Consider the following 50,638-nt stretch of genomic DNA (forward strand, 5'->3'; position numbering starts at 1 on the left):
GTGAAGAAAGCAGGGGAAGCAGGGGAAGCAGGGGAAGCAGGGGGAGAATATTAACTCCTGACTCCTGACTCCTGACTCCTGACTCCTGACTCCTATTCCCATTTCTGAAAGAAAATATTACAAAGTATTAAGAGCAGTAATAAATGCTCAACATAATGCCGGAGAATATTTTGCGGAAGGATAATTAAGTTTTTCAACTTATGTACTTTTGTTGAGTAAATGTGACTCACTTTGTACTAAGATGCAAAACAGTTATCAATCAAATCAAAGTCTTACCAGTTTCAAAACTGGTGTCATTAGTTTTGGAGGAATCCATTAATGAGTATCGTCACGAAGTCCATCGTGAATGCTGATGCAGAAGCTCGCTACCTCAGCCCCGGTGAATTAGATAGAATCAAAGGTTTTGTTGCTGGTGGCGCACAACGTCTCCGCATCGCTCAAGTATTGACCGACAACCGCGAGCGCATCGTTAAGCAAGCTGGCGATCAACTGTTCCAAAAGCGTCCTGATGTTGTTTCTCCCGGTGGTAACGCTTACGGTAAAGAAATGACAGCTACCTGTCTTCGTGACTTAGACTACTACTTGCGTCTTGTAACCTACGGAATCGTTTCTGGCGATGTCACCCCCATCGAAGAAATCGGTATCGTTGGTGTACGTGAAATGTACAAGTCCTTGGGTACTCCCATTGACGCTGTTGCTGGTGGCGTTGCTGCTATGAAAGCTGTTGCTTCTACCTTGTTGTCTGCTGAAGACGCATCTGAAGCTGGCGCTTACTTCGACTACGTTGTTGGTGCAATGTCATAGGTTACAGCTAATTAACTGCTGAAACTGAAAACTGTTGCAATCAATCTGGAAATAAGGAAATAACAACAATGCAAGACGCAATTACCTCTGTAATTAATTCCTCTGACGTTCAAGGTAAATACCTTGATACCGCTGCTTTAGAAAAGCTCAAAGGTTACTTCGCTACTGGTGAACTGCGCGTTCGTGCAGCTACAACCATCAGTGCTAACGCTGCTGCGATCGTTAAAGAAGCTGTAGCTAAATCCTTGTTGTACTCTGATATCACCCGTCCCGGTGGTAATATGTACACCACTCGTCGTTACGCAGCTTGTATCCGTGACTTGGATTACTACTTGCGTTATTCTACCTACGCTATGTTGGCTGGAGATCCTTCCATCCTCGACGAGCGTGTATTAAACGGCTTGAAAGAAACCTACAACTCCTTGGGTGTACCCGTAGGCGCTACCGTTCAAGCTATCCAAGCTATGAAAGAAGTAACTGCAAGCTTGGTTGGTCCTGACGCTGGTAAAGAAATGGGCGTTTACTTTGACTATATCTCCTCTGGCTTGAGCTAGGAGTAAGTTTGCACTTACTGCACTTATAATTTAGGTGCGGCTTGATTAAGGTCTGGAAATCAACCATGAGTTCTAGGTCGTTCTATTGCTTACTAAACATGAGTATTAGCGGTCTAGTGTTGATGTTTGATTTCCAGGCTTTGAAATGTAAGGAGTCAGGAGTCAGGAGTCAGGAGTCAGAATAATATTTAATTTATTTATTTATTTATTTTGGCTTGGTAGATGGAGATTTGACAACTGACGGCTAAATCATTTAAATCCTTACAGATAAATTAAAGATTTGCACTCAAGATTTTTGAGATAAAAAAGTTTTTCCAAACAAACACGGAGTTTAGAAAAAAATGGCTCGTTTATTTAAAGTAACTGCTTGTGTTCCTAGCCTAAGTCGCACTCGCACCCAGCGCGAATTACAAAATACTTACTTTACTAAGTTAGTTCCTTATGAAAACTGGTTCCGTGAACAACAACGGATTCAAAAAATGGGCGGTAAGATTGTTAAAGTGGAATTAGCAACTGGTAAGCAAGGTACAAATACTGGTTTGGCTTAATTTCTATACATACATCAGAGATTATTTTGGTAGATTTTTCAGGGGTCAGTGATGGCCTCTTTTTTTATAGCTATCAGCTATCAGCTATGAAACTATACTGACAGCGGAAAGTTGGTTAAGATGCAATTTGCAATGTGTTAGGTTCAGGGATAGATTCACCTTCTGCTTCCCAAGCTTCTAGGTACATTTCAATTACTTCTTCTCCATTTTTAATTGCTTCTTCACGAGTTTTTCCGTGAGTACAAGGCATGATTACAAGATGACTAAATTCGGGAATTGTAACTAGGAAAAGTTGGTCTTCCTTTGACCATTGAATAATCATACTGTATTGACTCATTAATTTTGCTCCTCTCCTAATTCTTCCAGTTCAGTTAATAACTTTGTTAATTGCTTTTCTAAGTAAAGTGGAACATCATCTCCATCTTTACCTGGAATTGTTAATGTTTTCCTCAGTAAAGGATGTTTCCATCTTTCATGACTGCCTTTCCCACGCTTTGGTAGATACACAAACCCTTTACGTGCAATCTCGGCTTTTAGCTCCCGAATTTTTCTGGGCATTTATTCTAGATATTTATTTAGGGGTTGCTGAGAAAGTCTTTCCGTGAGGGCATAGGAGTCAGGAGTCAGGAGTCAGGAGGAGATTTGAAAATTTCTTTGCCATCTCTTGAAATCCCAAAAAATGCACACTTTTTCCGGTATACCCTTCAAAACCCTTGCACTAATTTCTGTGTTTATCAGCCTCTAACCTTTGATATATCAAGGTTTTAGGTTTATTCAGCAAACCCTATTTATTCTTGGTCTTAACTTTAATAAGCTAACATCATTTCGGCAATATCTACTTCAGAAAATCCCATTAATTTTCCCACTTGTTTAATGTACATTTTTTCCGTTATGTGAAAATCTCCATCACGCTTGGCAAGTGCGATCAAATCAATTAATAACCCTAAAGCATCATCGGGATATTTAGCTATTAATGAATAATCTATTTCTGTTCTCTGGGCAGATAATGAATTTTTGATTTCCTTAATTTCTTCCACTGTTAAATTAGCATTGGTAATAATTGTCTTGAGATATTCTTTTTCTTCAGGTTCAATACTACCATCAACTTTCATTAAATTAATCAGGGTTTTAATCTTTAATAATTCTAGTCTTTCTCCTGTTATATTATTTACTTCTAGGTCAGATGCAGGAAGAAGATGATCAGTATATTCAATGCTAGATTCACTTAATGATTGAGTCTCATCTAATATCTCAATTTCTTTTTCAAATATTTGAATAGCCTTATTACCTACCTGTTTAGTTGAATAGGCAGACCATAAACCCATAGCAGTAGAACCAACTCCAGGCAACCATTTACTAACAATTGATTTCCCTGCACTCTTGACTACATTTCCTGTCAATTGATGAACTATACGTTTAAATATGGACGGGGTTAATTTTTTAGTGATAATTTTACTAGCTTCGATAACAATAACTCTATTTGCTCCCGTACCCAATGAAGAAATCAAGACACCTGCTAATAGTTCTTTGTTTAAATATTGCTGTTTATCATAAGCTACACCTACATCATAAATCATGGCAATTTGATTTCGCATTACTGTGACAATTTCTGGAGCAACTGCTAACATTCCCAAGGGACCTGGTACTAAATTAGCTGCTGCTGATATCCCTCCATTAGATTTTGCATAGCCATTGACAATTAAATTAACTGATTCTATGGAAGGTTTTTGATGTTGATAAGGATTTTTAGCAAAATAATTACTTCTATCTTGTGCAACCATATCAAAAGAAGTGATTATTTTTTCACCAATTTGGTTTTGTAGTTTTTGAATAACGTTATTACTTGTATCTTGTTGGTTGATCATAATAACATAAACTCTCATTCAATTTTGAATCAAGCTGATTACAGATATAATAGATATATTGGATACAACCTTTTCCCGCTTGTATCTTAAATATTTATTTATCCAGTATAATTTTGCAGTATAATTTTACTAAGTGTCAATATCTAATAGTAGCAAATTTACAAAAGTTTAGGTATTAGATCAAGTATCCATGATGAGCTATACCTGCACTCATGATAGACTAAAGTAAAACAAGCTAAAAATTATCTCAACTATGTTAACTGCTACTAATATTGGTACATTAATAACTTGTTCTCCCGATGTAGGTAATGGTCATCCCATAATTGCAGGGACTAGAACCTCTGTAAGTCGGGTAGTTGTGCTTTATAAACAAGGTGCAAATGCTGAAGAAATTACCCGTCGGATCAGTCACCTCAACCTTGCCCAAGTTTATGCAGCTTTAGCTTACTACCACGCTAACCGTGATCAGATAGAAAATGAGTTAGCACAAGCAGAGGCAGAATACTGGACTTTAGCAGAGTTACACAGCCAGAAAGATAAAAAAGCAGATGAATAAGATCCGGCTTTATATTGACGAAGACTCTATGGATGAAGATTTTGTTCAAGCTTTGCGTTCCCGCAATGTAGATGTATTAACGGTTGCAGATGTGGGAATGTTGTACAAATCTGATCCAGAACAGCTAACTTGGGCTAGGGAAAACAACCGAGTTATATTTAGGGTTTGCTGAATAAATGTGAAAATATTACAAGTAAAGGGTCTTAGCCTGCTGGAAGTTAAAAAAGTGCAAGACTTTACGAGGTGGGAACTCAAAAACCTTGCATTTAATTTGTACACAAAGGAAAAATCGCTCCCATCAAACTCTTGAAACTGTTAAGAGTTCCCTGTCTCCACGACAAGACTTTTTCAGCAAACCCTAATTAGGGGTTGCTGTTATAGTCAATTATCCATTCTATTGTGAGCGATCGCCGATACAATCAAAACTCCCATTCAATCACACCAAGAATGGCAGCAGCAATTTCTAACATTGTAACGTTAGACACATTACCCAATTTGCGAATGAATCTTTGTAAATCTACACCCCTCTGTTGAGTTCAATCCTGCGTAAGTCCTAATTATTTTAGACTAAATGAAACCTTAAAACCTACAATAGCTTATGTTGCTATTCCTGTAACTTGTGAATTTACGCCAATTCATCCCTATTTTTGATAATTCCGTTGCCAGTTGGGCTTTGGAAGCGCGTTTATTGCGCTGGTTAACCTTTCTGTGGCTGTTTGTTGGTTTAGTTGTACTTTTTTCTGCATCCTATCCCGTAGCTGATGTACGTCAGGATGATGGAATGTATTATTTTAAGCGTCAAATAATTTGGGTATTAGTTTCACTAATACTATTTAACGTTATTGTGAATCTGCCTTTACGGAAAATTTTGGCGGTGTCTCATTGGTTTTTATTCCTGTTTTTGTTGTTAATTTTCGTCACTCTTATTCCCGGAGTGGGAAAAAAAGCATTTGACGCAGCACGATGGATAGCGATCGGTCCTATTCCCCTGCAACCATCAGAATTGATTAAACCGTTTTTAGTATTGCAAAGTGCGAAGCTGTTTGGCCATTGGGAAAGATTAACGTGGGAAATTCGTTTTTCCTGGTTAGGTGTGTTCTGTCTGGTGCTATTGGGTATTTTAGCTCAACCAAACCTCAGTACAACTGCACTTTGTGGCATCACAGTTTGGTTAATTGCCCTAGCTGGTGGAATACCATACAAATACTTAGGAGGAACAGCTATTGGTGGATTTTTATTAGCCCTATTAAGTATTACTATCAAAGAATATCAACGCCGGAGGGTGATGTCTTTCATCAACCCTTGGGCTGATCCTACCGGAGATGGTTATCAGTTGGTACAAAGTTTATTAGCAGTAGGTACAGGGAAAACTTGGGGTGTGGGTTTTGGACTTTCTCAACAAAAGCTTTTTTATCTCCCTATTCAAGATACTGATTTTATCTTTGCCATCTTTGCTGAAGAATTTGGTTTTGTGGGTAGTATGCTATTTTTGTTACTTTTAGCTGTCTTCGCTACCTTAGGATTAATTGTAGCCATGAAAGCAAAAAGTTCTATCCATCGGCTGGTGGCAATAGGTATTACTGTGGTGATGATTGGACAATCATTATTACATATTGGTGTGGCTACGGGGGCGATACCAACAACGGGTTTACCATTGCCAATGTTTAGTTATGGTGGTAATTCTATGATTGCTAGTTTGGTGGCTTCTGGATTATTAATTCGTGTTGCTAGAGAAAGCAGTGAAGCTGAGGTTTTGTCTTTACCAATTAATACACCAGAAACTAAACGTAGAAAAAGAATTTAGATTTTTCTTGGTGGGTAATTCCCACCAGATTATTAATATATAGGGTTTGCTGAAAAAGTTATCTGTGAGGGGTAGGAGTATGGCTAACGCCACGCTTACTTCGACAGGCTCAGTACAAGTCGCTATCAAGGAGTCAGGAGTTCAAGGAGTATGGCTACGCCACGCTTACTTCGACAGGCTCAGTACCAGTCGCTATCAAGGAGTTTTTTTGATTTGGAAATTGTGCAAACACTAACAAAGTGCAAGCTTTCTTAGGTTCACATTGCCTAAAGCCTGGTACAATTTTAATTTTCATCATCCTCAATCCCTTAATTTATCCAGGTTTTACATTTATTCAGCATCCCCTATATAGTGATCCGATTTGATTCATGAATTTTTCGTGGAGACAGGGAACAGGGAACTGGGAACTGGGAACTGGGAACTGGGAACTGGGAACAGGAAAGAAGGCTGTCAGTATTTATGGTGAGCGAAGCCGAACCATGTACTGAGTTCTGTTCAAAAACCAAATAGGAGTCCTATAGCAATCCCAAACCATTGATAATAAATTGGGCAAACATACATAACTTTTCTATATAAAAATTTATAAGCAGTTTAAGCATTTACGCCATAACAGTTTCATCATTAGGCAAAGATATTATAACATTTACCAAGCTAGTGAGGTACAGAGTTTTTTGGCGTTAGAGAACTCTTAACAGGCAACAGTAAATAAATTAGGGTCTACTTCATGAGATTGAGAAAAGCTATATGAAAAGATATATTAATTTTTTTCAGTAAAACCATTAGAAAAGTTAAATTTTGGTTAACAATGAAAAAAATGTACCGATGTGCGGTATTTAAAAATAAGGATAATAAAAAGTTGTGCATCACACATTTTCGCACCTTGGTAGAACTCAAGATAATACAATGCAAACAATTCCCAGGCTGAATAACTTAGCATCTACTGAAATACCCAAGCTAGATAATTGTAGTACCCAAAACCTACTTAACTATTTTGAAAATTCTTGGGAACTAGAAGCAACCCTACTCAAAAGCATAACTAGCACAGATACATTTTACCGCAGTCCTGATCCTTTAAGAAACAAATTAATCTTTTATCTGGGACATTCCGCAGTTTTTTACATCAATAAATTAATACGGGTTGGTTTATTAGAAAAGCGCATTCATCCTCAATTTGAAATTTTGTTTGAAATTGGTGTTGATCCAGAAACACCAGATGAACTAGAAGCAGCAACAAAAGATATAGTTTGGCCTGATATAGATCAAGTTTGGCAATATCGAGAAAAAGCCAAAACCGCAATTACAAACATTATCAAAAATACCCCTTTAAATCTGCCCATTGATCAACAACATCCTTTATGGGCTTTATTAATGGCAATTGAACACAGTCGCATCCATTTTGAAACTTCATCCATGTTACTGCGTCAATTACCTGTTGATCAATTAAAACGCCCCCAAGGTTGGAATTATGCGCCGACAAATGGGAAAATTCCTGAAAATAAAATGATCGAAATTCCCGGTGGCGTGGTAAAATTAGGTAAAAAAGCAAATGATTTAACTTTCGCTTGGGACAGTGAATATGGTAGTTTAGAAATTGGAGTTGAACCGTTTTTAGCCAGTCAAAATTTAATCACCAATGGCGAATTTTTAGAATTTGTGAAAGCTGGTGGTTATGATAATTTAGAATATTGGATGCCAGAATCTAGGGATTGGAAGAAACTCTATAATGTGCAACATCCAAAATTTTGGATACCTGATTATATAGCCAACAATAATGGTAAATACCGCTATCGTACCACATTTGATGAAATAGATTTACCATTAGATTGGCCTGTGGAAGTCAATTATTATGAAGCAATGGCTTACTGTCAATGGAAAGGTGGTAATACTCGGTTAATGACAGAAGCAGAATGGAATCAAGTTTTACAATTTTCTGACGGTGAGGGTTTAGAAAGTGACTATAATCTCAATTTAAAATATGTTTCACCTTCTCCTGTAGGGATGTTTTCCAAAAATAAGAAATCAGGAATTTCTGATCTACGTGGTAACGTTTGGGAATGGTCATCTAGTACATTTTACCCCTTACCAGGATTTCAAACCCATTATCTTTATGAAGATCAATCTGCACCATTCTTTGATAATAGACATCAAATGATGTTAGGTGGTTCTTGGGCAACTAATGGTACTATGGCTTTACCATGTTATCGAAATTGGTTTCGTCCTTTTTTCTATCAGCACGTTGGTTTTAGAATTGCTGAAAGTTTGAATTAGTTGACAGGTGACAGGTGACAGTTTTAAATTTCTGAAAACCAAAATTGTAAACAGTTAATTTACAGGATATTTACCATGATTGCAAAAACATTGAACCCACAAATTTTAACAGTTTTAGATCATCATTATCAAGAGTTAGCTATTGATGGCAAAGATGTGATTGAGGGATTAAGTAAAAAGCATAAAACTTTATCACCAAAATACTTTTATGATGATCGTGGTTCTTTGTTGTTTGAAGAAATTTGTGATTTACCTGAATATTATCCTACTCGTACAGAAGCAGCTATTTTACAACAATATGCTGATGAAATTGCGGCAATTACAAATTGTTGTGAGTTGATAGAGTTAGGAAGTGGGAGTTCTACAAAAACTCAACTTTTATTAGATGCTTATCAAAAAATAGCTGATAATTGTCGTTATCTTCCTATTGATGTCAGTGGGGGTATTCTCAAAACCAGCGTTTTACAGTTACAAGAGAAATACCCTGATATTGCAATTCACGGTTTATTAGGAACTTATGATCAAGCTTTGGTGCATTTAGAAAGCAATTATTTACAGTCACGGATGTTGTTTTTTCTGGGAAGTTCTTTAGGGAATTTTAACCCAGAAGAATGCGATGGTTTTTTAAATCAAATTTCCAAAACCTTACAAACTGGTGACTACTTTTTACTCGGAATTGATTTACAAAAACCCAAGGATATTTTAGAAGCAGCTTATAACGATAGTCAAGATGTGACTGCTGCTTTTAATTTGAATATGCTTTCTCATTTAAATTGGCGTTTTCAAGGTGATTTTGATATTAGTTTGTTTAAACATCAGGCAATTTATAATGAGGTAGAAAATCAAATTGAAATGTATTTACATTGTCAAAAAAGCCATTGGGTAACTTTGGAAGCATTAGATTTAAAAGTGTTTTTTGAGGGGGGAGAAAGTATATTAACAGAAATTTCCCGCAAGTTTGATTTAACAAAGATGTCACAACAACTAGAAAGCAAAGGATTAAAAACTATCAAAACTTGGACAGATGAAAAAGGATGGTTTGGATTGATTCTTTGTCAGGTTGAATAAGGCTGATATCAGCACTCAGAAATCAAGAATACAAATATATAGATGTATCTGTAATTTTTGTAAAGTTTTGAGTGTTGAGAATTTATCTATGTTATAAAATTAACCGACTCAAATATTTATCCAAGATTTAACTTAGCCAAAAGAGGTACAGATGGAAGCTGTATTGAACGCATTAAAAAGTATTGACTACTCTAATATTCCCATAGGGAAAATAGCTGCTGTTATTGTCATACTGACGATTACACAAACATTAAGACGATTTGTGTTAGCGGTTATAATTAAAACCATTGAAAAGTTCACAAGCAAAACAGAAACTACCCTTGATGATGAATTAATTGCGATTATTAAGCCAGCTTTAAACTGGCTAATTCTCATTGGTGGATTTTGGTTGATTAAGGAAATTCTTTCCGAGGAATTAGGTTCTAAATTAACGGATACTATTGGTAAGAGTCTGAACCTAATAGTTATTTTTATTGTTGGCTATGTTGTTTATCGTGCTTCGTCAATTTTAGGTCAATTAATTGCTAATGTTGTCCTGCAAACCGAGACTGAACTTGATGAATTACTCAGACCTTTGATGCCGAAAATTTTTCAATCGGCGGCAATTATCGTATTAGTAATTAAAATCAGTGAAATATTTTTAGGACAATCTGCGGCGGCTTTAGTTGGATTACTTGGTGGTGCTGGTATCACCTTAGGTTTACTGTTCAAAGATATTGTTTATGATTGGTTTTGTACAGTGATTATTTACTCTGATAATCTGTATCGTGAAGGTGACTGGGTAGGAATATCAGGGGTAGATGGTTTTGTACAAATACTGGAGATTGGATTTAGAACTACAACACTGCATATAGTTAAATGGGGTTCTATCATGAAAATGCCCAATTCTCGCATGATTTCTGGAATTGTAGAAAATTGGTCACAAAATCCAGGGGAAGAATTAAAGTGGGGATTGAATTTAATTCTCAGAATTGATGGTATTTCTGCAAAACAAACTGCAAGAATTTGTGATGCTATTCAACAAATGCCAACAGCTATTCCTGGTTTGTCTCCTAAGTGTACAGTGCGTTTCAAAAACATTGAAAAAAATGCCCGTGTAATTGAGTTGATGGCATTTGTAAATGATGATAACCTCTATTTTGATGCTGAGAAAAACTTAAATTTAGCCATTTTGGAGCTTTTAGAACAAGAGGGTATTGATTCTTTGTATGTAGAGTTGAGAACAGAACCAGAAAAATACAAACCGATGCAAAATAGCAACAATTGAAAAAAATATTTATGGATATACCCGAATTTTTCAAAAAATTTGGGTATTTGGACATCATGAATAGAATAATAATAAAATTACCTGATCATGAACATATTAATTACTTTAGCTGAAGTTTGCATTTTAATAATTGTTTTTATAATATGCAGATGGCTTGTAGGTAAGCTATTTAAGCTATTGGTTAGATTATCAATATTGAAGGGCGACGATATAAAAATCAAAATTCTGCGCCGCAATATTACTGGTTTATTGTTACTTATTTGCATATTGTTGTGCGTTTTCATTGTTGGTTTTAATGGTTTTATGACCTATCAAGGTGAGGACTTAGAACAATATAAAATAGCACTGATTCGCCGTATTCCATCAGGATTTTGGCTGGCATTAGGAATTGGTATTACTCAAAGTATTAGTGTTATAATTGCTGCGGCGATCGCTCTAAAAGTTATTAAATATTGGTTAAAAATAGCTAGTAATCGCGCTAAGAACTTAGACCAAAGTACCGCCGATGATGAAAGTATAGATGCTTTTTTTACCTCCCTCAATCAAAGGATTAGAGGTGGAATTTGGTTATGGGTAATTATTGCTTGTACCCAATTTCTTAAATTACCAGATGTAGTTTCCGAATATCTATATATTGGACTCCGAATCTATCTGATTATTGCTGTCGGATTACTCATTCTCAAAGCAGTGGCCGCAATTGTTGATACTCTAGATGTTCTGAGTGTCAGATATTCCAGTCCTGATAACCTGCTGAGATTTTATGATCGTCTCCAACACCTGATTCCCTTTTTGAAGCGGTGTTTGGAATTTGTGATTTACGTCTGTACAGTCACATTAGTTATTCAGCAAGTTCAGTTAATAGCTAAACTGGCTACCTTTGGTCTCAAAATTATCCAAATCATCGCTATCATCTTCTTCAGTCGTGTGATGTTTGAGGTGGTTTACTTACTATTAGAAGAGGTGCTGTTAAAAAATCAGAATTTGACTGAAACCCAAAGAAGTAGACGTTTAACTTTGATTCCTTTGTTTCGGAGTTTGTTGCAATATTTTATCTACTTTAGTGTTGCGGTTTCTATCCTCTATATTCTGGATATTAATCCTACTCCTATCTTAGCTGGTGCGGGAATTGTAGGTATAGCTGTGGGATTAGGCGCACAGACATTAATTAATGATATAGTTTGTGGCTTTTTTATTCTTTTTGAAAATTACTATTTAGTTGGTGACTATATTGAAGCTGGGAAAGCTGAAGAAAAAGCAGTAGAGGGTACTGTGGAAGCGATTGAACTGAGAACCACCCGTATTAGACATCCTAATGGTCAATTACATATTATTCGTAATGGGGATATTGGCTCAATTACTAATTATTCTAAACAGTATATATTTGCGGTTGTGGAAGTGAATGTACCTTGTGATGCTAATTTATCACATATATATGAAGTAATTGGGGAAATAGGACAACAATTAAAAGCCAGTGATCTAGATGTACTTGAACCAACTTTTGTAGAAGGTGTAGAAAGTTTGAGTGAATCTCACTTGTTATTGCGAACCTTAACTAAGGTAAAACCAGGAAAGCATTTGCATATTCAGCGTGTTCTTCGTAAACTTTATATGGATAATTTTCAAAACCAAGGTATTTTACTGCCGGCGACTATTCCCAAGAGTGAAGATTAATGTTTTATGTTATGTACATATCAAATCAAAACATCATCTTTAATCAATTTAGGTAAGTTAGGCAGTTAGTTAAGTTTTGTTTTTGTGAGTCTTCCCTAGTATGAAATAATGATAGGCTACAGAAACTTCATAAAAATATAAAGTTCACTGTTGCGAAACTCGGTTATCAATAATTGAAACTAGCAAGGATTAACAGAGGATGATTATGAAATCAAAAAAACACAGCATCGGATTAGTAGAAGTTCCCGCTTTGGGATTATATGACGAAGAAGGACATAATTGGACAGCATTATATAGACGCAATACCTTATTAAGTAAACAGGTATTAATGGCAGATTTACAAGCTGGTGGTTTTGATGCTCAACTTGTGAATTTGAAAGCTGGTGATTGCAAAGAACCCTTTGGAGAAGTAACTTGGAAAGGGATGAACTTGACCAAAGCCTATGTAGGTCAGAGAATTTATGATATAGATCCAGAAGCTTATGATGCTTGGGGAATAACTGTTAATTATACCCAAGAGCGCCAAGTAACTTGCATGGCGATCGCCCATTTTGCCAGTAAAGGAAAACCAGTAGTTGTAGGTGGTTCAGATGCGATCGCCGAACCTCGTCATTATTTAGATGCAGGTGCAACAGCTATAGTAATTGATAAATCTGGAGCAGCTAACTGGCCGATTTTTGACTATGTACTCGGTAAAACTCCCAGAGAAAAACTCACAGGAGTAATATTAGCCGATGGTACTTATCATCCCACACGCCCACAAGCCATGAGTCCCGATGAATGGGCATTACCATCGGTAGAAGTAGCCAGACAATGTTTAGGACAAGAATATTCAGAAGAACCCTTTGTAGAAGACTTAGTACCCATAGGTTCGGTATATCCTGACATTGGGTGCGATCGCAAATGTGACTTTTGCCAAACACCAACCTACACATCAGGTTATCGGCGAATGTTACCCCAAACTACCATCAATTGGATTGCTAGACAAAAAGAAGCCGGCGCAAAATGCACAGTCATGGGTTCAGATCAATTTCTCGGCCGGGTATTATTTCCAGGGGGAAAAGAAGAAATTATCGAAATTACCACAGCAGCGCGAGAAATGGGAATGCCACTTTTATGGCCTAACGGTTTAGAACTCAGAAAAGCCACATTAGGAAGAGGACGCAACTACGAAAACACAGACCTCACACCCGACGAAGAACTAATAGAAGCACTGTGGGGATGGGATGGCAAAGTTGGCGGATTTTTAGGTTATATACCCGCAGAACGTCCCGTTTTCGGTACAGGATCTTACAAAAAACTCCTCCCTTGGCAACAACATTGTGAAATGATGCAAGCTATTGTCAGAGTAGGTCTTCCCGTCATCGTTTATGGTTTAATTATTGGTCTTCCCGACGACAACCACGACAGTTTACTTCGTCTGGAAGAAGCAGTTTCAGAACTCCATCAACAACTCAGAGAAATTAACCCAGACTTAGAATTTCAAGTAGCTTCCTATGCTATTTCTCCCATACCTGGAACACCCCAAGGAGAAACCATTCGTCAATCAGGACTACTACGTTTTGATGATCCATCTATAGTTGGTGGTTTATGGACTCCCAGTTGTGACACACACCATCTCAGCTATGAAGATATATCCGAATGGCAATTTAGACTAGCTCAAATCGGTAAAGCTGAATCTAAAATCATCAACTATCATGGAGGACTCACAAAAATAGCTGCTGGTGTAAATTAGTTTGTCACGTGCGTCGGATATCAAAAATAAACTTATTTGCTTTGCAAAATTTATGCAATCTGACGCACCCTACTAATTAACTCTATTTCTCTCTGCGCCTCTGCGTCTCTGCGTGAATAAAAATTATCCCATTAGTTCAGGAAATAAATCATGATCAGACCACAACCTATACCACCAAAACCAGGACAAGAATCAGTTTGGGACTATCCCCGTCCTGCTATTTTACAAGATACCGACAAACATCTCAAAGTAATTTGCAATGGTATTGTTTTAGCAGAAACCACCAGAGGAAAAAGAGTCTTAGAAACCAGTCATCCTCCTACATATTACTTCCCTCCAGAAGACATCAAACTAGAATATCTAATTGAAACACCAAAGAAAAATCTCTGTGAATGGAAAGGTGCATATCAGTATTATGATATCAAGATTGGTGATAAGTATATCAATTTTGCATCTTGGCGATATTTTAACCCCACACCAGATTTTCTACCCATTCAAGAATATTATGGTTTTATCGCAGCTTTAATGGATGCTTGTTATGTAAATGATGAGCTAGTAAAACCCCAATCTGGTGATTTTTATGGAGGATGGATAACTGCGGATATTGTTGGACCATTTAAAGGTGGTCCAGGTACTTGGGGATGGTAAATAAGTTTTCGTAGGTTGGGTTAAGCGATAACGCAACCCAACAAAAGCATATCAATGTTGGGTTTCCTAACGTCAACCCAACCTACTTTTCTGAATAAAAACTTAAATCATGAAAATATCAGTTATTAAAATTGACAGTTTCAAAATTCACGAACATCATCTAGAAATTATCTACAGTGCAGATAAATTTCAATTTTCCACCAAGATTTTCTATCATGATGTTTCCTTTTCTGGTTTAATACAAAAATATTCTCAACCCTTCATCCAGAAAATTGTCGCTCACATTGCCTTATTTGAAGGCATGAAATTTTGTTCTTTATTTCCTGCATATTATGATATTTCTGTCATTGCGGAATATCTTGAACCTGCGGTTTTAGATTTGTTTGTCAAAATCTATCAAGGTGTATTTGGACAACATTGGTATGAAAATAATATCACCGACTATCAACAACCAGAAATTATCACTTCCCAAAAATTAGGAATCAGTCAACCTGGGGAAATTTTAGGAAATAATCAAACTATTCTCGCTGGTTGTGGTGGTGGTAAAGATAGCATTTTAGCTATGAAAATGTTAGAAGAAGCAGATATTCCTTTTGCTTCCATGCAGTATTCCCATAGTTTTTATGGAAAAGCTGATTTTCAGCATCATTTAATTTCCCAAGTTTTAGAATGTGTTCAACCAACCTCTAAACATCGAATATCTATTTTTGATAATTTCACAGAATTTCCATTTCTGAAATTATATTTTCCTGAAAATTCGGGTATTACTGCACCAGAAACACCAGTTTCTATTTTTGAATCTTTGATTTTAATGTTAGATAAGGGATATAATTATTTATGTTTAGCCCATGAGAAAAGTGCAAATACTGGTAATTTATTTTGGGATGAAATCGGAAAAGAAGTAAATCATCAATGGGGTAAAGGTTTAGCAGCAGAACAGATTTTAGATCAATTTATTCAAAAACACCTATTAACCAACTTCAAATATTTCAGTATTTTACAACCAATTTACGATTATCGCATTTTTCAAAACTTTAGTAAATACCCTGAATTTATCCCAAAAATACATTCTTGTAATATCCAAAAACCTTGGTGTAAGAAATGTCCTAAATGTGCTTATGTTTGGTTAGGTTTAATGGCATTTTCCCAAGCAAGTATAGTTAATGAAGTTTTTAAAAACAATTTATTTGATGATGTAGATTTACTTCCTACTTTCCGAGAAATGGTAGGTTTGGGTGAACATACACCATTTGAATGTATCGGAGAAATTGAAGAAAGTAGGTTGTTGATGAAAAGATGTGTAGAAAGAGGTTTAACAGGTAAAGCTTTAGATATGTTTACTGAAGAAATTTTAGCAGATAGTAGAATTAATTGGCAGGAAATAGAACAGAAATATAATTCTGTTTATAGCACAGAACACGCTATTCCTGATTGGATATTTGAGAAAATCAAGGAACAGTTGTAATTGACGATATTGGACTATGCTAATTCTTTTTTGTTGATATAATAAAATTGCGAGTTCAGTTTTAAGCATATAACTATAAGGGATGATTTCAGTCATGAACAAATCACAGCTTAATCTGATATTGCAAGAAGTTAAACGAGCTTTGCAAAATCTTTATCAAGATCAATTATCAGCGATAATACTATATGGTTCTCAAGCGAGAGAAGAAGCTAAAGAATTTTCTGATATTGATATTTTGATAGTTCTCAAATCAGAAATTAACCCCTATCACGAAATTGATAGAACCAGTCAGATAATATCTGAAATTTGCCTAAATCATGATGTGGTTATTTCCCGTCATTTTATATCTTCTGCAAAATTTGAAAAGGAAAATACTCCCTTTAATTATAATGTCAAAAAAGAGGGTATTTTTCTATGAAGAATGTATTAATATTCACTAGCAGTTGTTAAAATATGATTGTAGAGTTTGGGACTAATTCTAAATCCTGCTATATTTATTAAATCATCCACTATGGGTTTAATATTGTTAATTAATCCCCTGTGTTTAACGATTAAGAGAACTCCTAAAATTCCTGTGACTTTTAATCCTAAACGAGAAGCTACAACTCTACCCTTATAGTCATCTATAATTATTCTATCAGCTTTTATTTCCATCGCTAATGCTATTGCCTCAGCTTCACCAGGATCAATTTCTGTTTTTAATTCTGCAACTAATGTAGAATTGCTCACGGGTTGAACTTGAATCCATGCTAGGGTTTTAACTTCCTTTGTTCCTGGAACTTCATAACTTAAATTTGACATTTCGTCATAAACAGCTTGAGGGATAATAATAGTATCATAGATTTTTTCCAATATATCTATTCTCTGAATAGCTGCTAGGTTGGTAATAGGTGAAGTATTGCTGACAACAATCATAATTCACCTAATTCTTTCAATGTTCTGATATCATCCTCAAAATCTTCAACACCATAATTAATGCAAATTCCCCGACTTGCCATTTCTTTTTGAAATTGAATTAAGTGCATTCCTGCTAAATGGCGAGCTTGACCTATGCTAATTCTTTTTTGTTGATATAATAAAATTGCTAGTTCAACTTTAATATCATCCGTTGAGATTTGAGCAGATTCAAGAATTTCATCAGGTATAGTAATATTCATACTCTGCTATCTTGTTTCAAATACTTACTGATAATGCACAAGTGTTGAATCCTGCAATAAAACTTTACAATCTTTTCGTTTTACCCAGGTAAAATCCATTGTCTATTGAGAATAGAGTCATTAATTGCTCAAATTTGGTATCACCAATACCAATGCACAACTTGGACAAAATCCTCAAAATCTTAACATTCAACACTTCTGCTGATAATGGTAACACAAAATTCATATTATTTCTCATATTTTTTTAGATTTTTTTAGATTTTAACCACTCCTTTACCACCTCTTCCACAGGTTGAGATTGATTATCAACTTGATAATTCATCTGCTGTATTTCTGCTGTAGAAATTTTACCCGCTAATTTATTAATAGTTTCTACTAACTCTGGATATTTTTCAAGAATTTCTTGATTGAAAACAGGTACTGCTTCATAAGGTGGAAAGTATTTTTTATCATCTGCTAACATCACTAAATTTAAAACTTGAATTAACCCATCTGTAGAATTTGTAGCTATGAAATCAACTTGTTTTTCTTTTAATGCTTGATACATCACCCCTAATTCCATTTGTTTAATATTAGCAAACTTTAAACCATAAGTTTTTGAGAAACCAGGATAACCGTCAGCACGTTCTAAAAATTCATAACCAAAACCTGCTTGCATTTGCGGAGTATATTTTGCAATTTCTGAAAGGGTTTTAACTTGCCATTTTTTTGCATCTTCAGCACGAATAAGCATCGCATAGGTATTTTCAAAACCTAAAGGTTGCATGACGGTTAAATTATATTTTTCTTGATATGCTTTTTTAGTTCTTTCATAAACAACTTGCGGATCTGTAATGGTTTTTTCTTTTAAAACTGCTGCAAATGCAGTACCTGTATATTCTACATAACCCGCTATTTTTCCAGCTTTTACTGCTTCATGGGCAATAAATGTACCACCTAAGTTAAACTTTCTGTCTACTTTTAAATTAGTATTGTTTTCTATTGTTTGTGCTAATATTTCACCTAAAATTACTTGTTCAGTAAAGTTTTTTGAACCAATAGTGATTGTGGCTGATGTTTGCTGAGAGTTAAATACAAATAATCCAGATATAATAAAGGCAATTATTCCTAAAATAACTGCCATTTTTGGTTTATTTCCTGTTGGTTTATTAAGGGTTTTTTCTAAAAAACCTAATCCAAAATCTGCACCTAAAGCAATTAAAGCTGCGGGTATTGCACCTGCTAAAATCAATTCATTATTAACTGTAGAAATACCCCTAAAAATAAAGATTCCCAAACCACCACCACCAATAGCAGCAGCAATAGTGGCAATTCCTACAGATATAACAGTAGCAACTCTTACACCTGCTAAGATAACTCCTAAAGCTAAAGGAATTTCTACTTGAAATAATAATTCTCTATCTGTCATTCCCATACCTATACCCGCTTCTTTAATGGCGGGATCAATGCCATTAATACCAATATAAGTATTACGAATTATGGGTAATAAGGCGTAAAGAGTTAAGGCAACAATAGCCGGATTTTTACCTATTCCCCCCAAAAAGGGAACAGAAATTAAAAAACCAAATATGGCTAAACTGGGAATAGTTTGGATAGCGTTTGCTAAACCCAAAATCGGAGGTGCAAGTTTTGGTTTACGGGTGATAAAAATACCCAAAGGAATACCAATAGAAATGGCCACTATCATGGCTATAGCTACTAATATTAAATGTTCGCCACTGCGGAGGATAATTTCTGAAGCATATTTAAATAAAAACATGATTTTTGATTGTTATATATTTTTAATTGATGTATCTGAAGTATTAATTCAGAGTTAATAAAGCGTTTAAATTCAACCTTACTCCCCACTCCTGACTCCTTTCTTAATTAAGTTCTTCCCAATGTTTTAAAGCATTCAAACAAGATAAAAAAGCCAGTGCTTCAGGATGCTGGGATTTAATAAATTCTCTTCTCGTTCCTAAAGCAACTAAATTTCCTTCATACATTAAACCAATTCTGGAAGCTAAAAAGAAAGCTTCTTGAATATCATGGGTGACAAATATCACGGTTTTTCCTAATTGTTGTTGTAAATATTGAAACTGTTGTTGTAATTCTAAACGAGTAATAGGATCTAACGCCCCAAAAGGTTCATCCATTAATAGTATAGGTGGATCTGCGGCTAAAGCCCTAGCAACTCCTACTCTTTGACGTTGGCCTCCTGATAGTTGATGGGGATAACGGTGAGCAAACTTTTTAGGTTCTAAACCTACTAATTCTAACATTTCATGGACTCTTGTTTGAATTTTATTTGCTGACCATTTTTCTAAAGATGGTACAATTCCCACATTTTCAGCTACGGTAAAATGGGGAAATAAACCTGTTTCTTGAATAACATAACCTATGCGTCTTCTCAGTTTAATTGCATCCCATTGGGTAGTTGGTTTTGACTGTACTAAAACCTGTCCTTGGGTGGGTGTCAGTAAATGATTGATTAATTTTAAAGTTGTGGTTTTACCACTGCCACTACGCCCTAATAAAATTAATGCTTCTCCTTGATAAATACTCAGATTTAGGTTAGATAATAGAAGACGGTGATTAATTTCAAAACTGACATTTTTAAATTCAACTGCTATTTCTGATCGTAGAGACATAAAAGTTTAATAAAAAATCCAAGGTGATTTTCTCGTTTTCTCGTTCCCAGTCTCCGACTGGGAATGCTATCATAGAGTCTCTGACTCCAATTTTCCCTAACTCTAATTTTACTACAAAAGGCAGAGCCTTTAACAATTCATTCCCATACAGAGTATGGGAACGAGTAATTATCTCTGATAACTGATAAATATCAAAATTTGATAGTTGCAGCAGTAATAGCTAAAGCAACCCAACCTGCCATTAATGCAATTCCTCCTAATGGTGCGATCGCTCCCAAGGATTTTATACCAGAAAAGGTAATGGCATACAAGCTGCCAGAAAAAATCACGACACCAATAATAAATAACCACCCACTAGCTAACAGAGTTGTAGGTGGAGTTTCAAAGCGACTGATGATGATAGCCACTAACAACAATGCCAGGGCATGATACATTTGATAACGTGCGCCAGTGTCGAAAATTTCCAACATTCTTTCACTGACTTTTTCCCGCAAAGCATGAGCGCCAAACGCACCAGCAGCTACAGATAAACCACCGAAAATAGCGCCTACAGTCAAAAAAATCTGCGTCATTATAACCTAGCTGTAAATGAGCAAAGTGACATTAAACATCAAAGTGATATGATACCCCTCCTGCTTCATTGACTTGAAAATTAGCATTAAATTCTTTAGCTTTTTGGTCTAAATATTCTTTAGCTTCTGTTGCTGGTAACTGTGACTGCATGGCAAAACTTAACAATGTGATTTTGCCATTATTTGCTTGTAACATTTGATAAAATTGAGATTGCAAATTCTGATTTTTTTGTTGTGTCAACGCTTTTTTATCTTGTCGGCTTTGCTTGTATAATCCTAATGCTAACCATCCACCCAATAACGCCGTAGGAACACCAAACATGATCCCTTGGGCTGCTGTATTATCAAGTTGATATAGCGCCTCGTGATTGATAAAATCTTTGGCTAGTGCTTCATCTTCTATCCCTGGTAAAATAGGCTTGAATGTGGTATTTTTGGCAATTACCGCTGTTACTGATGTCGTTAAAAACATGAATCCGAGTGTAAGCAGCCAACCAGCAGCCAATTTTTCCGCCGTTTTCATAGTTTTACTTCTGAGTTAGACTTTGCTTGCGATTTTAACCTGACTTGCTTTTATGTTCCACTAATATTATCTCGTTCCCAGTCTCCCACTGGGAATGCGATGAACAGGCTCTGCCTCTGATTTAATCGCAGCCAGAGTCTGCTACAATTCATTCCCATCATTCCCATACAGAGTATGGGAACGAGAAACAAGTAATTTTTACCTTGTAGCTTCTAACAAGCGGGAAAAATAGAAACGGGTTCTAGTCATGGCTTTTCTTTGTATTTTAAAGCCATTTTTCTCCAGAATTTTCACTACATCTGCTTCACGGTGTAAATAAGCACGAGTTGTTTTACTTGGTCCTGGGAAGAAAGTACCTATTTTTTTGAGGATAGACAGAAAAAAGGTTTTTGGGGCAAAACTAATCATGATGCGTGATTGTGCCAAAGAACAGAGGTGAGAAATCATTTCATCTGCTTTTTCTTGGGGGTAATGAATCAGCACATCCAAACAAATAACTGTGTGATAATCGCCACTTAAAGATTCTAAGTCTTGTACTGTAAAATCAGGATTAACTGTATTTTTTAAAGCTAATACAGCTCTATCCTGTGCTTCTGAGACCATTTTGGCGGAAATATCACTAGCATAAACTTTAGCACCTTCAGTAGCCAGGGGAATACTGAGACTACCAACACCACACCCAGCATCGCAGATGGTTAACTGGGATAAATTGTTATCATCTTTTAACCAGCCGATGACGGTATCTACGGTTTGTTGATGTCCAGTACGGATATCTAGCTGTACTTTGTTGACCTCACCATCTCCATAGATGCGTCTCCAACGGTCAAAACCTGTAGAGTTGAAGTATTCGCGGACTATTGTTTTATCGTCGGCTGCGTTCATGACCTTAATTTTTGACAGTTAACAATTCTTAAAATTATAATAAAATAATGTCAGAATTTAGAAGTCAGGAGTCAGAATTTTTGATAATTTTTGATAAATTGATAGATTATCAAATAGTGATTTTTGCCTTAACCTCTCAAACATTGACGGCTGAAAGCTGATAGATATTTCATGATCTGCCAATTTTTATTTACTTTGTAAAGTAATGATAGTCACTTCTGGCGGACAAAATAAACGTCCTGGTAAATAAGTACCTAAACCGCGATTAATATATAGTTGATTTTTGCCTATTTTATGGAAACCTTGTGACCATTCCCAATGATTAAATACAGGGTGTTTTTTTCTGAAAAATGGTAGGAAATTTTGTAATATTTTGGGTGTTATTCTGAGAATTTTATGTTGAATCATTAATACAGGACCCAACCCAGGAATAACGATTTGTCCACCGTGAGTATGACCAGATAATTGCAAATCTACCCGCCATTTTTGCAATATTTCTGCTGTATCTGGGTTATGGGATAAAACTATGCAAGGTGTATCAGTATCTAGTTGGTTCATCACTGGTGTAGGATTAAATTCTTTTGAGTAAAAATCTGCTAGTCCTACAATTGGTAATTCTTTTCCTAATGGATAGGAAATTTGATTCCAAAGAACATGAATACCTATATTTGTTAATGTGGTTGTAACTTCAGTTTGGGAATTTTTATAATATAAATCGTGGTTTCCCAGTACGGCATAAATACCATGACGACTTTGCAATTTTTTCAGGTATTTTGCTAGTTGATCAAGGGTTGCGGTGCTGGTGGTGATGAAGTCGCCGGTTAATAAAATTAAGTCGGGTTTTGCTTGGTTAGCGATGGCGATCGCCTGACTTAACATTTTATCTGATAACCGTACACCATCATAGTGAAAATCTGACATTTGCACCAGTTTTTTACCTTGTAATGATGCAGGTAAACCCGCAATTTTTACCGTTAATTTTTCTGTCGTCAACGGTCCAGATAATAATCTGTGCATAATGATTTTGATGATTTTGAATAGTGTTATTTATAAGTTAACTGAAAACTTTCGGGTTGTTTGTAGGAATAAGATAACTTTTAGAAAATTTTACAAAATTTGTGTATTTTTACGTGTTTTTATTTAAACTTTTTAAACATAAACTTTAGTTTTTTTCAAATCCCTGAGTTTTTTACGAGGATGTTTAAAAAGTAGTAAAGTTTACAGAATTAGGGCGGGCAAGACTTGTACTGAGCTTGTCGTTCGCGTAGCTTGTCGTTAGCCATAGTATGCCCACTCCACAAAAGCTAATGTCAACCCTAACAAAGCGGATAAATTCTGAAAACCTACTCTAAAACAGGAGGTAGAGATTTGGTTAAATTCTCCCCATGACTCAAATTTCCCCCTTGAACCTGGGAAGTTAAAACCTGTTCCAAAACCTGCATGAAAATTCTGGGATGGAAAAATGCCCTGGGAGGTTTGATCATGTTGATTACTTCTAAAAACAACTGATGAACTTCGCCACTTTTGCTTTGTAAAACCAGCACTTGTTCTAAATATTTTTGCATCATTTTATTAATTAAACTGGGTTTTCCTCCCTCGGTGGTAGACCAACGGAAATCTTCACCTGTAGCAATCATCCAAGGTATACTAATTACTTTGTTAAGTTGTTTTTGAAACCGTCGAGATAGACCAGTTAAATTTTCTTGCTTACTTAAACATTCATCCAGAGTTACAGCACCTAAAGCAGCGGTAGTCATACCTTGACCGTAAACAGGATTGAAGCTACAAACAGCATCACCGACTACTACTAAATTTTCTGGGAATCTAGACAGTTTTTCATAATGACGCAGACAGTTTTCTGTGCGTTTATAGGCGTAAATTGGTGAAATTGGTTGAGCGTTTTTGATGGTTTCGTAAATAATAGGCGATCGCAAACTGCGAGCAAATTCCAAAAAACCACCCTCATCCGTAGGTGGATAATCTCGACCTATACCCACCAATGTCACAATCCACCGATTACCTTCAACTTTATAAATCACACCCCCACGAGTACCTGGTGGTTGTGCTGTTATATACACTGAATGCCAATCTATTTGCAAATCTGATGGAATTTGATACCACCGACTAGCGTAGCCTAAAAAAGAATTAACAATTGTTTCCTGGGTTGGTTCATAGCCCATTTCTTGCAACCAGTAGGGTGTGCGCGAAGTTCGTCCAGTTGCATCTACCACTAAATCCGCAAATATCTCTATTTCCGGTTCATTACCAGTGCGTATCTGTACACCAGTAACCTGAGTTTTGTCCGCGTTTGATAAAAAGCTAGTTACCTGTGTACCTAACCTCAATTTTACACGATCATTTGCCACCAAACGCCGGCGGATAATCCACTCTAGCAAATTCCGGCTACAGGTGTGGGTAGCTAAATGAGAGTGAAAACGGGGACACCATCCGCTAGAACCCAACCAAGGAACATCCGCTGTCCAATTTACAAAAGGTGTACCTGACTCTGCTAATTCAGCAAGTATACCAGGAAACAATTGTTCTAAAATCTGTTGCCCCCGTATCAGTAGGGCATGAACATGAAAAGATTGGGGAACACCAGGGCGTTTTTCTGGTTGTGCAGTTGACCCTAGCAAGTCCTTTTCTACAATTATTACACGGTCAAAATACCGAGTCAGCACCTGAGCCGCCAACATTCCGGCGATGCTTCCCCCAATCACAACAGCAGTTTTTTCTGTAGATGTGGAATTATTTGAATACATCATTTCAAAATAGACTGAGTTAAAACAAATTTATGTTACATATCAGAATTTTATCAAAATTTTGTGGTTTGGGCATGGTTCGACATAGTTCGACTCCGCACTTCGACTTACTTCGACTACGCTCAGTACAAGTCGCTCAGTACAAGCTCACTAACCGCTGAGTACAAGTCTTTCCCGACCTAAATATACAACTTAAATTATCCAATTTTTGCTGATCCAAAATCACCATTTTAAAACCTCTTTCCTCATCTCCTCTATATCTAAATAATCATTGACAAATGCTTTTCTTAACAACTGATCAGGAATAAACTGATCATATTTTTGTAATTTCGGTGCTTCTGCATGACTCACTAAATGTTCTGCTGTAATTCTTTGCTCACATAAACCAACTATTTCTGAATAAACAGCAGAAAACTTATCCTTACCCACTTTCAAAGTCAAATAATAAGGATTTATCCCACCAATACTACTAATCTCTAAAGATTCTCGACAAAAACAATTTAATAATCTTTCTAAAGTTCGATAACCTACCGTACCCATCCAAGGAAAAATACAACATTTATTTTTATCTAATTTGATCATATTACTTTTATCTAATCCTGATTTTCTAGATAATTTCCTCACTTCCTGCAAACGCAATTGAGCATTTTTTTGTAAATAACTATATTCTGTATCTTCTAACAAAACCTGACGCATTCTTTGTAAAATTCTCCCATGAATATTCCCACTTCCACCACGCCAATAGATATTATCTTGACCATTAGCCTTACCTTCAACTTGTTTAACCAAAATCACCTGCTTTTTAAAATCAACTTCTAACACTTCCCAACTCTTACCAGCTAACCCAAATTGATTACCCACAGCAGGAGGTGTAGCAATACTACCTATTTCTGTTGTCCCTTGTTTCACAGTATATTCTTGATAGTCAGCAAACACAGCATAAAACTGAAATTTATTAACTACTTTTTCCCCTGCTAAACCAATAATTAATTTACCAGTTTCCGTTTTTTGAATGTGATTAATATCAATTAAATAACGAAGTAAGGTTTTATAATTATCTTGGGAAATATTAGCAAAAGGTGATAAATTCAAAATTTGTTGAGCTAAAGCAGCAGGTGAAATTGCTCCCGTTGCTGCTAAAATACTCATAGTTTGATGATAAAGTAAACTAAAAGGATATTTAATTGGTGTAATTGGTTCTATCCAACGTTCTTCTAAATAAAGTTGAATAATAGCGATACACTGTAAAAGTTGCCAGGGAATTTGATCTGGTAAAAAAGCTTCTGATAATGGTTTTGCTTCTGCACAAATAAAACGCATATCCGCAGTTTCTCCCCTTCTCCCACTGCGTCCCAATCTTTGTAAAAAACTTGCAACAGATACAGGTGATTCTAATTGAATAACTCTTTCTAAATAACCGATATCTATCCCTAATTCTAAAGTTAAAGTTGCCGCAGTCACCGCAGGAGTATTAGCTTCTCGCATAGCATTTTCCGCAGTTTGTCGTAAGCTGGCAGAAATACTACCATGATGGACATGATATATATCTGGAAATCCTGCGGTTTGTGCTATATTCCGCAAAGAAGAAATAACAGATTCTGTTTGATTCCGGTTATTAGCAAAAATCAAACATTTACGAGATTTGGTAAGGTTAAAAATATATTTTTCATAATCAGATTCATCAATATCTTCATTAATGAAAAAATGTTCTAAAGCTAGTTTTAATTGTCGCTTTCCTGCTTCAACATTTGGAGTAATTACTGGTTTATCTGTTCCTGAAATTAACCATCTTTCCGCTACTGAATAATCACCAAGAGTTGCGGATAAACCAATGCGTCTAGGTTGAATTTTGGTAAATTTGGCTAATCTTTGTAATTGACAAAGAATTTGACAACCTCTTTCTGAACCCATAAAGGCGTGAATTTCATCAATAATAATAAAACGTAAATCAGCAAATAATCTGCTTAATTCCTGATGTTTATTGATTAATAAACTTTCTAAAGATTCCGGTGTGATTTGCAGAATGCCTTGGGGATTTTTTAAAAGTTTGTTTTTGCGACTTTGAGATACATCACCATGCCAAGAATATACAGGAATATCTGCGGTTTTTAATAAGTCATTGAGGCGTTGGAATTGGTCATTAATTAAAGCTTTGATAGGACTAATATACAATACACCTATAGTAGTAGATGGTTTTTCCTGTAGTAAAGTTAAAATAGGTAAAAACGCCGCTTCTGTTTTTCCCGCAGCAGTGGCAGCAGCAACCAGCAAATGAGCATCAGTTTGAAATATAACTTCACAAGCCGCAATTTGTACTGGTCTTAATTCTGTCCAATTGTGAAGATAAATGTATTCTTGGATAAAGGGAGCAAGTCTAGAAAATGTGCTGTTACTCATAGATAGCAGGATATTCACAGAATGTTGGATACAGAATTTTGTGTTTTATATTAGTTGCTGACTTCAGTAAGCTTACAGTAAGCTAGTAACAAGAAGTCAAGTGATCAATTTAATGAAGTTGTAAAATTAGGAAAATGACAAATCAAGATGCAGGTGATCTTACCAAAGAGAAGTTATTAGAACGCTATGAAGTCCAGCAACAACTAGGTAAAAAAGCAGGAAGGAGGACACTGTTAACTCGTGACTTACAAACCCAAGAACTGGTAGTAGTGAAATTACTAACATTTGATGATGATTTTCAATGGCACGATTTAAAGTTATTTGAGCGGGAAGCAGAAACCCTCAAATCACTTTCTCATCCTGCTATTCCTCAATATTTAGATTATTTTGAATTAGACACACCAAACTACAAAGGATTTGCACTGGTACAAAGTTATATTCCTGCTGAATCTTTGGAAATGCAACTGAAAGCAGGACGCAGTTTTAGTGAAAAAGAAGTTAAACAATTAGCAACTGCATTGCTAGAAATTCTCAAATATTTACACAGTCAGCAACCACCAGTAATTCATCGTGATATTAAACCGAGCAATATATTATTAACAAATCGCTCTGGTAATAGTGTTGGTGATGTTTATTTAGTTGATTTTGGTTCAGTGCAAACTATTGTTAGAAGTAATAGTACCATGACTGTTGTGGGTAGTTATGGATATATGCCACCTGAACAATTTAGTGGTAAAGCTAGTCCTGCTTCTGACTTGTATGGTTTGGGTGCAACTTTAATTTATTTAGTTACAGGTCAACATCCAGCAGATTTACCGCAACAAGATTTAGTCATTAAATTTGAAGAAGCTGCAAATATTAGTCGTGATTTTAGTAATTGGTTGCGGAGAATGACACAACCGATGTTGAGTAAACGTTTTACTTCTGCGGATCAAGCTTTACAAGCTCTACAAGTACCTATTAATAAAATTCCTGCTCCAGTAAGGACATCTAATTTGATTTTAGAAAAGCCTTTTGGTAGTCAGGTGATGTTAAATAAAAATGCTGAGTTTATAGAAATTCTCATTCCCCCCAAATCAGGAATGTCTAAGGTAGGGGTGATGTTTGTTTGGTATTTTACGACTGTTTTACCGCTTTCTATTGTTTTTTCCATTTTTTCACCTATATTTGGTATCCTTTCACCTTTGCTACCTACACTTAATATATTCCTATTGATTTTTATCGTTCTACTGTCTTTATTTGGCAAAAAAAGACTGTATATCAATAAACGAGAAATTTCTTTATGTTATGACTTATTTGGTATGAGGCGCTATCATCCTCTTCCCAGTCACAGAAAGAATATTATTCGTTTGGAGCGTGGTAGTATATATTATAATCTTGCTCCTCATCCCTGTTTAATTATCTGGGCGGGGCTGACAAAGTATGAAATTAATACCAGTCAAAATAATATGTTTTCTGTTAGTACCATAGAATTAGATTGGTTAGCACAAGAACTTAGTGAATGGCTTGGTTTACCAATTACAAAAGAGTAAGTTATCAATTGATAATTGATAATTGACAATTGTTTCATTCAAGGTTTAAAACCTGTAAGCATTCAGCTAACACCTATGGCTTGCGTGAAGACGTAGGAGTCATACGGTAAGTTACGCTAACAGTAGTCAGCTTTGTAACAGTCACACCATCGAAAAAAACGAAATAATCATAAACTAAATTCGGCAGCATCATCATCTAAATAGCTATCTTTACCTGCTACCGTAAGTTGAAAATTATCACCGTGAATTAATTCAGAGAATTTAATTTCTGGGTTTTGATAAAGAACATTTAACACACTAATAAAATCCCGAATTATTTCCCCTGGTGTTAATAAAGCTTCTGCACCTAAGCGAGTCACAATTTCTTGGACAAATTCTTTTAAATCTGTCTCTTTTAATCTTGGTTCATAACCAAAATTTAAGGCATGAATTTCTGTTAATCTTTGCAAAAGTGTAAGTATTTCTGTTTCCGTTAAGGGGTGCAGACGCATCACAGTCCCGATGTATTCTTGTACATTAGCTTGGGTAACAAATCGGCTTTCTTTGGTGCGTCTGCGCCAAGCTGGATCGGCAAAAAGTCCCCGGTTTGGGTCTTCTAAAAATTGAGTAGTTCCACCAATGAAAATCCCCAGATTTTCGGCTTTACATTGCATGGTATCGTTAAACATTCCCAAGAGTCTATTATAGTTCTTTTCACGAGTAACTGTAGTGGATATTTGATATAAATTTACGGCTTCATCTAGTAAAATTAACAGTCCTTTATAGCCGATTTCTGCAACGAATTTAGCTAATAATTTAATATAATCATACCAAGTTTCATCATCAATAATGACACGCACTCCTAAAGCTGCTCTAGCTTCAGTTTTGGTGTTAAATTCTCCTCTTAACCAGCGTAGGGAGGCGTTTTTTAATTCTTCATCATCTAAGCGATAACTGCGCCAATAAGCAATAATGACACTACCAAAATCAAAGCCATGAACTAAGTCTTCAATATAATTAATTACTTCCCGAATTTTGGTTTCTACTTGGTCATCAAAACCTGCATCATTGGGACGCATTCCTGTTTCTTTGGCTACTTCTTGCTGAATTTTATTAATCCATCCTTCTAAAATGGAAATTAAAGCACCACCATCAGGACGGGTTTTTGTAGCTAAACGACTCATTAATTCTCGATAGGTTGCTAACCCTTCGTTGTTGCTTCCAGCTAGTCTTCTTCCAGAGGATAAATCAACATCAGCAACTACAAATCCTTGCTCCATTGCACGGTTACGAATCATCTGTAGCATGAAGCTTTTTCCTGAACCGTAATTACCAATGATAAACCGAAATGCAGCTACACCTTCTGCTATATCATTGAGATTTTGTAAGAGGCTATTTAGTTCTTTTTCTCTACCTACGGCTATATGTTCAATTCCGGTTCTGGGAACTACTCCTGCACCCAGGGAATTGATTAAAGCTGTGGATACTTTTTTTGATATTTTCTGTTTGCTCATGTAGTTTGGATTAGTATTTGTTATTAATTGATTTTTTCTTCAAAGTATATATAATATATTATATCATAAAAGTACAATTTTTTCTATTCAATCAACGGTTAAAATTAGTTTGGTTAAAATTAGCTTGGTTAAAATTAGCTTGTAAATGTAGCTTGTAAATGAGGGCTATTTATTTCTCTAATCTTCATGAATTGCTATAATTTTTTGGACATTGAGCAGATGTTCTGGGTAAATTTCCGGTTTGTCTTCTGCTGTTTCAATAATTAATTCACCAATAGTATTTTTGGCGATTTCATTGATAGCATCAATTAATAAATTAGGCATAGTGATTTGTGCTTCGGCAATTTGTTTAATAATAGCTTGGGGATTATCATGTTCGATTATGGCTTTTAATACCTGAATTTGATGGGTTGGCATTTGTGCTAAAAAATTCCTCCATTCTGAAGGTAGCTTTTCTTCTATAGGTTCTAGTAATTCATCAAAGGGAAATAATTCAACTTCATTTTCCTGGGTATTATCAGATAATGGTTCTTGATTGAGGTTTTCTATGTTTTGCAATAGTTCCCAAACTTGGTTTTGTAATAAGTCTCGCTCATCTTGTAATAAGGAAATTTGATTGTGTAATTGGCTAATTTCTGCCTGTTGTGCTTGTTTTTGATTTTGTAAATTTTTCAGTTTATTTTCTAGATTTTCTTGGGCGTTAATTGTCTCTTTTAATAAGTTATTTTTAGTGAAGACTTTGCTTTCTAAGTCTTGGATTTCTATTCTCAGTTCATAGAGTTTTTCTTCTAGTTGGGGTTTGAGTCTATTGGAGAGAATCAGGTGATTTTCGATTTCTTCTTTTTCTTGCTTGAATGCTTCTATTTGGGCTTGTAATTGGGTTATTTCTGAACGGGATACGTTACAATTTAGCTCTAAACGACGTTTTTCTGCCGTTAGTTCAGAACAAGATTTTTTGAGTTCTATTGTGCTGCCTTCTAATTTGTCTATGGCATTTTTTATAGTATTAATTTCTAGCTCCAAATGCTTTTTTTGTCCAGCAAAATTACCTATTTCTCGATGTAAATTATCTCTTTGATTACGAGATTCTGCGATTTGATTTTGTAGTTGCTGTGATTCTGTATAGAGAAGAATTTTATGTTGTTGTACTTGTTCTACTTCTCTGGCAATGCGATATTTTAAGCCTTCCAATTCTCTAATTTTTCTATAGAGAGAACTTAAAACCATCAGTTCATAATTTCTACGTCTTTTATCCACAAATAAGGCGGCTGAATAGGTGGCAAGTACGGTAATGATTCCAGTAACTAAGGCTTGAGTAAAATCCCAGTTGGGAACAAGACTTAAACCAAAACTTACACTAAAGGCTGATACCCCTAAAATCACTTTATTGCTTACTATTCCTGATTGCATTTTGCTGGTTTTTAGCTTATTAATCTGGTGAGAATCAGTAGTTGTTAAGGTCATTATTGTTCACATTTTATTGAAGGTCAGGGTGTGTTACAGCAGGAGTCAGTGGTTCGGCTTCGCTCACCAACCGGAGTCAGGAGTAAAACTAGCTTAGTGTATAGGTTTCAATTTAGATTCTGTACCTCATGGATCTGCAATCTGCTGTATTTAAAAATTTAATAGTATAGCTGTCGCTAAGTTAAGAGTTTTAAAAGCTGACTGCTGATTGCTGTAAATTAATTACAGGCTATTAATTACAGGCTGTTTTTATTATTACCATACACAGCTAAATCTGCTTTTAAGAAGTCAATAAACTGCCGTGCTGTGCGGCCAGAACGGCCATTATGACGAGTTGCCCATTGTAAAGCTTGAAATTCTAAATCTTCGGGTTTAAGATTAACGCCTGTTTGTACTGCTAAATGCTGAACAATGTGTAAATATGTTTTTTGATCTGCGGCTTCAAAGGTTAATGTTAAACCAAAGCGATCGCTAAAGGAAAGCTTTTCCTGCATTGTATCCCAAGCATGGACTTCTTCGTTATCCTTGGGGGTAGGTCTATCACTAAAATACTCTCTAATCAAGTGCCGACGGTTGGATGTAGCATAAACAATTACATTTTCTGGTCTAGCGGTTAAGCTGCCTTCTAAAACTACTTTTAGTGCTTTAAAAGCATCATCATCTTCCTCGAAGGAAAGATCATCGACAAAGATAATAAATTTTTGCGGCACTCCTCGTAAATATTCAACAATTTTTGGTAAGTTTTGTAATTCTGATTTTGCCACTTCGATTAAGCGCAGGTTTTTGTCGCTATATTCGTTTAATAAAGATTTTACTAAAGATGACTTACCAGAACCGCGACTACCGTATAGTAATACGTGCAGTGCTGGTTGTCCTGACAATAAAAACAGGGTATTTTTTAACAAAGCATCTTTTTGCCAATCGTAACCTACTAATGTATCTAGTTTAACTGGATCAGGATAGAGTATACCTAAAAACTGCCCATCTTGCCACCTAAAAGCGCGATATTGGGCAAATAAACCAGTGCCATGCTGTTGATAATAAGCGGCTAAGTCTTCAACAGCATCAGCCCAAGTATCTAATTGTTGTAAAGTGCTGATTAAATCAGTATCAACTTCTACTGCTTGGGGTTCTTGATACCAGACGACTGGGGAAACTGGCAAATGAGATACCACTTGCACCCACTCACTTAAAACAGCACTATTACATTCATATAAATTTTGTAAGGCTTGTAAATCATGCTGGGCTGCTGCAATTAAGGCTGGTGGTAAATCAGTAAATTCTCGCTGTTGAGCTAGTCTGGTAAAGGGGTTATCCGCAATGAGAATTTGTTTAATTAAGTATTCTTCCCAGGTTTGTTTACTGGCTGCCAAAGCTTGAAAATAATTACCGTAAGCTTGGAGACAGTCGCGCCCATCTGCGTCAGTGTAACGTATAGCTTGCAGCAGATCAAGAAATGCGATCGCTACTTCGCCTTTAAGAACTGATTGGTAAATTAAAAGAGACGCTGCTTGGCGTTGGAAGAATTGAACTTTGGTGTAAGACGAAGTATTTACGGTAGACATTCCTTGATCATCCATCAATTAACTGTATTTGTCTGCTCAATCTAAAAGTAAAATCCAAATCAACACAGGCTGTAACAATGAATTTAGGTATAGTTGCCGCTTTTGGCTACGGCATTTTAGCATTATTAGGCGGAATCATTGGCTACATCCAAGCCAAGAGCAAAGTTTCCTTAATTAGTGGTATAATTAGTGGCTTATTCATTATCTTTGCTGCTTACTGCCAACTTCAAGGACAAAGCTGGGGTTTAAGTGTAGCAGCTTTTGTTATTGGTGTGTTAGTATTTTTCTTTTCCATTAGATTGGCTAAAACACGGAAATTTATGCCTGGGGGATTGATGATTATTTTTGGGATCGTGACATTAGTAGTCATATTGAATCAAATTTAACGAAGGCAGGAGGCAGGAGGCAGGAGGCAGGAGTCAGGAGTGAAACTGGCGAATGTGTCTAGGTTTCAATTTTGATTCTGTACCTCGTTGATATGCAATCTGCTGTATCAGTAAAGATAAAAGTTAGTGAGTAAATTTGGTCTTTACAGGCGAATTTTCGCCCAGATGACCACAAATACTGTTAAATTTGAAACATACTGTTCCTAGTAAGTCTGATTTTAGTACAATTATATTATAAATAAAGGCGTGATTTTTATGACACATTGAGGGTATGGATAAAAAAAATCCTTGAGAGCAAAGGATATGAACTAGCAATTATTAAATTGTTAGTAAAAATTACGATTAACAAGATTTAAACAAAGAACTCTATATATACTAGAGTTAGTATTATCAATAGTGTAAAGATTTTATGGTATCTTCAGTATACTTTAAAGGAAAAATAAAGGTAAATTTGCCATATTGGCAGGTTTTCCTGAAATAAATAGGATATTACTAGATAGTAGCAATCTTTATTAATGTTTGCGCTATTGTAGCTATCTACCTAATCCTAAGCAGAGGAAATCAAGGCATACCTAAGTAATTCTTTCAGCAATTTAAGCAACTAGGAAATTAATACATGATATTATCACTGTCTTCTCAAAATGTTATCCAGTATCTGCACAAAGCAGGTCTGTGTAGCTCAGAAGATGGCGCATTATATGAATCTGATTTACCAGAAAGTGGCGGTAATAATCGGAATTTACTGGTGAAGCTGGCAGATAATCGTAAACTTCTGGTTAAACAAGAACGATGCAGGAATTTTGATAGCAGTCCCCATGAATTTTTTAATGAGTGGCTGTTTCATCAATTACTGGATAAATTTCCAGTGCTGGGGAATATTTCGGCGATCGCATCATTATTGGTCCATTTTGATGCAGAAAATTATATCCTGGTTCGTAGTTACCTCAGCGAATATATGGAACTGGGGAAATTTTACGAAAATAACAGTATTTTCCCCATTGAAATTGCCACCGCCATTGGTAATACATTAGCGGTGTTACATCGTTCTACTTTCCAAAAACGAGAGTATCGTGATTTTATGGATACTGCTCCCCAAGGACAGTTTCGCTATCACTATTACAACCCAGCGCAAGGAATAGGATCAATAAATCAAGATATTTTTGGCAATATTCCTACAGAAGCACTCAAATTGCATACACTCTATCAACAATATGAAAGTTTAGAATCAGCGATCGCCGATTTAGCTTATGAATGGAAACCTTGTTGTTTAACTCACAACGATTTACAATTAAACAATATTTTGGTGCATTCCCGTTGGCAAAATCTAGATAACTGTTTGGTAAGATTAATTGATTGGGAAGCTTGCACTTGGGGAGATCCAGCCTTTGATTTAGGTACTTTACTAGGAAGCTATGTCAAAATTTGGCTTTCTAGTTTAGTAGTAGATCCCAGTTTAAATTTAGAAGAATCTCTAAATTTGGCAATCATTCCCTTAGAAGTTATTCAACCTTCAATTTTGGCAGTTATCCACGCTTATCTTCATGCTTTTCCCATAATTTTGGATTACCGTCGGGACTTTATTCTGCGAGTGATTCAGTTTACAGGTTTGGCACTAACTCACCAAATTCAAAACATGATTGAGTATCACAAATACTTTGATAATACCCACCTGTGTATGCTAGAAGTTGCCAAAAGTTTGTTAATTATGCCTGAACAAGCAGTATTAACTATTTTCGGCAGTTCCGAAGCAGAAATTCTCCAATCAGTAACCGGATTAAACACCAAAGCTAAACCTGAAAAAGAAAAACAACTACTACGGATTTATTACGAAAAAACTCGCCTACGTGGTTGTTAGTATTTTAGGTAATATTTTAGGTAGTATTTTAGGTAGTATTTTAGATGATATTCAAATTTGGAGGTGCAATTTCTTCATGTTAGATAACTCTACTAATCAAATTCTCAATTCTTTATTTGATATTGCCAGCAATATTCAGATTGCCCCAAACTTTTGTATTCAACATCCCAATTATCAACCTTTTGCATTGCCAGCGACAGTAGCGAATAGATTTAAACACAATTCACCAGATTTACAACATAAATATCTGGCTTTACTATTGCGGAATTTTCTCCACGGTATTTATTATAATGGTTCGCTGCAAACTGTTTTATCAGTCAATGCCGAAGATGGTAATTACTCACAACAGAACTCACAACAGAAAAGTTTAGAGCAAAATTATAATGTGGGTATTGATTGGGATTTTTATGAGCAATTACACCAAAATAATCATGGTATAGGTAACTATGATTCTAATTGGGAAGTATTAAGACGAGAACCAGATAAAACTCTAGCAGTAACTAAAAATGGGTTAACATTATATGTTGAACCAGAATGCTATCTCAAATCAAGTAAAAAGTCGATAAAAGTAGGTGATTTAATAGCAATTTGGATGCCAAAAAACCGTTTACAAAATAACTGTTATGTGGCGGTTAGTAATTTAGGACAACAACGCCAAAATACATCCGAGACTAATCTAGGAGTAGGGCGAATTTATTTTAATTTTAGTCCATCAGGTGCGATCGCTCTCATGGATACCCTCACACAACAACTCAATAACGACCATATTCCCTTTAGTTTTGAAGTTCTTTATAACCCCGGTGCTTATGGGCGGTATGATGCTGGTACACTTTATTTTGAAAGACAAGATTACCCCATCATTCACAAAATTCTTCAGACAGTTTACCAAGAAAATCAATCTTATTTTCACCCAGAAATTCCCCTATTTACCAAATATTTAGCACCTGGACTGAGTTTAGCAGAAGAACCAAACCAAAAATTTGCCGCCCAGGAAAGTTTTGGGATGAACCGTTGTCAAATAGTTGCTAATGCTTTGTTAGAAGCTTGGGAAAAAGGGAAAAACGCCATTGAAGAACGTATACAGATTATTAACCAACACTTTGCACAGCATTTAATTGATGTACAACGTCCTTATCTTAACCCCAGTTCTGAAGATATATATATCCCATTAAATTCTTAATAACTTAGTAAGTATTCAGTAAGTATTCAGCTATCAGTAATTTGTGTTTTTTGTGAGTTTTGCTGATAGCTGACTGCTGACTGCTTACAGAAAATGTAATTTACCTGTTTTTTTGTTTTAATAGAGGATTTTTAGACGATGATTTTTACATATCAAAGAACTGTCAGATTTGCCGATACTGATGCTGCTGGAGTCGTTTATTTTGCCAATATTTTAAGTATTTGTCATGAAGCTTACGAAGAATCACTTTGGCATTCTGGCATAAATATCAAAACTTTTTTTACACATCCATCTGTTGCTTTTCCCATCGTTCATGCAAATGTAGATTTTTTGCGTCCGATTTATTGCGGTGACAAGTTAATGATTAGTTTAATACCCCAAAAAATAAGTATTGATAAATTTAACATTACTTATGAAATTACCATAACTGATGTAATAGTTGCTAAAGCAATTACTCGCCACGTTTGTATTGATCTCAATAGTAGAACCAAGCAAGAATTACCAGAAGAGATAATTTCTTGGTTAGAAACGAACCGCAGAGACGCAGAAGGTGCTGAGAGAAGAAAGTCAAGGGAAGAGATTATGTAATTGATAATTGATAATTGATAATTGATAATTGATAATTGATGATTAATTATTCATAATCATGAGATGATTTAGCTAAAAAATCCAGTGCTATTTGTTGCAGTTGTTGACGGTTGATTTTACCTTGTTCATTACGAGGTAAATTTGCTACAGAAATCCAATATTTAGGAATTTTAAACCTACTAAGTTTATCCTTGAGTTGACTTTCAATATTTAAAATAGAAATATTTGAATGCTGAGGAATATAAATAGCTGTTAATGCTTCTCCCCAATCTTTATCAGGTATACCAATTACACAAACATCAATTACCATATTTGTTTTTATAATCGCTGATTCAATTTCTATCGGATAAATATTTTCACCACCAGAAATAATTTTATTACTACTACGTCCAATAATATGTAAATATCCATCTCCATCTACAAAACCAATATCATCTACTACTAAACTATCCCTATTTTCCCAAAGTTGGGGATAATAACCTAAAGCCAAAGATTTAGCTTGAATATTAATATTGCCCGTTAAATTATTAATAGTAATTTCTGCATGGGGGAGAATTTTACCACTGTTAACATTACCCTGCAAAAATTCATCAGGTTTCAAAGTCGCAACCTGAGAAGCTGTTTCTGTCATTCCATAAGTAGGTGCTAACCTAATATGATAAAATCTCGCTTTTTCTAACAATTCATCCCATGCTGGCGCACCTCCTAAAAGTACAGTTTCAAACTGAGATAGCCATTTTGTGAGTTGTGTATTTTGCAGCAGTCTTTGTAACTGAGTAGGAACTAAAGATATAAAAAAATCTGAAGGATTAATATTTGGTATTTGTTGAAATTCAATTTCTTTAAATCGAGTAATCACTAATTTACCACCAGTAGTAAAACTTCTCATAAACTGCATTAAACCACTGACATGATACAGCGGTAAAATACAAAAAGAATTTACTGTTTTTAACTGAAAATACTCTGTAAAACCTTGTACAGATGCCGTTAATGTTTCCCATGTATGAATTGTAAATTTAATCTTTCCCGATGAACCACCAGTAGGAATCATGATAGAATTGGTAATTGGTAATTGGTAATTGGTAATTGGTAATTGAGGAGTAAACTGACAACAATCTCCCCAAATTATATCTGGTTGTACCAAATTAAAAACTTGTTCCCATTCATTTTTTCCCCAGTCTGGGTTACATAAAAAAACTGGACATTTTGCAGCACAAGCAGCAATGAAACAAGCTAAAAATCTCACTGGTTCGCGTTCAGATACAATGATTTTTGGTAGTGTTGTATTTTTAGATAATTCGATTATTTCTAAAAGTCCTAAATATAATTCTGTAGCTATTTGATAAAATTCCTGGCTATTATCAACAATTAACCAATGATGATTTTTGAGTTTTTCTAAATACTCTAAAGGTTGTTCCATAGACTTTGAGTCCAGTTTGCTTGTAGTTGGGTAAAATGAGAGTATCCCAATGAAAGGAAAAATGAACGCAGCAACACTAAAAAATCTCTCATAATCTCTTACCTTTGTGTACTTTGCGTCCTTTGCGGTTCAATCATATCAAGTCTTGGAGCATTTTATTTCCCTAGTTAAAAATAAATTTACACATTTGGGATACTCCCGGTAAAATAGTGATTGATGCCAAAACCGACTGCGCGATGATTGCTAGATAATTCTGCTGCTAATTTTAGTGCAGCTTGTCTACCAATGGCAGTTTCAAATACAGATGAGAATACCACATCAATTTGATGTTGTTGGCAAAATTTTCTTAACCTTGATGGTGAACCTACTATACCAGGTTTAATGACAAAAATACTCCGCCAACCTTGTTGATAACAATTTTCCAGTTGTTGTAATGTAGCTACGGATTCATCTAAGGCAATTTTTGTACTATAATAATTACTTAATTCCAGCATTTCTGAGAATTTATCTACAGGTAATGGTTGTTCAATAAATTCAATTTTATTGGGGAAATTATCGCATTTTTCTAACCATAATTTAGCTGCATTATCATCAAGTCCACCATTAGCATCTAACCGCAGTTTTGCTGATTCTGGTAATTGATCAATCAATAAATTTAAAATTTCCAATTCTGCGTTTATATCATTAACTCCAATTTTCCATTTAAAGGTTTTATAACCTTGTTTCCATAAATTTTGCCATTGATTTAAAGCCGCTTTTCCTGCTGGTAATAATCCGCTAAAATTCAGATGATGGTAATTTAGAGATTCGTGATTTTCTTGTAAATTCTCTAGTGCTGATTCAAAACCAAATTGACAAGCTGGTAATTGATTGGGAATATCAAAAATTATCTCTGATGTAATTTCTTTTGGTAGTTGATGACAAAAATCTAAAGCTTCTTCTAAAGTTTCCGAACCAAACCAAGAAATAGGGGCAATTTCCCCCCAACTCACTTTTCCTGTCATATCCACAAGTCTGATAATTACACTTTCTCGTATTTCCCAAACTCCATGATTGGTAATCACAGGACGAGTGAATTTTTGACTAATGTTGCGAAAAGAAAATTGATATTTCATGTTGAACAATTGATAATAGATAATTGACAATTGACAATTGACAATTGTTTCATGCAATGTTGAAAAATTATCAACTTTCCATTAGACATCTCTACAAAAGAAATTATGGAACTTATGTATGGGGGCAGGTCGAAGCATTTGGGATATCTATATCTCTGATTTTTCCGTTAAATTATCGCCCATAAGCTTCGCCCCTACGTTGCCCCTACGTCGCCCGACTCCTTACAATTATCCCAACAATTATCCCAGCATAAATCCTGTACCCAATAATAAGCAACTCCAAAAATGTACAGCAACAGCAATAAATTTAGAGTTACTAACTTTTTCTGGTAAGTGATGATTTTCTAAAACATGACGACATAATTTAAACGCAAAAGGTAAACTTAGCCAACTTAATAAAGTCCAAAGGGGGAAAATTCCTAACACAACTAATAACAAAGATAAGGGATAAATACTAGCTGTAAACCAAACTAATACCTGTGCGCCTTTTTCTGTACCTAACCGCACAATAGGCGATCGCTTTCCAGCAGCTATATCATCCTTTACTTGGTGAAAATGTGAACAAAATAAAACTAAACTGGTGACAATCCCAACAATCACAGAAGCTGCTAAATTAGTCATTGACCAAGTTTGAGTTTGACTGTAATATGCTGCTGTCATTCCCAATGGTCCAAAGGCAAAAAAGCAAAGAATTTCGCCTAAACCCTGGTATCCTAAACGAAAAGGAGGTCCTTGGTACATATAACCCAAAGCACAGCATAGCAAGATTATACCAATTACAGTAGGGTCTTTTTGCAAAAAGGCGATCGCTATTATCCCCAACAAACCCGAACTTAAACACAAATTACCTAACCAAAACATTAACTGCTTATTACCAGTTAAATTCACCAAAGAATGATGTTTATTTTTATCAATACCTGTTTCTGCATCAAAAACATCATTACTGATATTTTCCCAAGCTAAAATTAAAATTGCCGCAGTCATAAAAACTGCAAATATTAAACCATTAAAAATCTTAGTTTCTGCAAATGCTACCGCCGAACCTACCCATATAGGCATAATAGCAACACTGTACATTGGCGGTTTGATAGCAGCCATCCATAACTTATTTTTGGGTATTGATATCTGATTTGTAGTCATCAGTCTTGATAAATTAAATTACTAAAAATTGACTTATCAATTAGATTTTATAGTTGGCTGCGACATTTTACGGTAGTAAATTACCAAAAAATGCTAATTTTGTGATTGATAGTTTACCTACTGTTAACAAAACTTGACTTGACATTTTGGAGTATGCAAGAGTATGTGTTTTCAGTTTTACCAGAACCCAGCAAATTAGAGGCTGGTTAATGGTAACAGAATATGCTACCTATAGAAATACGACCATGACTTATTACACTTTAGGAAGATAACTTAAAAAAAATTAACTTATACATCCATGACAATTTCACCATGTCGCAGCAGTTTCTTTATAGAATATAAAGATTTGCATCAATTACTGTTAGCAGTGCAAGAAAAGTGCTATGAACAGCGTAGCCAGCAAATTGTGAGTATTTCCCTGGCAATTGATTTCATAGATCCTTTAGTGGTATTAGATAAGTTTGCCCAAAAAAATACATTAAACTTTTACTTTGAGAACAGAAGTAAAGGTGAAGCCATTGTAGCCATTGATGCTATCAAAAAATTAGATATTAGTGGTCAAAATAGATTTCATAAAACCGAAGAATTTATCAAAGATTGTCTCAAAAACGTCATTAATTTTGGCAATATAAACCCTGTAATGGGGCAACCTTTTGCCGGTACTCACTTTTTTTGTAGCTACAGTTTTTTTGATCAGCATCACTATTTAGATTATCCATTTTCATCTGCTACTATTTTTCTACCTAAATTACAAGTAGCAGTCAAAAATTCTTCTTGCACCTTAGTTGTGAATCATTTAATTCATGCTGACATTAATATTCAAACAATATTACGGGAATTACAGGACAAAATTAAGACTCTCCAATCTTTAGTAAAATCATCGCCAAACATTGAAAATTCTTCAGCCAATTTTATCAAAACCAAGATTAATAATGCCGATAATTTTAAATATTCAGTATTATCAGCTTTAGAAAAAATTGAATCCAAACATTTAAGAAAAATTGTTTTAGCCGATGCTTTAGATGTCAAATCATATAATTCCTTTAACTTATTCAAATCTTTAAATAATCTGCGACATTTCCATCCTAATTGTTATGTTTTTTCTACCAGCAATGGTAAAGGACAAAACTTTATAGGTGCGAGTCCAGAACGGTTAATTAGTATTCAAGAACAGCAATTAATTACTGATGCTTTAGCAGGTTCAGCCCCTAGAGGTAAAACACCAAATGAAGATGCAGCCAATGCCAACAACTTAGTTAATAGTACCAAAGAAAAACACGAACACAACCTAGTAATTGATTTTATCACCCAACGTTTATCACAACTCGGTTTATTTCCCCAAATTTTATCACCACGTCTGCGACAATTATCTAATATTCAACATTTATGGACACCCATTACTGCGGTAGTACCTGCTAACGTCCACCCTTTAAAAATCGTTGCCCAATTACATCCTACACCAGCGGTTGCCGGTGCAGATAGAGATATTGCTTGTGCAGAAATTCGCCGTTATGAAAAATTTGAAAGGGGTTTATATGCTGCACCTTTGGGATGGGTAGATGCAAAGGGAAATTGTGAGTTTATTGTCGGTATTCGTTCAGCTTTAATTGATGGCGATCGCGCTAGACTTTATGCAGGTGCGGGTATCGTCGCCGGTTCTGATCCTGATAAGGAATTTGCTGAAGTGCAGCTTAAACTTCAAGCATTACTCAAAGCTTTAATTTAGGTTTTGGTAAATAATTGTTTCCATCCCCTTGCGGGGAAGTTGATTTGGAAAGGGTTTTTGCCCCCACTGGCAATCATCCTAATTCCCCTGTTTCCATCCCCTTGCGGGGAAGTTGATTTGGAAAGCAACTGTCGTAGTGTCAAAAGGCGGGTTAAGTGCCGTTTCCATCCCCTTGCGGAGAAGTTGGTTTGGAAAGCCCAGTAAATCTGGGTACCATCAACCAAGGTGGAAAGTTTCCATCCCCTTGCGGGGAAGTTGGTTTGGAAAGCGGTGTATATCTCGCTCATGGGAGCGATAAAACAAAGTTTCTATCCCCTTGCGGGGAAGTTGGTTTGTAAAGAGTTCACTTCTGGAAACCTTACAGAGCAAGGGTTTCAGATACCCCAATCTACACACCTTTTTTTATTGAGAAAAAATCAGTGCTTATTGAGAAAAAACTGACTCATTCAAGAGTCAAAAGCCTTGCTACAAAAGCAATCGACACAGGTCAACGAATTTATTAGGTTTTCAAGGTTCGGGGGACGTGTGTCGATGTTCTTGATACACTTTTTATATATACAACACATCGCCATAAATGTCAAGCTTTTGACAGATGACAATACCTTTGCCACTTTCCCGTAGGTTGGGTTGAACGAAGTGAAACCCAACTTACAGCAATTTTCAGGTAAATGAACCACATTTTTTAATCTCACGCAAAGACGCAAAGGCGCAAAGGAAGAAAGGAAGATAACAAGAAGGATGTGGTACAAATACATGAAAACTGCTGTAAACTCAACGTATTTGTTGGGTTTCGTTCCTCAACCCAACCTACAAATCAAGATATTTTTGATTTTGGCGAAGGTATTGATATTGGTATAAGTTTGCTCGGATGTGAGGAAATATCTAATTTTAGTATTCCCCATCCAGAAGCAAAAATCCCAAATATCTATTAAATTCGGCTACATTAATTATTTTTCTGGCAACACCCTACCTGTATTAAAATATAAATGTGATTATTTAATGTGTTCATTTTCAAGGGTTAACTATAATTTTTGATGTTCACATAAAAAACTTTTCAAACTTTTTAACCTTGATTTATTGTAAAATATAAAATAAAATATAAAAGGACTGAAGTCCTTACTACTAACCATGCAGAGTTTATTTACTAAATATCGTCTATTCTGGTCTATTATTTTTCTGGTCGGTGCTTTGGGATTGACTTTTTTTATCTCTCTTTCTCAAGGTGCTGTTAATTTTAATTTTGTTGATTTTTACCAAGCTTTATTTCGAGAAGGTGACCCTATTAAACAAACTATTCTCTGGGATTTACGACTTCCGAGAATTATTGCTGCTATGGTTGTAGGGGCGGCTTTAGGTATGTCAGGCGCACTTTTACAGGGGATGTTGCGTAATAGTTTGGCTGACCCTTTTATCTTGGGAATTTCTGCGGGCGCTGGGTTAATTGTGATTATTATGATTGTTTTGCAGGTGTTCCCTATTGCGATTCCTTTTGCTGCTTGGTTGGGGGCAATTTTAACTTCTGCTCTTGTTATTTTCCTCGGTCGTTCTCCAGGAGGAATTTCTGTAGAAAGGTTAATTTTGGGCGGTGTTGCTGTTAGTGCTTTGTTTGGTTCTGTGCAAAGTACGTTATTATTAATGGCGGAAGATGGTCAGGTGCAAATTGCTTTAAGTTGGTTGGTTGGTAGTTTAAATGGTCGTGGTTGGCCAGAAATTTCTACTGCTAGTCCTTATATTATTTTGGCTTTATTATGTGGTTGTTTGTTAGCGCGATCGCTCAATGTTTTGGCTTTGGGTGATGAGTTAACTGTGGGTTTGGGTGTTTCTTTATTTCGTTCTCGTTTATTAATTGGTGGTGTTGCCACTTTATTAGCTGCTGGTGCTGTGAGTATTGCTGGTTTAATTGGTTTTGTGGGTTTACTTGTTCCCCATGCTGTACGTTTAATGGTGGGAACTGATAACCGTTTTGTTTTGCCTTTTTCTGCTGTTGCTGGTGCTTGGTTATTGATGTTTGCAGATTTATTAGCGCGACTCGGTGCGGTGGAACTTCCTGTTGGTTCGGTTACTGCTTTGTTAGGTTCTCCTTTGTTTATTTGGTTACTTTATCGTCGTTCCAGTGGTTTAGGTTAGAATTATCAATTATCAATTATCAATTATCAATTATCAATTAAAAACTATGCCTTTAGAATTAGAAAATCTCTCTGGTGGTTACACTGCTTTACCCATTGTTAAAGATGTGAATTTGTCTTTACAAACTGGTGAATGGTTGAGTTTAGTTGGTGCTAATGGTTCTGGTAAGTCTACTTTATTAAAGTTAGTTAGTCGTATTCTCTCTCCTCAAGGTGGAGTAATTTTATTGGATGGTAAAGCTATTCATTCTCAACCACCTAATTTAGTTGCTCAGAAATTAGCTCTTTTACCACAACAACAACCTGTTCCTACTGGGTTAACTGTACGTCAATTAGTTAGTTTAGGTAGAACTCCTCATCAAAAATGGTGGCAATGGGAATTAACTGGTAATGATAAACAAATTGTAGAAACTGCAATTCAAAAAACACAACTTGAAAAATTTAGCGATCGCCTAGTAGAAAATCTCTCAGGAGGTGAAAGACAACGGGCTTTTTTAGCTTTAGCTTTAGCACAAGAACCCAAGGTTTTATTATTAGATGAACCGACTACTTATTTAGATATCAATTATCAACTTCAGTTATTAGAATTACTCAAAAATCTCAATCTCCAACAACAATTAACTATCGTCACTGTTTTACATGAATTAAATTTAGCTGCTCGTTATAGTTCGAGAATTGCTTTATTAAAACAAGGTCAACTTTGGGAAGTTGGTACACCGGAAACTGTGTTAAACCCAAGTAATATTTCTGAAGTTTTTGGTGTTGAATCTTTAATTATTCAAACTCCTATTGGTTTACAGGTTTGTGCAGTTTCATCTTTATAAATTGACAATTGACAATTGATAATTGACAATTGTTGTACTCAAGTTTTAAAACCTCTCTTTTCTAGGAGAGAAAATAAAAAATTGCCTATTTCCTCTTCTATTTCTGACTCCTGACCGGGAATTTTAGATTTTAGATTTTAGATTTTAGATTGAAATCAAAGTCTAAAATCTAAAAATAAGGTTTCAAGCCTCTCCATTCATGGAGAAAAATACAAATGTTTTTCGCCTGCAAGCCTCTTCTTTAAAGGAGAGGATAATCCAAAATCGTCAATCCAAAATCCAAAATTGATTGACTCCTGCTATAACTGTCATAATTTATCAACAGTTATAAATTCATAACCCTGTTGTAACAGTTGGGGAATCAAAATTTTGATAGTTTCTGCTACATCTTGTCCACCACAAACTCCATCATGTAATACTATTAATGATCCATTTTGAACTTGTTTTAAAACTCGGTTCACAACAATAGAAACACCAGGACGCACCCAGTCTTCTGGAACAACACTCCACATCACTGGTCTATAATTCCACTGTTGAAATAATTGTAATATTTTGGGTGTGAAAAAACCGTTAGGAGGACGCACATCTCTCACTTGTTCCGGTTGTAATTCACAAGCATTATAAATTGCAGTTTGGGTTTTTTCTAAACTCTGTTTAAGTTGAGTTTCTGACAGGGTGGGAAATGAATGATGTTCGTAACCATGTAACCCTATCCAATGTCCTCTATCTTTAACAGCTTTAGCAATATCGGGTGAACGGTTAACACAAACACCCAACCAAAAAAAACTAGCTGTAATTTTATAATGTTCTAAAACCTTCAATACTTGGGGTGTGTATTGAGGATGGGGACCATCATCAAAAGTAAGTGCTATTTTTTTAGTCTTACTATCTCCACACCAAAGACAGTGGGGAAAAGTTGGTTGAAGTATGCGGTAAACTATTGGAAATAGAGGTGCAAACTGCATAATTGATAATTGATAATTGATAATTGATAATTGATAATTTGTAATTAAGATTTAATTTTCTGCAATTATCATCATGTTAATTAGCCTTCCTAAACTTCCGATATTCCCAAGGATCAACAAATTTTCGATCATTCCAAACTCCTAGCTTTTGCTGTTGTGCTTGTGCTTCTGCCTGTTGGATGATATCTTTACTGGGACACTTGCTTAAATAAGGACGATAAACTTTAGCTAAACCTTCCTCTAACAAAACTTGTTGGATAAAAGTGCCATTTTTTAATCGCACTTCTGCCAATTTTCTACCATAGCGATCGCTTTCTATAATATCCAACTTCACGCGATCGCCTGACTGTTTCACCAATTCTTGTACCCGTATTTGTGCTTTTACTCCCCAATTAAATTGATTTATATCCCGAACCCGCCTACTATTTTTTTCTTTGTTGGTGTGAGGTATTTCTGGTGCATCCACACAAGCCAATCTAACTGTAAATTTTTGATTATCTGCACCTCTTAACACCAATGTATCACCATCACTTACCCTTTCCACAACTTCACCAGAGCCAGCAAATAGGATATTATATTCCATCAAACTCACAACAATGAGAACTGCACTTAAACCAATGATAATTTTTTTAATTAATTTATTCATTTAACGATAACAACAGTGACGACACAGACAATATTGATCTAGATGCTTTAGAAGATGCAGTTGCGGATATTGAACAATATTTAGCACAAAAGGACAAAAAACCGAAAAATTAAGAATTGTTCACCTATGAGTTAATTGTCGCTGGGCTTCATATAACATTAAAGCTGCGGCGATCGCCACATTCAATGATTCTACTCCAGGACTAAGGGGAATTTTAACTTGAGTATCTGCCATTGCGGCTAAATCATCTGACAAACCAGCACCTTCATTTCCCAGTAAAATTAAACTCGGTTTTTGCCAATCTACGTCCCAATAAGTTAAACTCGCAGTTGGTAAAGTCGCAATTACTTGCATTCCCGCTTGCTGACATTGTTGAACTGTTGCTTTTAAATCTTCACTTACTGCCTTATTTAAACGAAACCACTGCCCCGCAGATGCACGTAAAACCTTGGGGTTATCTAAATCAACACTATCATCACTCAACCATAAACCCGACGCACCCGCAGCTGCCGCAGTTCTAATAATAGTTCCCAAATTACCGGGATCTTGCAAAGTTTCCACAGCCAAAACTAACCCACTCCAACCAACTTGGTTTTCCTGTTCACCCCGTTTTGCAGTCGCTACCACACCATCTGGTTGTACTGTAGTTGCGATCGCTGCTAAAACTTCTGTACTGACAATTTCTGCCCGATTACACCGATTACAAGCCACTTGCCATAATTGAGGATGTGTCTGTTCCCATTGCGGAGTACAGCAAACTACATCTAAAGGGTAATCAACCGTACAAGCTTCTTCTAACAAGTGCGTCCCTTCCAATAAAAATAATTGTTGTTTATGCCTCTCTTTGGTAGAGTGCAACTTGCGGATCTGCTTAACTAGGGGATTTTGTAAACTGGTCAGCACGATTTTAAATTTTAGATTTCGGATTTTAGAATGATCTAAAACCCAATATTATGTTAATAATGCGGAACCCGGGACTTGAACCCGGAAGCCTTGCGGCACTAGAACCTGAATCTAGCGCGTCTGCCAATTCCGCCAGTTCCGCTGGCGTTTATTATCTTATCACCAATTTCCTATTATTGCGTAAATCTTGAGAATTGTCAATATAATTCTTTATAGGGAACAGGTGACTGGTGACTGGGGAATTGATGAGAGTTGATTGGGAAACAGAAAATTGATTACCCAGTCACCAATCACCAATCACCAATCACCAATCACCAAACAAAATGTAGACAAATCTACTCTTTACTGTAGAATCGAAACCAACTTCAAACCTTTATTGTTACTTATTTTTTGGAGGTAGGCTTATTAATTCTTCTAGCAGCTTACCAGAGGACAAGTTGTCACCTGAAGCAGACTCCTCAGTCTTGCAAATTTGGGGTGGACATTCTTTGCAAGGTCATGTAAGAATCAGCGGGGCAAAAAATTCAGCATTGGTAATCATGGCTGGAGCTTTGCTTTGTTCAGGAGATTGTCGGATTCGCAATGTCCCCTTATTGGCGGATGTAGAACGCATGGGGCAAGTTTTATCCGCTTTAGGTTTGTCCTTAACCAGACAAGGGGATATGTTAGATATCAATGCCCTAGATATCAGCACATCTAAAGCACCCTATGAATTAGTTACCCAACTGCGAGCCAGTTTTTTTGCCATTGGTCCAATTTTGGCGCGATTGGGTGTAGCACAAATGCCATTACCGGGGGGTTGTGCCATTGGTGCGAGACCAGTTGATTTGCACGTCCGAGGACTGCAAGCAATGGGGGCAGAGGTGCAAATTGAGCATGGTATTTGTAATGCCTACGTTCCTGGTAGCAATAAAAGATTGCAAGGAGCGAAAATTTACTTAGATACTCCCAGCGTTGGTGCAACCGAAACCTTAATGATGGCAGCTACCTTAGCTGATGGGGAAACCATTATTGAAAATGCAGCCAGAGAGCCAGAAGTAGTTGATTTAGCCAACTTCTGTAATTCAATGGGAGCAAAAATTCAAGGTGCCGGTACAAGTACCATTACCATTGTTGGTGTCGAAAAATTACATTCTACTGACTATACAATTATTCCTGATCGCATTGAAACAGGAACTTTTTTAGTCGCTGGCGCAATCACTCGTTCAGAACTGTTACTGTCTCCCGTAGCACCGGATCATCTAATTCCCGTCATTGCCAAATTGCGAGATATTGGTGTACCGATCATTGAAGAAGGTTCAGACTGTTTGCGAGTTTTACCCGCCGAAAAACTCAGAGCTACAGATATTGATACTTTACCCCATCCGGGATTTCCCACAGATATGCAAGCACCGTTTATGGCCTTGCTAACTTTGGCCGAAGGTGACAGTATCATTAACGAATCTGTGTTTGAAAATCGTCTGCGCCATGCTTCTGAGTTGAACCGCTTGGGAGCAGATATTCGCGTTAAAGGTAATACTGCCTTTGTTCGCGGAGTGCCAATGTTATCCGGCGCACCAGTAATAGGTACAGACTTACGAGCATCCGCAGCTTTAGTCATTGCGGGACTAGCAGCAGAAGGAAAAACCACTATTCAAGGACTAAAACACCTAGATCGTGGTTATGACAGATTAGATATGAAGTTACAGCAACTGGGAGCGAAAATTATTCGAGTAAATGAAGCATCGGCAGATGCTGAATTACATTCAAATCATCAAATCTCGTCAGCTTCTGCATCTATCTAGGGTCTAGAGCGTCGATTCAGTAATGCTAGGTAATTTGTTTTTACCTTGTAGGGGCGAAGCATTCGGGTGATAACCTATTGCTGAAACCAGTTCATATTCCATCCGAATGCTTCGCCCTTACGATTAATGAATCGGTGTTCTAGGAGTCAGGAGTCAGGAGTCAGGGAGAGAATATTAGAGCAAGTCCTAAGTTGACAATTTCATAGACAAAACTATACTTATATTGACAAAAATCAATATATTTTTAGGAAAAAATCAACTACTTGATATATAATACGGTGATATCAAGTATTGAATTGAGACTATTGCCGACGCGAAAACCAAGCAATGATGGTGGTAGTCTTTTTCAGAAACTTAATTGGAACACAATCGCGTCTGGCTAAGGCGTGAAAGTCTACTGAGGGATAACTGCTCCCATGCTCCCGTTGAAGTAGAAAGTAAAGTATAGTTTTGTCTAGGTTTTATATAGCAGAATATTAGAGAATATTAACTTTTGGCTTTTGCGATTCATATCATGTCCGGTGGAACACTTACGATCTCTATCAACAATAGTTGATGTTTGGACTAACCGATACAAAAAAGCTGATTGCTGTTAACTGATAGCTGAATGCTTACCCCAAAACAAAAATACCCCCCATTTCTGGAGGGTATTTTCTTATTTAACTAAGCTTATTAAACCCAGTTTCAGATTAACCGTTGATTGCAGGAGCAGTCAAAGCAACAGGAGCAACTTCACCAGCAGCTAAGTCT

At 35.9% G+C, this 50,638-nt stretch carries 46 protein-coding genes, 1 tRNA gene and 1 CRISPR repeat array; of the genes, 24 read left to right on the forward strand and 23 right to left on the reverse strand.

The window, feature by feature from the left end; translation table 11 throughout:
• Positions 1 to 318: 318 nt before the first annotated feature.
• From apcA to H5968_RS13395, 3 genes are all read left to right on the forward strand, one after another.
• Positions 319 to 804 carry an allophycocyanin subunit alpha gene (gene apcA, locus H5968_RS13385; protein WP_187040349.1) on the forward strand — a complete coding sequence of 162 codons (486 nt, stop codon included), beginning with the start codon at positions 319 to 321 and terminating at the stop codon, positions 802 to 804.
• A gap of 68 nt (positions 805 to 872) precedes the next feature.
• Positions 873 to 1,358 carry an allophycocyanin subunit beta gene (gene apcB, locus H5968_RS13390; RefSeq protein ID WP_015213876.1) on the forward strand — a complete coding sequence of 162 codons (486 nt, stop codon included), beginning with the start codon at positions 873 to 875 and terminating at the stop codon, positions 1,356 to 1,358.
• 341 nt (positions 1,359 to 1,699) lie between these two features.
• Positions 1,700 to 1,906: a phycobilisome linker polypeptide gene (locus H5968_RS13395; protein WP_187040350.1), complete on the forward strand. Its 207-nt coding sequence runs from the start codon at positions 1,700 to 1,702 to the stop codon at positions 1,904 to 1,906.
• A gap of 115 nt (positions 1,907 to 2,021) precedes the next feature.
• Here the strand turns inward: H5968_RS13395 and H5968_RS13400 are convergent, their stop codons facing one another.
• From H5968_RS13400 to H5968_RS13410, 3 genes are all read right to left on the reverse strand, one after another.
• Positions 2,022 to 2,243 carry a type II toxin-antitoxin system HicB family antitoxin gene (locus H5968_RS13400; RefSeq protein ID WP_187040351.1) on the reverse strand — a complete coding sequence of 74 codons (222 nt, stop codon included), beginning with the start codon at positions 2,241 to 2,243 and terminating at the stop codon, positions 2,022 to 2,024.
• The gene (locus tag H5968_RS13405) at positions 2,243 to 2,464 is read right to left on the reverse strand and encodes a type II toxin-antitoxin system HicA family toxin (protein ID WP_187040352.1); all 222 of its coding nucleotides are present in this window, start codon (positions 2,462 to 2,464) and stop codon (positions 2,243 to 2,245) included. The genes H5968_RS13400 and H5968_RS13405 overlap by 1 nt, the downstream gene beginning before the upstream one ends.
• A gap of 248 nt (positions 2,465 to 2,712) precedes the next feature.
• Entirely contained in the window at positions 2,713 to 3,771 is a 1,059-nt protein-coding gene (locus H5968_RS13410; protein WP_187040353.1) for a TerB family tellurite resistance protein, read from the reverse strand.
• Between the two features lie 253 nt (positions 3,772 to 4,024).
• Here H5968_RS13410 and H5968_RS13415 point away from each other — a divergent pair, with 253 nt between their 5' ends.
• From H5968_RS13415 to H5968_RS13465, 11 genes are all read left to right on the forward strand, one after another.
• Entirely contained in the window at positions 4,025 to 4,327 is a 303-nt protein-coding gene (locus H5968_RS13415; RefSeq protein ID WP_187040354.1) for a DUF433 domain-containing protein, read from the forward strand.
• Entirely contained in the window at positions 4,320 to 4,499 is a 180-nt protein-coding gene (locus tag H5968_RS13420) for a DUF5615 family PIN-like protein (RefSeq protein ID WP_255427125.1), read from the forward strand. Before H5968_RS13415 ends, H5968_RS13420 begins: the two co-directional genes overlap by 8 nt.
• 447 nt (positions 4,500 to 4,946) lie before the next feature.
• A complete protein-coding gene (locus tag H5968_RS13425; RefSeq protein ID WP_187040355.1) occupies positions 4,947 to 6,131 on the forward strand; it encodes an FtsW/RodA/SpoVE family cell cycle protein in 1,185 nt (394 codons plus the stop codon).
• A gap of 903 nt (positions 6,132 to 7,034) precedes the next feature.
• Entirely contained in the window at positions 7,035 to 8,399 is a 1,365-nt protein-coding gene (gene ovoA / locus H5968_RS13430; protein WP_187040356.1) for a 5-histidylcysteine sulfoxide synthase, read from the forward strand.
• Between the two features lie 75 nt (positions 8,400 to 8,474).
• Positions 8,475 to 9,467: an L-histidine N(alpha)-methyltransferase gene (gene egtD / locus H5968_RS13435; protein ID WP_187040357.1), complete on the forward strand. Its 993-nt coding sequence runs from the start codon at positions 8,475 to 8,477 to the stop codon at positions 9,465 to 9,467.
• A 151-nt stretch (positions 9,468 to 9,618) separates the two neighbouring features.
• Positions 9,619 to 10,734 (forward strand): mechanosensitive ion channel family protein, encoded by a 1,116-nt coding sequence (locus H5968_RS13440; protein WP_187040358.1) that lies wholly within the window; start codon positions 9,619 to 9,621, stop codon positions 10,732 to 10,734.
• A gap of 87 nt (positions 10,735 to 10,821) precedes the next feature.
• Positions 10,822 to 12,405 carry a mechanosensitive ion channel family protein gene (locus H5968_RS13445; RefSeq protein WP_187040359.1) on the forward strand — a complete coding sequence of 528 codons (1,584 nt, stop codon included), beginning with the start codon at positions 10,822 to 10,824 and terminating at the stop codon, positions 12,403 to 12,405.
• A gap of 205 nt (positions 12,406 to 12,610) precedes the next feature.
• Positions 12,611 to 14,140: a radical SAM protein gene (locus H5968_RS13450; protein ID WP_187040360.1), complete on the forward strand. Its 1,530-nt coding sequence runs from the start codon at positions 12,611 to 12,613 to the stop codon at positions 14,138 to 14,140.
• A gap of 150 nt (positions 14,141 to 14,290) precedes the next feature.
• A complete protein-coding gene (locus H5968_RS13455; protein ID WP_222620670.1) occupies positions 14,291 to 14,788 on the forward strand; it encodes a DUF427 domain-containing protein in 498 nt (165 codons plus the stop codon).
• Positions 14,789 to 14,897: 109 nt separating this feature from the next.
• Positions 14,898 to 16,253, forward strand: a complete 1,356-nt coding sequence (locus H5968_RS13460; RefSeq protein WP_187040361.1) for a hypothetical protein — start codon at positions 14,898 to 14,900, stop codon at positions 16,251 to 16,253.
• A gap of 94 nt (positions 16,254 to 16,347) precedes the next feature.
• Positions 16,348 to 16,671 (forward strand): nucleotidyltransferase domain-containing protein, encoded by a 324-nt coding sequence (locus H5968_RS13465; RefSeq protein ID WP_137666766.1) that lies wholly within the window; start codon positions 16,348 to 16,350, stop codon positions 16,669 to 16,671.
• An 8-nt stretch (positions 16,672 to 16,679) separates the two neighbouring features.
• On the opposite strand, the gene H5968_RS13470 is transcribed toward H5968_RS13465, so the two are convergent.
• The 10 genes from H5968_RS13470 to H5968_RS13515 all read right to left on the reverse strand — a co-directional run bounded on the left by H5968_RS13470 (position 16,680) and on the right by H5968_RS13515 (position 27,176).
• A complete protein-coding gene (locus H5968_RS13470; protein ID WP_187040362.1) occupies positions 16,680 to 17,168 on the reverse strand; it encodes a DUF3368 domain-containing protein in 489 nt (162 codons plus the stop codon).
• Positions 17,165 to 17,410, reverse strand: a complete 246-nt coding sequence (locus H5968_RS13475; protein ID WP_137666765.1) for a UPF0175 family protein — start codon at positions 17,408 to 17,410, stop codon at positions 17,165 to 17,167. The genes H5968_RS13470 and H5968_RS13475 overlap by 4 nt, the downstream gene beginning before the upstream one ends.
• Before the next feature lie 244 nt (positions 17,411 to 17,654).
• The gene (locus H5968_RS13480; protein WP_187040363.1) at positions 17,655 to 19,169 is read right to left on the reverse strand and encodes a glycine betaine ABC transporter substrate-binding protein; all 1,515 of its coding nucleotides are present in this window, start codon (positions 19,167 to 19,169) and stop codon (positions 17,655 to 17,657) included.
• Positions 19,170 to 19,272: 103 nt separating this feature from the next.
• Positions 19,273 to 20,040, reverse strand: a complete 768-nt coding sequence (locus tag H5968_RS13485) for an ATP-binding cassette domain-containing protein (protein ID WP_187040364.1) — start codon at positions 20,038 to 20,040, stop codon at positions 19,273 to 19,275.
• A 191-nt stretch (positions 20,041 to 20,231) separates the two neighbouring features.
• Positions 20,232 to 20,612, reverse strand: a complete 381-nt coding sequence (locus H5968_RS13490; RefSeq protein ID WP_187040365.1) for a DUF423 domain-containing protein — start codon at positions 20,610 to 20,612, stop codon at positions 20,232 to 20,234.
• 31 nt (positions 20,613 to 20,643) lie between these two features.
• Positions 20,644 to 21,135 (reverse strand): hypothetical protein, encoded by a 492-nt coding sequence (locus H5968_RS13495; RefSeq protein WP_187040366.1) that lies wholly within the window; start codon positions 21,133 to 21,135, stop codon positions 20,644 to 20,646.
• Positions 21,136 to 21,333: 198 nt separating this feature from the next.
• Positions 21,334 to 22,017, reverse strand: coding sequence for a magnesium protoporphyrin IX methyltransferase (gene bchM, locus H5968_RS13500; RefSeq protein ID WP_187040367.1), 684 nt, complete (start codon positions 22,015 to 22,017; stop codon positions 21,334 to 21,336).
• A gap of 186 nt (positions 22,018 to 22,203) precedes the next feature.
• Positions 22,204 to 23,034, reverse strand: coding sequence for a metallophosphoesterase (locus tag H5968_RS13505; RefSeq protein ID WP_187040368.1), 831 nt, complete (start codon positions 23,032 to 23,034; stop codon positions 22,204 to 22,206).
• A 326-nt stretch (positions 23,035 to 23,360) separates the two neighbouring features.
• Complete coding sequence (locus H5968_RS13510; protein WP_187040369.1) at positions 23,361 to 24,782, reverse strand: NAD(P)/FAD-dependent oxidoreductase; 1,422 nt, start codon at positions 24,780 to 24,782, stop codon at positions 23,361 to 23,363.
• 219 nt (positions 24,783 to 25,001) lie between these two features.
• Entirely contained in the window at positions 25,002 to 27,176 is a 2,175-nt protein-coding gene (locus H5968_RS13515; protein ID WP_187040370.1) for a DEAD/DEAH box helicase, read from the reverse strand.
• 134 nt (positions 27,177 to 27,310) lie between these two features.
• On the opposite strand from H5968_RS13515, the gene H5968_RS13520 reads away from it, so the two are divergent.
• On the forward strand, positions 27,311 to 28,708 hold the full coding sequence (locus tag H5968_RS13520; RefSeq protein ID WP_187040371.1) for a serine/threonine-protein kinase: 1,398 nt from the start codon (positions 27,311 to 27,313) through the stop codon (positions 28,706 to 28,708).
• Between the two features lie 167 nt (positions 28,709 to 28,875).
• Here H5968_RS13520 and H5968_RS13525 read toward each other — a convergent pair whose 3' ends face one another.
• From H5968_RS13525 to H5968_RS13535, 3 genes are all read right to left on the reverse strand, one after another.
• Entirely contained in the window at positions 28,876 to 30,201 is a 1,326-nt protein-coding gene (locus H5968_RS13525; protein WP_187040372.1) for an ATP-binding protein, read from the reverse strand.
• 177 nt (positions 30,202 to 30,378) lie between these two features.
• A complete protein-coding gene (locus H5968_RS13530; protein ID WP_255427126.1) occupies positions 30,379 to 31,665 on the reverse strand; it encodes a tellurite resistance TerB C-terminal domain-containing protein in 1,287 nt (428 codons plus the stop codon).
• A 236-nt stretch (positions 31,666 to 31,901) separates the two neighbouring features.
• Entirely contained in the window at positions 31,902 to 33,230 is a 1,329-nt protein-coding gene (locus tag H5968_RS13535) for an ATP-binding protein (RefSeq protein ID WP_187040373.1), read from the reverse strand.
• Between the two features lie 77 nt (positions 33,231 to 33,307).
• On the opposite strand from H5968_RS13535, the gene H5968_RS13540 reads away from it, so the two are divergent.
• From H5968_RS13540 to H5968_RS13555, 4 genes are all read left to right on the forward strand, one after another.
• Complete coding sequence (locus H5968_RS13540; protein ID WP_096567388.1) at positions 33,308 to 33,616, forward strand: TMEM14 family protein; 309 nt, start codon at positions 33,308 to 33,310, stop codon at positions 33,614 to 33,616.
• Positions 33,617 to 34,232: 616 nt separating this feature from the next.
• Positions 34,233 to 35,471, forward strand: coding sequence for an aminoglycoside phosphotransferase family protein (locus H5968_RS13545; protein WP_187040374.1), 1,239 nt, complete (start codon positions 34,233 to 34,235; stop codon positions 35,469 to 35,471).
• A 76-nt stretch (positions 35,472 to 35,547) separates the two neighbouring features.
• Entirely contained in the window at positions 35,548 to 36,651 is a 1,104-nt protein-coding gene (locus H5968_RS13550) for a T3SS effector HopA1 family protein (protein WP_187040383.1), read from the forward strand.
• A gap of 138 nt (positions 36,652 to 36,789) precedes the next feature.
• Positions 36,790 to 37,239: a thioesterase family protein gene (locus H5968_RS13555; RefSeq protein WP_096567392.1), complete on the forward strand. Its 450-nt coding sequence runs from the start codon at positions 36,790 to 36,792 to the stop codon at positions 37,237 to 37,239.
• A 46-nt stretch (positions 37,240 to 37,285) separates the two neighbouring features.
• Here H5968_RS13555 and H5968_RS13560 read toward each other — a convergent pair whose 3' ends face one another.
• From H5968_RS13560 to menA, 3 genes are all read right to left on the reverse strand, one after another.
• Positions 37,286 to 38,659: a 2-succinylbenzoate--CoA ligase gene (locus tag H5968_RS13560; protein WP_187040375.1), complete on the reverse strand. Its 1,374-nt coding sequence runs from the start codon at positions 38,657 to 38,659 to the stop codon at positions 37,286 to 37,288.
• Positions 38,660 to 38,838: 179 nt separating this feature from the next.
• Complete coding sequence (locus H5968_RS13565; protein WP_187040376.1) at positions 38,839 to 39,774, reverse strand: o-succinylbenzoate synthase; 936 nt, start codon at positions 39,772 to 39,774, stop codon at positions 38,839 to 38,841.
• Between the two features lie 240 nt (positions 39,775 to 40,014).
• A complete protein-coding gene (menA, locus tag H5968_RS13570; protein WP_187040377.1) occupies positions 40,015 to 40,914 on the reverse strand; it encodes a 2-carboxy-1,4-naphthoquinone phytyltransferase in 900 nt (299 codons plus the stop codon).
• A gap of 298 nt (positions 40,915 to 41,212) precedes the next feature.
• Here menA and H5968_RS13575 point away from each other — a divergent pair, with 298 nt between their 5' ends.
• The 4 genes from H5968_RS13575 (at position 41,213) to H5968_RS13590 (ending at position 45,590) form a co-directional block, all read left to right on the forward strand.
• Positions 41,213 to 42,640, forward strand: a complete 1,428-nt coding sequence (locus H5968_RS13575) for an isochorismate synthase MenF (RefSeq protein WP_187040378.1) — start codon at positions 41,213 to 41,215, stop codon at positions 42,638 to 42,640.
• 16 nt (positions 42,641 to 42,656) lie between these two features.
• Positions 42,657 to 42,980: a CRISPR direct-repeat array (repeat unit 26 nt; unit sequence GTTTCCATCCCCTTGCGGGGAAGTTG).
• 400 nt (positions 42,981 to 43,380) lie between these two features.
• A complete protein-coding gene (locus tag H5968_RS13580) occupies positions 43,381 to 43,572 on the forward strand; it encodes a hypothetical protein (protein WP_137666751.1) in 192 nt (63 codons plus the stop codon).
• A 196-nt stretch (positions 43,573 to 43,768) separates the two neighbouring features.
• Positions 43,769 to 44,767 carry an iron ABC transporter permease gene (locus H5968_RS13585; RefSeq protein ID WP_137666750.1) on the forward strand — a complete coding sequence of 333 codons (999 nt, stop codon included), beginning with the start codon at positions 43,769 to 43,771 and terminating at the stop codon, positions 44,765 to 44,767.
• 46 nt (positions 44,768 to 44,813) lie between these two features.
• Entirely contained in the window at positions 44,814 to 45,590 is a 777-nt protein-coding gene (locus H5968_RS13590) for an ABC transporter ATP-binding protein (RefSeq protein WP_096567406.1), read from the forward strand.
• A 308-nt stretch (positions 45,591 to 45,898) separates the two neighbouring features.
• On the opposite strand, the gene H5968_RS13595 is transcribed toward H5968_RS13590, so the two are convergent.
• The 4 genes from H5968_RS13595 to H5968_RS13610 all read right to left on the reverse strand — a co-directional run bounded on the left by H5968_RS13595 (position 45,899) and on the right by H5968_RS13610 (position 48,246).
• Positions 45,899 to 46,555 (reverse strand): polysaccharide deacetylase family protein, encoded by a 657-nt coding sequence (locus tag H5968_RS13595; protein ID WP_137666748.1) that lies wholly within the window; start codon positions 46,553 to 46,555, stop codon positions 45,899 to 45,901.
• 76 nt (positions 46,556 to 46,631) lie between these two features.
• Positions 46,632 to 47,201 (reverse strand): thermonuclease family protein, encoded by a 570-nt coding sequence (locus H5968_RS13600; protein WP_187040379.1) that lies wholly within the window; start codon positions 47,199 to 47,201, stop codon positions 46,632 to 46,634.
• Positions 47,202 to 47,321: 120 nt separating this feature from the next.
• Positions 47,322 to 48,104 (reverse strand): RNA methyltransferase, encoded by a 783-nt coding sequence (locus tag H5968_RS13605; protein WP_187040380.1) that lies wholly within the window; start codon positions 48,102 to 48,104, stop codon positions 47,322 to 47,324.
• A 60-nt stretch (positions 48,105 to 48,164) separates the two neighbouring features.
• Positions 48,165 to 48,246: transfer RNA gene (locus H5968_RS13610), tRNA-Leu, on the reverse strand.
• Positions 48,247 to 48,508: 262 nt separating this feature from the next.
• Between H5968_RS13610 and murA the strand changes: the two genes are divergently transcribed.
• On the forward strand, positions 48,509 to 49,888 hold the full coding sequence (gene murA / locus H5968_RS13615) for a UDP-N-acetylglucosamine 1-carboxyvinyltransferase (protein ID WP_187040384.1): 1,380 nt from the start codon (positions 48,509 to 48,511) through the stop codon (positions 49,886 to 49,888).
• Positions 49,889 to 50,638: the final 750 nt, after the last annotated feature.

The organism is Sphaerospermopsis sp. LEGE 00249 (assembly GCF_014299995.1).
GTDB lineage: Bacteria > Cyanobacteriota > Cyanobacteriia > Cyanobacteriales > Nostocaceae > Sphaerospermopsis > Sphaerospermopsis kisseleviana.

What these genes read in the sequence shown, in the direction of transcription:
- H5968_RS13455 (WP_222620670.1), top strand. Translation starts at nt 14,291, where the DNA reads ATGATCAGACCACAACCTATACCACCAAAACCAGGACAAGAATCAGTT.
- H5968_RS13475 (WP_137666765.1), bottom strand. Translation starts at nt 17,410, where the DNA reads ATGAATATTACTATACCTGATGAAATTCTTGAATCTGCTCAAATCTCA.
- H5968_RS13450 (WP_187040360.1), top strand. Translation starts at nt 12,611, where the DNA reads ATGAAATCAAAAAAACACAGCATCGGATTAGTAGAAGTTCCCGCTTTG.
- H5968_RS13565 (WP_187040376.1), bottom strand. Translation starts at nt 39,774, where the DNA reads ATGAAATATCAATTTTCTTTTCGCAACATTAGTCAAAAATTCACTCGT.
- egtD (WP_187040357.1), top strand. Translation starts at nt 8,475, where the DNA reads ATGATTGCAAAAACATTGAACCCACAAATTTTAACAGTTTTAGATCAT.
- bchM (WP_187040367.1), bottom strand. Translation starts at nt 22,017, where the DNA reads ATGAACGCAGCCGACGATAAAACAATAGTCCGCGAATACTTCAACTCT.
- H5968_RS13490 (WP_187040365.1), bottom strand. Translation starts at nt 20,612, where the DNA reads ATGACGCAGATTTTTTTGACTGTAGGCGCTATTTTCGGTGGTTTATCT.
- H5968_RS13545 (WP_187040374.1), top strand. Translation starts at nt 34,233, where the DNA reads ATGATATTATCACTGTCTTCTCAAAATGTTATCCAGTATCTGCACAAA.
- H5968_RS13515 (WP_187040370.1), bottom strand. Translation starts at nt 27,176, where the DNA reads ATGAGTAACAGCACATTTTCTAGACTTGCTCCCTTTATCCAAGAATAC.
- apcA (WP_187040349.1), top strand. Translation starts at nt 319, where the DNA reads ATGAGTATCGTCACGAAGTCCATCGTGAATGCTGATGCAGAAGCTCGC.
- H5968_RS13535 (WP_187040373.1), bottom strand. Translation starts at nt 33,230, where the DNA reads ATGTCTACCGTAAATACTTCGTCTTACACCAAAGTTCAATTCTTCCAA.
- H5968_RS13405 (WP_187040352.1), bottom strand. Translation starts at nt 2,464, where the DNA reads ATGCCCAGAAAAATTCGGGAGCTAAAAGCCGAGATTGCACGTAAAGGG.
- apcB (WP_015213876.1), top strand. Translation starts at nt 873, where the DNA reads ATGCAAGACGCAATTACCTCTGTAATTAATTCCTCTGACGTTCAAGGT.
- H5968_RS13445 (WP_187040359.1), top strand. Translation starts at nt 10,822, where the DNA reads ATGAACATATTAATTACTTTAGCTGAAGTTTGCATTTTAATAATTGTT.
- H5968_RS13415 (WP_187040354.1), top strand. Translation starts at nt 4,025, where the DNA reads ATGTTAACTGCTACTAATATTGGTACATTAATAACTTGTTCTCCCGAT.
- H5968_RS13555 (WP_096567392.1), top strand. Translation starts at nt 36,790, where the DNA reads ATGATTTTTACATATCAAAGAACTGTCAGATTTGCCGATACTGATGCT.
- H5968_RS13485 (WP_187040364.1), bottom strand. Translation starts at nt 20,040, where the DNA reads ATGTCTCTACGATCAGAAATAGCAGTTGAATTTAAAAATGTCAGTTTT.
- H5968_RS13540 (WP_096567388.1), top strand. Translation starts at nt 33,308, where the DNA reads ATGAATTTAGGTATAGTTGCCGCTTTTGGCTACGGCATTTTAGCATTA.
- H5968_RS13595 (WP_137666748.1), bottom strand. Translation starts at nt 46,555, where the DNA reads ATGCAGTTTGCACCTCTATTTCCAATAGTTTACCGCATACTTCAACCA.
- H5968_RS13410 (WP_187040353.1), bottom strand. Translation starts at nt 3,771, where the DNA reads ATGATCAACCAACAAGATACAAGTAATAACGTTATTCAAAAACTACAA.
- H5968_RS13560 (WP_187040375.1), bottom strand. Translation starts at nt 38,659, where the DNA reads ATGGAACAACCTTTAGAGTATTTAGAAAAACTCAAAAATCATCATTGG.
- H5968_RS13420 (WP_255427125.1), top strand. Translation starts at nt 4,320, where the DNA reads ATGAATAAGATCCGGCTTTATATTGACGAAGACTCTATGGATGAAGAT.
- ovoA (WP_187040356.1), top strand. Translation starts at nt 7,035, where the DNA reads ATGCAAACAATTCCCAGGCTGAATAACTTAGCATCTACTGAAATACCC.
- H5968_RS13465 (WP_137666766.1), top strand. Translation starts at nt 16,348, where the DNA reads ATGAACAAATCACAGCTTAATCTGATATTGCAAGAAGTTAAACGAGCT.
- H5968_RS13470 (WP_187040362.1), bottom strand. Translation starts at nt 17,168, where the DNA reads ATGATTGTTGTCAGCAATACTTCACCTATTACCAACCTAGCAGCTATT.
- H5968_RS13550 (WP_187040383.1), top strand. Translation starts at nt 35,548, where the DNA reads ATGTTAGATAACTCTACTAATCAAATTCTCAATTCTTTATTTGATATT.
- H5968_RS13525 (WP_187040372.1), bottom strand. Translation starts at nt 30,201, where the DNA reads ATGAGCAAACAGAAAATATCAAAAAAAGTATCCACAGCTTTAATCAAT.
- H5968_RS13460 (WP_187040361.1), top strand. Translation starts at nt 14,898, where the DNA reads ATGAAAATATCAGTTATTAAAATTGACAGTTTCAAAATTCACGAACAT.
- H5968_RS13600 (WP_187040379.1), bottom strand. Translation starts at nt 47,201, where the DNA reads ATGAATAAATTAATTAAAAAAATTATCATTGGTTTAAGTGCAGTTCTC.
- menA (WP_187040377.1), bottom strand. Translation starts at nt 40,914, where the DNA reads ATGACTACAAATCAGATATCAATACCCAAAAATAAGTTATGGATGGCT.
- H5968_RS13395 (WP_187040350.1), top strand. Translation starts at nt 1,700, where the DNA reads ATGGCTCGTTTATTTAAAGTAACTGCTTGTGTTCCTAGCCTAAGTCGC.
- H5968_RS13505 (WP_187040368.1), bottom strand. Translation starts at nt 23,034, where the DNA reads ATGCACAGATTATTATCTGGACCGTTGACGACAGAAAAATTAACGGTA.
- H5968_RS13510 (WP_187040369.1), bottom strand. Translation starts at nt 24,782, where the DNA reads ATGATGTATTCAAATAATTCCACATCTACAGAAAAAACTGCTGTTGTG.
- H5968_RS13400 (WP_187040351.1), bottom strand. Translation starts at nt 2,243, where the DNA reads ATGAGTCAATACAGTATGATTATTCAATGGTCAAAGGAAGACCAACTT.
- H5968_RS13440 (WP_187040358.1), top strand. Translation starts at nt 9,619, where the DNA reads ATGGAAGCTGTATTGAACGCATTAAAAAGTATTGACTACTCTAATATT.
- H5968_RS13495 (WP_187040366.1), bottom strand. Translation starts at nt 21,135, where the DNA reads ATGAAAACGGCGGAAAAATTGGCTGCTGGTTGGCTGCTTACACTCGGA.
- H5968_RS13530 (WP_255427126.1), bottom strand. Translation starts at nt 31,665, where the DNA reads ATGACCTTAACAACTACTGATTCTCACCAGATTAATAAGCTAAAAACC.
- H5968_RS13585 (WP_137666750.1), top strand. Translation starts at nt 43,769, where the DNA reads ATGCAGAGTTTATTTACTAAATATCGTCTATTCTGGTCTATTATTTTT.
- H5968_RS13590 (WP_096567406.1), top strand. Translation starts at nt 44,814, where the DNA reads ATGCCTTTAGAATTAGAAAATCTCTCTGGTGGTTACACTGCTTTACCC.
- H5968_RS13520 (WP_187040371.1), top strand. Translation starts at nt 27,311, where the DNA reads ATGACAAATCAAGATGCAGGTGATCTTACCAAAGAGAAGTTATTAGAA.
- H5968_RS13480 (WP_187040363.1), bottom strand. Translation starts at nt 19,169, where the DNA reads ATGTTTTTATTTAAATATGCTTCAGAAATTATCCTCCGCAGTGGCGAA.
- H5968_RS13575 (WP_187040378.1), top strand. Translation starts at nt 41,213, where the DNA reads ATGACAATTTCACCATGTCGCAGCAGTTTCTTTATAGAATATAAAGAT.